General features: G+C 73.3%; 48 protein-coding genes, 3 tRNA genes and 2 pseudogenes (2 of these 53 only partly in view). 29 read left to right on the top strand and 24 right to left on the bottom strand.

Translation table 11 applies throughout. The features are described 5' to 3' along the window. From ACIQMU_RS07430 to ACIQMU_RS07385, 10 genes and pseudogenes are all read left to right on the top strand, one after another. Positions 1 to 1,069: the 3' portion of a TIGR03364 family FAD-dependent oxidoreductase gene (locus ACIQMU_RS07430; RefSeq protein WP_352241358.1), read on the top strand. 56 nt of this gene lie to the left of the window's left edge; only the last 1,069 of its 1,125 coding nucleotides appear in the window; its start codon lies off the left edge, out of view; its stop codon occupies positions 1,067 to 1,069. A gap of 5 nt (positions 1,070 to 1,074) precedes the next feature. Then, entirely contained in the window at positions 1,075 to 1,821 is a 747-nt protein-coding gene (locus ACIQMU_RS07425; protein WP_352241359.1) for a phosphonatase-like hydrolase, read from the top strand. After that, a pseudogene (locus ACIQMU_RS07420) lies at positions 1,818 to 2,894 on the top strand (ABC transporter ATP-binding protein); the annotation flags it as partial. The gene ACIQMU_RS07425 and the pseudogene ACIQMU_RS07420, both read left to right, overlap by 4 nt. A gap of 196 nt (positions 2,895 to 3,090) precedes the next feature. Then, a complete protein-coding gene (locus tag ACIQMU_RS07415; RefSeq protein WP_402688413.1) occupies positions 3,091 to 3,984 on the top strand; it encodes a 2-aminoethylphosphonate ABC transporter permease subunit in 894 nt (297 codons plus the stop codon). Next, positions 3,971 to 4,768, top strand: a complete 798-nt coding sequence (locus ACIQMU_RS07410; RefSeq protein ID WP_352241360.1) for an ABC transporter permease subunit — start codon at positions 3,971 to 3,973, stop codon at positions 4,766 to 4,768. Before ACIQMU_RS07415 ends, ACIQMU_RS07410 begins: the two co-directional genes overlap by 14 nt. 33 nt (positions 4,769 to 4,801) lie before the next feature. Continuing rightward, on the top strand, positions 4,802 to 5,857 hold the full coding sequence (locus tag ACIQMU_RS07405) for a 2-aminoethylphosphonate ABC transporter substrate-binding protein (RefSeq protein WP_352241361.1): 1,056 nt from the start codon (positions 4,802 to 4,804) through the stop codon (positions 5,855 to 5,857). A gap of 130 nt (positions 5,858 to 5,987) precedes the next feature. After that, positions 5,988 to 7,529, top strand: coding sequence for an alkaline phosphatase family protein (locus tag ACIQMU_RS07400; protein WP_352241362.1), 1,542 nt, complete (start codon positions 5,988 to 5,990; stop codon positions 7,527 to 7,529). 74 nt (positions 7,530 to 7,603) lie between these two features. Then, a complete protein-coding gene (locus ACIQMU_RS07395; protein WP_352241363.1) occupies positions 7,604 to 8,455 on the top strand; it encodes an HAD-IIA family hydrolase in 852 nt (283 codons plus the stop codon). 102 nt (positions 8,456 to 8,557) lie between these two features. Continuing rightward, complete coding sequence (locus ACIQMU_RS07390) at positions 8,558 to 9,118, top strand: hypothetical protein (protein ID WP_352241364.1); 561 nt, start codon at positions 8,558 to 8,560, stop codon at positions 9,116 to 9,118. 1 nt (position 9,119) lies between these two features. Then, positions 9,120 to 9,809, top strand: coding sequence for a class F sortase (locus ACIQMU_RS07385; RefSeq protein WP_352241365.1), 690 nt, complete (start codon positions 9,120 to 9,122; stop codon positions 9,807 to 9,809). 60 nt (positions 9,810 to 9,869) lie between these two features. Here ACIQMU_RS07385 and ACIQMU_RS07380 read toward each other — a convergent pair whose 3' ends face one another. From ACIQMU_RS07380 to ACIQMU_RS07365, 4 genes are all read right to left on the bottom strand, one after another. Beyond that, positions 9,870 to 10,781 carry an LAETG motif-containing sortase-dependent surface protein gene (locus ACIQMU_RS07380; RefSeq protein WP_352241366.1) on the bottom strand — a complete coding sequence of 304 codons (912 nt, stop codon included), beginning with the start codon at positions 10,779 to 10,781 and terminating at the stop codon, positions 9,870 to 9,872. A 343-nt stretch (positions 10,782 to 11,124) separates the two neighbouring features. Next, the gene (locus tag ACIQMU_RS07375; RefSeq protein ID WP_352241367.1) at positions 11,125 to 11,664 is read right to left on the bottom strand and encodes a hypothetical protein; all 540 of its coding nucleotides are present in this window, start codon (positions 11,662 to 11,664) and stop codon (positions 11,125 to 11,127) included. A gap of 30 nt (positions 11,665 to 11,694) precedes the next feature. Beyond that, positions 11,695 to 14,580, bottom strand: coding sequence for a DNRLRE domain-containing protein (locus ACIQMU_RS07370; RefSeq protein WP_352241368.1), 2,886 nt, complete (start codon positions 14,578 to 14,580; stop codon positions 11,695 to 11,697). Between the two features lie 350 nt (positions 14,581 to 14,930). Continuing rightward, positions 14,931 to 15,004 (bottom strand) — tRNA-Lys (locus ACIQMU_RS07365). A gap of 192 nt (positions 15,005 to 15,196) precedes the next feature. Here ACIQMU_RS07365 and ACIQMU_RS07360 point away from each other — a divergent pair. From ACIQMU_RS07360 to ACIQMU_RS07350, 3 genes are all read left to right on the top strand, one after another. Continuing rightward, positions 15,197 to 16,492, top strand: a complete 1,296-nt coding sequence (locus tag ACIQMU_RS07360) for a peptidoglycan-binding protein (protein ID WP_352241369.1) — start codon at positions 15,197 to 15,199, stop codon at positions 16,490 to 16,492. A gap of 1,082 nt (positions 16,493 to 17,574) precedes the next feature. After that, complete coding sequence (locus tag ACIQMU_RS07355) at positions 17,575 to 18,930, top strand: SPFH domain-containing protein (protein ID WP_402688412.1); 1,356 nt, start codon at positions 17,575 to 17,577, stop codon at positions 18,928 to 18,930. A 256-nt stretch (positions 18,931 to 19,186) separates the two neighbouring features. Next, complete coding sequence (locus ACIQMU_RS07350) at positions 19,187 to 19,777, top strand: lytic polysaccharide monooxygenase auxiliary activity family 9 protein (protein WP_352241371.1); 591 nt, start codon at positions 19,187 to 19,189, stop codon at positions 19,775 to 19,777. Between the two features lie 353 nt (positions 19,778 to 20,130). Here the strand turns inward: ACIQMU_RS07350 and ACIQMU_RS07345 are convergent. The 6 genes from ACIQMU_RS07345 to ehuB all read right to left on the bottom strand — a co-directional run bounded on the left by ACIQMU_RS07345 (position 20,131) and on the right by ehuB (position 24,413). Then, positions 20,131 to 20,204, bottom strand: a tRNA-Lys gene (locus ACIQMU_RS07345). Positions 20,205 to 20,342: 138 nt separating this feature from the next. After that, complete coding sequence (locus ACIQMU_RS07340) at positions 20,343 to 21,101, bottom strand: IclR family transcriptional regulator C-terminal domain-containing protein (protein WP_352244041.1); 759 nt, start codon at positions 21,099 to 21,101, stop codon at positions 20,343 to 20,345. Positions 21,102 to 21,268: 167 nt separating this feature from the next. Next, on the bottom strand, positions 21,269 to 22,126 hold the full coding sequence (gene ehuA, locus ACIQMU_RS07335) for an ectoine/hydroxyectoine ABC transporter ATP-binding protein EhuA (protein WP_402688411.1): 858 nt from the start codon (positions 22,124 to 22,126) through the stop codon (positions 21,269 to 21,271). Then, the gene (gene ehuD / locus ACIQMU_RS07330; protein ID WP_352244039.1) at positions 22,116 to 22,760 is read right to left on the bottom strand and encodes an ectoine/hydroxyectoine ABC transporter permease subunit EhuD; all 645 of its coding nucleotides are present in this window, start codon (positions 22,758 to 22,760) and stop codon (positions 22,116 to 22,118) included. Before ehuD ends, ehuA begins: the two co-directional genes overlap by 11 nt. After that, positions 22,757 to 23,488: an ectoine/hydroxyectoine ABC transporter permease subunit EhuC gene (gene ehuC / locus ACIQMU_RS07325; protein ID WP_352244038.1), complete on the bottom strand. Its 732-nt coding sequence runs from the start codon at positions 23,486 to 23,488 to the stop codon at positions 22,757 to 22,759. The genes ehuD and ehuC overlap by 4 nt, the downstream gene beginning before the upstream one ends. A gap of 22 nt (positions 23,489 to 23,510) precedes the next feature. Next, complete coding sequence (gene ehuB, locus ACIQMU_RS07320) at positions 23,511 to 24,413, bottom strand: ectoine/hydroxyectoine ABC transporter substrate-binding protein EhuB (protein ID WP_352244037.1); 903 nt, start codon at positions 24,411 to 24,413, stop codon at positions 23,511 to 23,513. A gap of 224 nt (positions 24,414 to 24,637) precedes the next feature. Between ehuB and ACIQMU_RS07315 the strand changes: the two genes are divergently transcribed. Then, a complete protein-coding gene (locus ACIQMU_RS07315; RefSeq protein ID WP_352244036.1) occupies positions 24,638 to 25,105 on the top strand; it encodes a hypothetical protein in 468 nt (155 codons plus the stop codon). Here the strand turns inward: ACIQMU_RS07315 and ACIQMU_RS07310 are convergent. Then, entirely contained in the window at positions 25,077 to 26,096 is a 1,020-nt protein-coding gene (locus tag ACIQMU_RS07310) for a D-2-hydroxyacid dehydrogenase (RefSeq protein WP_352244035.1), read from the bottom strand. The two genes, ACIQMU_RS07315 and ACIQMU_RS07310, sit on opposite strands and share 29 nt — an antisense overlap. Positions 26,097 to 26,388: 292 nt before the next feature. Between ACIQMU_RS07310 and ACIQMU_RS07305 the strand changes: the two genes are divergently transcribed. Together ACIQMU_RS07305 and ACIQMU_RS07300 are read left to right on the top strand one after the other, a co-directional pair. After that, positions 26,389 to 27,153 carry a decarboxylase gene (locus tag ACIQMU_RS07305; protein ID WP_352244034.1) on the top strand — a complete coding sequence of 255 codons (765 nt, stop codon included), beginning with the start codon at positions 26,389 to 26,391 and terminating at the stop codon, positions 27,151 to 27,153. 119 nt (positions 27,154 to 27,272) lie between these two features. After that, positions 27,273 to 28,415, top strand: coding sequence for an LLM class flavin-dependent oxidoreductase (locus ACIQMU_RS07300; RefSeq protein WP_352244033.1), 1,143 nt, complete (start codon positions 27,273 to 27,275; stop codon positions 28,413 to 28,415). 49 nt (positions 28,416 to 28,464) lie between these two features. Here the strand turns inward: ACIQMU_RS07300 and ACIQMU_RS07295 are convergent, their stop codons facing one another. Further along, entirely contained in the window at positions 28,465 to 30,408 is a 1,944-nt protein-coding gene (locus ACIQMU_RS07295; protein ID WP_402688410.1) for a putative bifunctional diguanylate cyclase/phosphodiesterase, read from the bottom strand. 353 nt (positions 30,409 to 30,761) lie between these two features. On the opposite strand from ACIQMU_RS07295, the gene ACIQMU_RS07290 reads away from it, so the two are divergent. Continuing rightward, positions 30,762 to 32,033 (top strand): M6 family metalloprotease domain-containing protein, encoded by a 1,272-nt coding sequence (locus tag ACIQMU_RS07290; RefSeq protein ID WP_402688409.1) that lies wholly within the window; start codon positions 30,762 to 30,764, stop codon positions 32,031 to 32,033. A 102-nt stretch (positions 32,034 to 32,135) separates the two neighbouring features. Here ACIQMU_RS07290 and ACIQMU_RS07285 read toward each other — a convergent pair. The 7 genes from ACIQMU_RS07285 to ACIQMU_RS07255 all read right to left on the bottom strand — a co-directional run bounded on the left by ACIQMU_RS07285 (position 32,136) and on the right by ACIQMU_RS07255 (position 38,892). Then, positions 32,136 to 32,209: transfer RNA gene (locus ACIQMU_RS07285), tRNA-Lys, on the bottom strand. Further along, a complete protein-coding gene (locus tag ACIQMU_RS07280) occupies positions 32,200 to 32,901 on the bottom strand; it encodes a bifunctional DNA primase/polymerase (protein ID WP_356733445.1) in 702 nt (233 codons plus the stop codon). Before ACIQMU_RS07280 ends, ACIQMU_RS07285 begins: the two co-directional genes overlap by 10 nt. A gap of 300 nt (positions 32,902 to 33,201) precedes the next feature. Further along, entirely contained in the window at positions 33,202 to 33,543 is a 342-nt protein-coding gene (locus ACIQMU_RS07275; RefSeq protein ID WP_352244031.1) for a hypothetical protein, read from the bottom strand. Positions 33,544 to 33,803: 260 nt separating this feature from the next. Next, positions 33,804 to 35,138, bottom strand: a complete 1,335-nt coding sequence (locus ACIQMU_RS07270) for an AAA domain-containing protein (protein WP_352244030.1) — start codon at positions 35,136 to 35,138, stop codon at positions 33,804 to 33,806. 22 nt (positions 35,139 to 35,160) lie between these two features. Continuing rightward, positions 35,161 to 36,783, bottom strand: coding sequence for a hypothetical protein (locus ACIQMU_RS07265; RefSeq protein WP_402688408.1), 1,623 nt, complete (start codon positions 36,781 to 36,783; stop codon positions 35,161 to 35,163). Beyond that, on the bottom strand, positions 36,774 to 37,763 hold the full coding sequence (locus ACIQMU_RS07260) for a hypothetical protein (protein ID WP_402688425.1): 990 nt from the start codon (positions 37,761 to 37,763) through the stop codon (positions 36,774 to 36,776). The genes ACIQMU_RS07265 and ACIQMU_RS07260 overlap by 10 nt, the downstream gene beginning before the upstream one ends. 118 nt (positions 37,764 to 37,881) lie before the next feature. Next, the gene (locus ACIQMU_RS07255) at positions 37,882 to 38,892 is read right to left on the bottom strand and encodes a phosphatase PAP2 family protein (protein ID WP_402688407.1); all 1,011 of its coding nucleotides are present in this window, start codon (positions 38,890 to 38,892) and stop codon (positions 37,882 to 37,884) included. A gap of 242 nt (positions 38,893 to 39,134) precedes the next feature. On the opposite strand from ACIQMU_RS07255, the gene ACIQMU_RS07250 reads away from it, so the two are divergent. Continuing rightward, positions 39,135 to 39,731, top strand: coding sequence for a histidine phosphatase family protein (locus ACIQMU_RS07250; RefSeq protein WP_352244027.1), 597 nt, complete (start codon positions 39,135 to 39,137; stop codon positions 39,729 to 39,731). 258 nt (positions 39,732 to 39,989) lie between these two features. Here ACIQMU_RS07250 and ACIQMU_RS07245 read toward each other — a convergent pair whose 3' ends face one another. Continuing rightward, positions 39,990 to 41,405 (bottom strand): tetratricopeptide repeat protein, encoded by a 1,416-nt coding sequence (locus ACIQMU_RS07245; RefSeq protein WP_402688406.1) that lies wholly within the window; start codon positions 41,403 to 41,405, stop codon positions 39,990 to 39,992. 364 nt (positions 41,406 to 41,769) lie between these two features. Between ACIQMU_RS07245 and ACIQMU_RS07240 the strand changes: the two genes are divergently transcribed. Then, positions 41,770 to 42,201, top strand: coding sequence for a hypothetical protein (locus ACIQMU_RS07240; RefSeq protein WP_402688405.1), 432 nt, complete (start codon positions 41,770 to 41,772; stop codon positions 42,199 to 42,201). 76 nt (positions 42,202 to 42,277) lie between these two features. Beyond that, complete coding sequence (locus ACIQMU_RS07235; RefSeq protein ID WP_352241724.1) at positions 42,278 to 43,210, top strand: fused MFS/spermidine synthase; 933 nt, start codon at positions 42,278 to 42,280, stop codon at positions 43,208 to 43,210. Between the two features lie 106 nt (positions 43,211 to 43,316). Here ACIQMU_RS07235 and ACIQMU_RS07230 read toward each other — a convergent pair whose 3' ends face one another. Next, on the bottom strand, positions 43,317 to 43,862 hold the full coding sequence (locus tag ACIQMU_RS07230) for a hypothetical protein (RefSeq protein ID WP_352241725.1): 546 nt from the start codon (positions 43,860 to 43,862) through the stop codon (positions 43,317 to 43,319). A 130-nt stretch (positions 43,863 to 43,992) separates the two neighbouring features. On the opposite strand from ACIQMU_RS07230, the gene ACIQMU_RS07225 reads away from it, so the two are divergent. Together ACIQMU_RS07225 and ACIQMU_RS07220 are read left to right on the top strand one after the other, a co-directional pair. Continuing rightward, the gene (locus ACIQMU_RS07225) at positions 43,993 to 44,721 is read left to right on the top strand and encodes a response regulator transcription factor (RefSeq protein ID WP_352241726.1); all 729 of its coding nucleotides are present in this window, start codon (positions 43,993 to 43,995) and stop codon (positions 44,719 to 44,721) included. 31 nt (positions 44,722 to 44,752) lie between these two features. Next, complete coding sequence (locus ACIQMU_RS07220) at positions 44,753 to 46,186, top strand: HAMP domain-containing sensor histidine kinase (RefSeq protein ID WP_352241727.1); 1,434 nt, start codon at positions 44,753 to 44,755, stop codon at positions 46,184 to 46,186. Between the two features lie 414 nt (positions 46,187 to 46,600). Here the strand turns inward: ACIQMU_RS07220 and ACIQMU_RS07215 are convergent. Then, a pseudogene (locus ACIQMU_RS07215) lies at positions 46,601 to 47,113 on the bottom strand (aspartate-alanine antiporter); the annotation flags it as partial. A gap of 363 nt (positions 47,114 to 47,476) precedes the next feature. On the opposite strand from ACIQMU_RS07215, the gene ACIQMU_RS07210 reads away from it, so the two are divergent. The 7 genes from ACIQMU_RS07210 (at position 47,477) to ACIQMU_RS07180 (ending at position 55,289) form a co-directional block, all read left to right on the top strand. Then, positions 47,477 to 48,799 (top strand): ABC transporter substrate-binding protein, encoded by a 1,323-nt coding sequence (locus ACIQMU_RS07210; RefSeq protein WP_352241728.1) that lies wholly within the window; start codon positions 47,477 to 47,479, stop codon positions 48,797 to 48,799. A 166-nt stretch (positions 48,800 to 48,965) separates the two neighbouring features. Then, complete coding sequence (locus tag ACIQMU_RS07205) at positions 48,966 to 49,964, top strand: carbohydrate ABC transporter permease (protein ID WP_097870632.1); 999 nt, start codon at positions 48,966 to 48,968, stop codon at positions 49,962 to 49,964. 14 nt (positions 49,965 to 49,978) lie between these two features. Continuing rightward, on the top strand, positions 49,979 to 50,899 hold the full coding sequence (locus ACIQMU_RS07200; protein WP_352241730.1) for a carbohydrate ABC transporter permease: 921 nt from the start codon (positions 49,979 to 49,981) through the stop codon (positions 50,897 to 50,899). A gap of 123 nt (positions 50,900 to 51,022) precedes the next feature. Continuing rightward, on the top strand, positions 51,023 to 52,492 hold the full coding sequence (locus tag ACIQMU_RS07195) for a GH1 family beta-glucosidase (protein ID WP_352241731.1): 1,470 nt from the start codon (positions 51,023 to 51,025) through the stop codon (positions 52,490 to 52,492). Positions 52,493 to 52,660: 168 nt separating this feature from the next. Beyond that, entirely contained in the window at positions 52,661 to 53,698 is a 1,038-nt protein-coding gene (locus ACIQMU_RS07190; protein ID WP_352241732.1) for a LacI family DNA-binding transcriptional regulator, read from the top strand. Positions 53,699 to 53,958: 260 nt separating this feature from the next. Beyond that, positions 53,959 to 54,549: a lytic polysaccharide monooxygenase gene (locus ACIQMU_RS07185; RefSeq protein ID WP_402688404.1), complete on the top strand. Its 591-nt coding sequence runs from the start codon at positions 53,959 to 53,961 to the stop codon at positions 54,547 to 54,549. Positions 54,550 to 55,025: 476 nt separating this feature from the next. Beyond that, complete coding sequence (locus ACIQMU_RS07180; protein ID WP_402688403.1) at positions 55,026 to 55,289, top strand: helix-turn-helix domain-containing protein; 264 nt, start codon at positions 55,026 to 55,028, stop codon at positions 55,287 to 55,289. A gap of 349 nt (positions 55,290 to 55,638) precedes the next feature. Here ACIQMU_RS07180 and ACIQMU_RS07175 read toward each other — a convergent pair whose 3' ends face one another. Both ACIQMU_RS07175 and ACIQMU_RS07170 read right to left on the bottom strand, forming a co-directional pair. Beyond that, the gene (locus tag ACIQMU_RS07175) at positions 55,639 to 55,854 is read right to left on the bottom strand and encodes a hypothetical protein (protein WP_402688402.1); all 216 of its coding nucleotides are present in this window, start codon (positions 55,852 to 55,854) and stop codon (positions 55,639 to 55,641) included. Between the two features lie 102 nt (positions 55,855 to 55,956). Further along, positions 55,957 to 56,548: the final stretch of a multiprotein-bridging factor 1 family protein gene (locus ACIQMU_RS07170; protein ID WP_402688401.1), read on the bottom strand. Its footprint extends 638 nt past the window's final position; only the last 592 of its 1,230 coding nucleotides appear in the window; the start codon falls outside the window, past its right edge — the gene reads right to left on this strand; the stop codon is at positions 55,957 to 55,959.

Here is a 56,548-nt window from a genome sequence, read left to right as displayed (position 1 = left end):
AGTCAGTCGCGGCCACGAGGTCGTACAGATCGAGCGCGAGAGCGAGGCGCGCGGGGCATCGCTCCGCAATTTCGGACAGATATGGGTCAGTGGCCGGGCCGGCGGGGAGGAGCTGGAAACCGCCCTGCGCGCCCGTGAGCTGTGGGAGGCCATCGGGGAGCGGGTGCCCGGGCTCGGCTTCCGGGCCTGCGGTTCGCTCACCCCCCTGCGTACCGCCCGCGAGGTCGCCGTCGCCGAGGCGGCCGTCGCCCGGCCCGACGCGGCGGCGCGCGGCTACCGGCTGCTCACCGCCGACGAGGCCCGTGTGCGCAACCCGGCCCTGCGGGGCGCGTTCGCCGCCGCCCTGTGGTGCGAGCGGGACGCGGCGGTCGAGCCCCGCACCGCCCAACTCGCCCTGAAGGAACATCTGCTGGCCGGCGAGCGGTACACCTACCTCGGCGGCCGTGAGGTGCGGGAGGTCGTCGGGACCGCCTCGGTGCGCGACGACCACGGCGACGTCCACACCGGCGACGCCGTGATCCTCGCGACCGGCGCCTGGCTCGGCGGGCTCGTCCGGGAACTCGCCGGGCCCGAACTGCCCGTGCGCCGCGTCCGGCTCCAGATGATGCAGACCGACCCCCTCGGCGAGCCCCTCACCACCTCCGTCGCCGACGCCGACAGCTTCCGCTACTACCCGGCCTACCGGGGCGAGGCGCTCGACGCCCTCAACGCCGGACAGCCCCAGGGCCCGGTCGCCGCCGAGCACCGCATGCAGCTCCTCATGGTGCAGCGCAGCGACGGGGGACTGACCATCGGCGACACCCACGAGTACGAGCACCCCTTCGCCTTCGACACCGTCGAGGAGCCCTACGAGCACCTCGCCCGGGTCGTCGAAGCCTTCCTCGGACGCCCGTTGCCGCGTGTCCGCCGCCGCTGGGCGGGCGTCTACGCCCAGTGCACCGACACCTCACGCGTCGTTCACCGGCAACAGGTGCGCGACGGTGTCTGGCTCGTCACCGGGCCCGGCGGGCGCGGCATGACGTGCTCCCCCGCCATCGCCGAAACGACCGCCGACCGACTGGGCTGGTGAACCACATGACCTCAGCGACACAGACCCCGAACGACGACCGGGCGAACAACCTCTTCGGTCTCGTCGTCCTCGACATGGCCGGAACGACCGTCGCCGACGGCGGCCTCGTCGAGCAGGCGTTCTCCGCCGCCGCGACACGCCTCGGCGTACGCTCCGGCTCAGACGAGCACGCCCGCCAACTCGACTACGTACGTGCCACCATGGGCGAGTCCAAGATCTCCGTCTTCCGGCACCTCTTCGCCGGCGAGGGCGGCGAGGGTGGCGAGGACAGGGCCCAGCGTGCCAACGCCGCCTTCGAGGAGGCGTACGGGGAGCTCGTCGACGGCGGCCGTATCGCCCCCGTACCCGGGGCCCGCGAGGCCGTCGAACAGCTCACCGCGCAGGGCCGCACCGTCGTCCTGACCACCGGCTTCGCCCGCACCACCCAGGACGCCATCCTCGCCGCCCTCGGCTGGCAGGACCTCGTCCCGCTCACCCTCTGCCCCGCCGACGCGGGCGGCCGGGGCCGGCCCTGCCCCGACATGGTGCTGGCCGCCTTCCTGCGCACCGGGGCCGTGGACGACGTCCGGGGGATCGTGGTGGCCGGCGACACCTCGTACGACATGCTCAGCGGCGTACGCTCCGGCGCCGGGATCGTCGCCGGGGTCCTCACCGGCGCCCACGACAAGGACCGGCTGACCCGGCACGGCGCGACCCACGTGCTCGGGTCCGTCGCCGAGCTGCCCGGCCTCCTCACGCGGGCCGAGGCGTGAGCGCCCCCGCCCCCGCCGCACCCAGCGGCATCCGCTTCGAGGGCGTCACTGTCGCCTACGGCGGGAACGTCGTCCTCGACCGGCTCGACCTCACCGTCGGGCCCGGCGAGGTGATGGCCCTCCTCGGGCCGTCCGGCTCGGGCAAGACCACCGCCCTGCGCGCCGTCGCCGGGTTCGTCCGGCCCGCCGCCGGGCGGGTGTTCCTCGGCGGCCGGGACGTCACCGCCCTGCCCCCGCACCGGCGGGGCATCGGCATGGTCGTCCAGAGTTACGCCCTCTTCCCGCACCTCAAGGTCAAGGACAACGTGGCCTTCGGGCTCAAGGCCCACCGCACCCCGAAGGCGGAGATCCCCGGCCGGGTCACCGAGGCCCTCGAACTCGTCGGCATGGCCGGGTACGCGGAGCGCCATCCGCGCGAACTCTCCGGCGGCCAGCAGCAGCGCGTCGCCATCGCCCGCGCGCTCGCCATCCGCCCCGGCGTCCTGCTCCTCGACGAACCGCTCTCCGCCCTCGACGCCCGGCTCCGCTCCGGAATGCTCGCCGAACTGGCTCGGCTGCACCGCGAGCTGCCGGACGTGTCCATCCTGTACGTCACCCACGACCAGGTCGAGGCCCTCACGCTCGCCGACCGGATCGCCGTCATGGACCGGGCCCGGCTCCAGGACTGCGGCACCCCTCAGGAGCTCTACCGCCGCCCGCGCACCGAGTTCACCGCCTCGTTCGTCGGCAACGCCAACCTGCTCCCGGTGACGGTCGCCGGTGAGGGAGCCGTCGAGTTCGGCGGCCACGCGCTCACCGTCCCCACCGACACCGCCGCCCCCGGCGCGACGGCCACCCTCTGCGTCCGGCCGCACCTGGTCGGCCTCGGCGACGGGCCCAACGCGCTCACCGGCAGCGTCACCGAGGTCCAGTGGCGCGGCTCCACCCACCGCGTCCACGCCGACGTCGACGGCCACCGCCTCATGGCCGACCTCCGCGAACTGCGCGACCCCCCGGCCCTCGGCGCCTCCGTCACCCTGCACTTCGCCCCCGAGGACGCGGTGCTGCTCCCAGCGGGGACAGCGGGGACAGCGGAAACGACGGGGACAGCGGGGACGGCGAAAGCGGCGGGAGAGGCCGGACCGGCGGGAGAGGCCCGACCGGCGGGCACGCCCGGCACGCCCGGAACAGCGCTCAGGTCGGAGACAGCCGGTACAGCCGTCGCCGCAGCCGCCGCAGCCGCCGGTCCGGCGGGCGCCGCGGTGACGCGGGAGAAGGCGGCGGTGCCCGGTGGCTAGTGCCGTCCTCGACCGCACGCCGACGGCCGGTCCCGAGCGGCCGGACCCGGCCCCCGCCCGGTCCCGCTCCGTCCCCGCCCGGGTCTGGGCGCTGCCGCCCGTCGCCGTCCTCGCGCTCGCCTTCCTCTACCCGCTGGCCCTCGTCGTCCAGCAGTCCTTCACTCCCGACGAGGGCGGCGTCTCGCTCGACCCGTACGCCGACGTCTTCGCCTCCGCCGTCTTCCGCGACGCGCTCACCACCACCGTGTGGCTCGCCGTCGGCTCGACCGCGGGATGCCTCGTCCTGGGCTTCGCCCTCGCGCTGGTCATCGCGTTCGTCCCGTTCCCCGGCGGGAAGGCGGTCGCCCGGTTCGTCGACGTCTTCCTCTCCTTCCCGTCCTTCCTCATCACCCTGGCCCTGCTGTTCATCTACGGCTCCGTGGGAATGGCCAACGGCCTCTGGACCGACGCCACCGGGGCGGCCGACGGGCCCTTCCACTTCCTGACCACGCCCTGGGGCGTCCTGCTCGCCGAGATCACCTACTTCACCCCGTTCGTGATGCGCCCCCTGCTCGCCGCCTTCTCCCAACTCGACACCGGACAGCTGGAGGTCGCCTCCTCGCTCGGCGCCGGACCCGTCCGGATCATCCGCCGGGTGATCCTGCCCGAGGCGCTCCCGGCCCTCGCGGCGGGCGGCAGCCTCGTCCTGGTGATGTGCCTCAACGAGTTCGGGATCGTCCTGTTCACCGGGGCGAAAGGCGTCACGACGCTGCCGATGCTCGTCTACGGCAAGGCGATCCTGGAGTCGGACTACCCGGCCGCCTGCGTCGTCGCCGTCGTCAACATCGCGCTCTCCGTCGGCCTCTACAGCCTCTACCGGGTGGTGAGCCGTCGTGCTGGTGCATAGCCGCGCCGGGAAGTGGGCCACCTGGGCCGTCTTCCTCCTCCTCTTCGTCCCGCTGTTCGCGGTGCCCCTGCTCGTCATCCTCGCCGCGTCCCTCGCCACGAACTGGTCCGGGGCCTTCCCCTCCGGGCCCACCGCCGAGCGCTACGCCGCCGCGACGAGCGGCGACTCCCTCCAGGCGCTGACCACCAGCCTGGTCACGGCCGTCGCCGCGAGCGTGCTGGCTCTCGTCCTCGGCGGCTGGGCCGCTCTCGCCGCCGCCTCCCTGGGCAAGCGCGGGAAGCGGTTCCTGGACGCCCTGTTCATCCTGCCGGTCGCCGTGCCCTCGGTGGTCGTCGGCCTCGCGGTGCTGGTGGCCTACAGCCGGCCGCCCGTCCTGCTCAACGGGACGCGGTGGATCGTGATCCTCGCCCACACCGTCCTCGTCACCGCGTTCGCGTACCAGTCGGTCTCCGCCGCCGTACGCCGTCTGGACCCGATGTACGAACAGGCCGCCGCCGGCCTCGGGGCGAGCCCCGCCCGGGTGCTGTGGCGAATCCGGCTGCCCCTCCTGCTGCCCTCGCTCACCTCGGCCGCCGGGCTCTGCTTCGCCCTGTCCATGGGGGAGCTGAGCGCCACGATGATGCTCTACCCGCCGGACTGGACCCCGTTGCCGGTGCAGGTGTTCGCCGCCACCGACCGGGGCTCCCTCTTCACCGGCGCCGCCCTCGCCGTGGTCCTGATGACGACGACGCTCCTCGTCCTGGCCGCCGTCTCCCGCGTCCGGACCCGCGCCTCCTACCGCTGATCCCCACCCCCGTACTCCCTCTGGAGAAACCCCATGCGCAGCCCTGCCCGCACCCTCGCCCTCCCGCTGGCCGTCCTCACCGCCGTCACCCTCACCGCCTGCGGCGGCTCCTCCGCCGCGTCCGACGAGAAGTCCGTCACCGTCTACAGCGCCGACGGCCTCAAGGGCGAGAGGGGCGACGGCTGGTACGACAAAGTCTTCAAGGACTTCGAGAAGAAGACCGGCATCGAGGTGAAGTACGTGGAGGGCGGCTCCGGCGAGATGGTGCAGCGCGCCGCCCGCGAGAAGTCCAACACCCAGGCCGACGTGCTCGTCACCCTGCCGCCCTTCATCCAGCAGGCCGACGCCAAGGGGCTCCTCGCGGCGTACGAGCCGAAGGGCGCGGACCAGGTCGACGGCGCCGGCCGGGCGCCCGACGGCAAGTGGACCTCCGTCGTCAACAACTACTTCGGGTTCATCCACAACACGAAGGAGCTGAAGACCCCGCCGCGCACCTGGGAGGACTTGCTCGACCCCGCGTACAAGGAGAAGGTCCAGTACTCCACCCCCGGCGTCGCGGGCGACGGCACCGCCGTCCTCATCAAGGCGATGCACGACTTCGGCGGGCGGGAGCCGGCCATGGCCTACCTGAAGAAGCTCCAGACCAACAACGTCGGCCCGTCCGCCTCCACCGGCAAGCTCGCCCCCAAGGTCGACAAGGGCGAACTCCTCGCCGCCAACGGGGATGTCCAGATGAACTTCGCCCAGTCCAGGGACATGCCCAACCTCGGCATCTGGTTCCCCGCGAAGGGCGACGGGAAGCCCACCAGCTTCGCCCTGCCGTACGCGGCCGGGCTCGTCGCGAAGGCCCCGCACAGGGAGAACGGCGAGAAGCTGCTCGACTTCATGCTCTCCGAGCAGGCCCAGCGCGACGTCAGCGCGGTCGGCGGGGGCTTCGCCGCCCGCACGGACATCAAGGCCACCGACGCCAACGCCGTCGAACTGGCCGGACTGATGGAGGGCGTGGAGATCTTCGAGCCCGACTGGGCGGACATCGGCGCCAACCTGGACACGTACATCGACGCCTGGAAGTCGGCCACCGGAAGCTGACCGGCCACCTCCCCGCCACGGATTCCTGCGAAGGTCTGGACCCGGCCCGGATATCTCGCGAAGGTAACGGGTCTGGTCCAGAAGGCAGTTCACGCACAGCCCCGCCCGACCCGCTCCCCTGGAGGATCACGTGTCCCGAGGCATGTCCCGACGCTCCGTGCTCGCCACCACCGCCGCGGCCACGGCCGCCGCCGTCGCCCCGCTCGCCACCGCCACCGCGGCCCGCGCCGCCGCACCCACCCTCCCCGACGGCACCAGCAAGGACAAGGTGCTCGTCATCGGCATGGACGGGCTGCGCCACGACGTCATCGCCGCCGCTGCGGCCCCGCACCTCACGTCGATGATGGCGAACGGGACGTACGGCACCTCGCTGCTGTACGCGGGCCCCATGGCCGCCACCTCGTCCGGCCCCGGCTGGTCGACCGTCTCCACCGGTGTCTGGCCGGACAAGCACGGCGTCAAGGACAACTCCTTCGCCGGGAAGAACTACGGGAAGTACCCCGGCTTCCTCGCCCGCCTCGCCCAGGTCCGCCCGCAGCTCTCCACCTACGCCGCCGTCGACTGGAAGCCCCTGGACACCCAGGGCACGGTCACCCCGGGCGCCGACGCCAAGCTCGTCCTCGACGGCGACGCCGACGGCTACACCGGCCACGACGCCGCCATCGCCGCCGAGACCGAGGCGGTCCTCCGGAACCAGAACCCGGACGTCCTGTTCGTCTACTTCGGCCAGACCGACATCGCCGGCCACAACTCCGGGGCCGCCAGCGCCGCCTACCGCCGGGCGATCGCCGTCCAGGACGGCTACCTCGGCCGCCTCCTGGCCGCGATCAAGGCCCGCCCCGCCTACGCCACCGAACGGTGGACCGTCATCGTCACCACCGACCACGGCCACACCGACTCCGGCGGCCACGGCGGCAGCGCGATCGAGGAACGGCGCACCTTCGTCCTCGCCCAGGGCCCCGGCATCGCGGCCGGCGCCCGCCCCGCCGACACCCGGCTCGTGGACGTCGCCGCCACCGTCTTCCACCAGCTCGGCATCGTCCCCGACCCCGCCTGGGGCCTGGACGGCAAACCGGTCCAGGAACGCTCCACCGACCCGTTCGAGGCCCTGTACCCGGCGCTCGCCGGACGCGCCGACGAAACCGGCGTCCCGGCCGGCGTCCTCGGCTGGACCCGCACCGCGCCCAGCGGCTGGTCGGTCGTCAACTCCGCGATGGGCACCGGAGGCGTGACCGAATGGCGAGGCTGGTCCTTCGCCACCGACGAGTTCTGGAGCCGCACCCAGCGCGACCAGTCCCGTGAACTGAACGTCCGCTCGCGCGGGATCTTCGCCGTCGCCGACTCCGACGAGTGGGACGACAAGGCGTCCAGCGGACCGTACGACTCCACGCTCGTCACTCCGGCGTACGCGGTCGGCGGCGGGTCGAGGGTGACCCTCGGCTTCACCACCCTCTACCGGCAGGAGGGCGGCCAGAGCGCCCGGGTCCTCGCCTCCTGGAACGGCAAAACGCCCGTCGTCGTGAAGAGCTACACATCCGACGTGATCTCGCAGCCCCAGTCACTCACCCTGGACGTCCCGCCCGGGGCCGCCAACGTGAGCTTCCGGTTCCACTACACCGGCAGCAACAACTGGTACTGGGTGATCGACGGGGTCACAGTGACCGCCGCCTAATTATGCTGGGGGTGCCGGGACGGCGTGGTCCGGGCATCCCCAGCACGCAGTGCGTACGGCAGGAGTCCCGACACATGGCAGAGCGCAAGCCCATCTCATCCTGGCTCACCGACATGGACGGCGTCCTCATCCACGAGGGCACCCCCATCCCCGGCGCCGATGCCTTCATCAAGCGGCTGCGGGATTCCGGGCTGCCCTTCCTCGTCCTCACCAACAACTCCATCTACACCGCGCGCGACCTGCACGCCCGCCTGAAGCGCATGGGCCTCGACGTGCCCGTGGAGAACATCTGGACCTCCGCGCTCGCCACCGCCCAGTTCCTGGACGACCAGCGCCCCGGCGGCACGGCCTACGTCATCGGCGAGGCCGGGCTCACCACCGCACTGCACGACATCGGGTACGTCCTCACCGACCACGCCCCGGACTACGTGGTGCTCGGCGAGACCCGGACCTACAGCTTCGAGGCGCTCACCAAGGCGATCCGGCTGATCAACGCGGGCGCCCGCTTCATCTGCACCAACCCCGACGAGACCGGCCCGTCCGCCGAGGGCCCGCTGCCCGCCACCGGCTCGGTCGCCGCCCTCATCACCAAGGCCACCGGCAAGGACCCGTACTTCGCGGGCAAGCCGAACCCGCTGATGATGCGGACCGGCCTCAACGCCATCGGCGCGCACTCCGAGACCAGCGCCATGATCGGCGACCGGATGGACACCGACGTCCTGGCGGGCCTGGAAGCGGGCATGCAGACCTTCCTGGTCCTCACCGGACTGACGGCCGTCGGGGACATCGACCGCTACCCGTACGGGCCGTCGCACGTCGTCGAGTCCATCGCCGACCTGGTGGACCTCATCGACCTGCCCGACCAGGTCGACCAGGGGAAGCAGGCGGGCAAGGCGGACCGGACCGCGCAGCCGGACAGCCGCTGACCCGCGCGGAACGCGTCCGCGGTCGCCCGGGCATCGCCCGAATGGGGGACTGCGGATGCGTTCCGCCGCCCCAGACGTGAACCTTCCCGTAGGAGGTTCACGATGCGTTCAATCCCCCTCACGTTCTGTGCCGCGGCGGCGGCGGCGCTCATATCCGTGCCCGCGCCCGTCGCGCTGGCGTCCCCGGCCGCCCCGGCCGGCGACGACGACCGGGGCACCGTCTCGGTCACCCCGTCCACGACCGCCCCGGGCGGGCAGGTGGAGCTGTGGACCGACGTCTGCGGCAAGGGCCGCGAGGCGAAGGGCAACTCCGACGCCTTCGCCGCGGAGGCCCACTTCCGCCCCGCCGACGACAAGGGCCTCTTCGCCGAGGCCCGGATCAGGTCCGACGCCGAACCCCGCTCCTACGACGTCTGGGTGACGTGCAAGGACGGCCGGGGCAAGGCGACCGGGACCCTCACCGTCATCCACCACACGCGCCCCTCGCCCGCCGCACCCGTCAAGGCGGGCGGCGGAGGCGCCGCCACGCTCGCCGAGCGGTCCGCCGAGTCCGAGGGCCCCGGCACCCGGCACGCGGTGACCGGACTGGTGCTCGCCGCCGTCGCGGCCGTCGCCGTCGCCCTGCGCAGTTCGCGCCGGCGCCGCGGCCCGGCCGGCAGCTGACATGAGTGCCCCGGACCGCCCGGCAGGCAACGGGCGACTGCTCACCGGAGTGACCTGGGCCGTGCTGCTGCTCGGCCTGTGGCTCTGGGGCCGGGAGGCCGGCGGCGGGCTCGGCGGCCTGTCCGGCCCCACCACCGGCGACGTGGCCGCGGTCGGCCGCCCCTTCGGCGCCGAACTGCCCCCGGCCCACGACCCGCTCGACGGGGCGGCCCCCGAACGGGTCGAGGTCCCCTCCGTGGGGATCGAGGCCCCCGTCGTCGCACGCGGCCTCGACCCGGACGGGGCCATCGACCCACCCCCGTACGGCATGCCGCAGACCGCCGGCTGGTACGGCGACGGCGCCGAACCCGGAGCGCGGGGCGCGGCCCTCTTCGTCGGCCACGTCGACACCGACACCAGGCCGGCCGTCTTCTACGGGCTCAGTGCGGTGAAGCCGGGCGCCCGGATCGAGGTCACCCGGGCCGACGGCAGCGTCGCGGAGTTCACCGTGGACGACGTCCAGCTCATGACCCGCGAACGCTTCGACGCGCGGAAGGCGTACGGGCCCCGCGAGGACGGCCGGGCCGAGCTGCGGCTGATCACCTGCGGCGGCACGTACGACCACCGGACCCGCTCGTACACGGCGAACGTGGTCGTCTCCGCCTACCTCACGGGCGCGAAGGCCACCGCGGAGCGGAGCAGCCGGGTCTGACGGCCCGCTGCCTCGACGGGCGGCCGAAGCCGTTCGCCGAGGCAGCGGGAGCGGGCTGCGTCAGGCGTCGCGCCGGGCGCCGCGGCGGCGCATGGCGAACAACACGCCGCCACCGGCCAGGAGCAGGGCGGCCGCGCCGCCCGCGACGGCAGCCGTGCTGTCGCCGCCGCCGGTCTCGGCGAGGTCACCGGAACCGCCGGTGGCCGCGGGCTGCGACTCGGAGGCCGTCGGCGTGGGGGCGGGCTCGTCGGACGCGGACGGGGAGCCCGAAGGCGTGGCGGAGCGCGTCTCCGAGGGGGTGGCGGACGGCGTCTCCCGGGGGGACGGCGGCGTGGACGTGCTCTGGCTCGGGGAGGGCGAACTCGGCTCCGGAGACGGCTCGGTGACGCAGTCCTTGCCGCCCTCCGGCCCGTTCCACGCGGCGATCAGCTTGTCACCGATGACCGCGCCGTCCGGCCCCTTGGGGGCGGGGCCGTGGCCCTCGCCTTCCTGGCCGTCGTAACGGGTGCTGCCCTTGTACAGGTCGATCTGCGCGAAGCAGCCCGCGTCGGGAACGGGGATGGCGAGCGTGTCGGACGCTCCGTCCGCGACGCTGACGGTGTCGAACCCGACGAGCACCTGCTGCCCCGACGTCGCGAACGTCGGGCCGTGCGCGAGGTAGGAGGCCAGCGAGACGGTGCAGCCGCCGCCGTCCCCCCGCACCTGGAGGCTGATGGTGCCGTCGGCGGCGGGGGTGATGGCGGCCAGGCCCTGCCGGGCCGTCCACGGCTTGCCGTCCGACAGGAAGGCGCACTCGGTCTCGGCCGGGTCGACACCGCCCGGCAGCGACCGGGGCTGGGTGTAGCCGGAGGCGTCCTTGTCACGCCATCCGTCGCCGCCGTCGGTGGCGGCGGCGGTGCCGGTGGCCGCGACCGCTGCCCCGAGGGCAAGGGCTATGGACACCGGCACACGCCGGGTGAAGCTGTGCAGCATGGGTTTCCTCTGTCTTGATTCGTCAGCAGGAGGCAAGCCCGCCGAACGATCGGCTCCGGGGCGACGCAGGGCACCTCGCAACGTGCCACTGGGAAGGGGAGAACACCCGGAACGGCCTGTGGGCCGGGCTCAAGAGGCATATTTGCCGTGGACCGGAGGGTTGTCAACGGAACGAGGACGAACGAGACCTGTCGGCGACCGCGCCCCGGCGACGCCTCCGGCCGGCCGCACGCCCGCGTGCGACCCGGCCGCGGAGCACACGGCCGGGGCGGCGCAGGGCCCCGGGAAGACCCCCGGGGCCCTGCGCATTCTTTCCCGATGCCCCTGTCGCGGGGCGCCGGTGCTAACCCGTCAGACGCACGGAGAAGTCACACCACGCGGTCCACCGCGAAGTGGCGGGGCCGTCCTGGACCCGTACCCTCCAGCGGTAGTCGCCGCTGCCGAGCCTCCCCTCGGGAAACTGGTAGACGGCGGTGTGACTGGCCTCGGTGGTGGCCTTCTTCGTGAGTACCGGCTTGCCGTCCGCCCCGGTCACCTCGAAGACGACCTTGCGGCCGGACCGGTCCTCGTCGGGCGTGTCGACGGACCCGGGAGGCGCCACGGATTCGAGGGTCGCGGCGAGGCTCGGCCGGCCCGTGGTGACCTGCGGGGCACGGTCCGGGATCCCGCAGAACTGGAAGCCGGAGTAGGAACCGTCGGATACCCGCGGCACCTCGGGGGTCGCGAGGAGCTGACCGGAGTCACCGGCGGGCGCTGCCTGCGGGCTCTTCGGCCGGGGGTCGGCCATGGAGAAGGGAGCGGCCACCGCTCCGACGGCCACGGCGGCCGTCAGGGCGATCGCGGCCCGTGACCACGTACCGGATTTCTTCTTCAACAGACGCATGGCTTCTGTCTCTTCCTGGAAGTGGGCGGGCTACTTGACGGAGAGCGCGTGGTCGGTGTTCGCGGTGGTGACCCGCTCGCACCGGTAGGCGGACCACCGGTGCTCGGCGACCAGCTTCCTGCCCAGCGCCTCACAGCCGCCGAGGTTCTTCAGGGTCTCGTACGCGACCCAGGTGGCGGCCGTGTTGCTCTTGACCTTGTTCGCCGCGACGTAGGCGGCGGCGTCGGCCCCGGAGGAGACGCCCTCGGTGCCGTCCCAGTCGTAGTGCACTCCGAGCCACACCCGGCCGACGGCGTTCTCGTTCGCGGCGGCCGAGAAGCTGCTGAACGTCCGTGTCACACCGACGGCGTTCGGGTCCTCGGTCGTCGCGGTGAAGGTGATGTCATCGGTGGCGAACCACTGCTCCATCGCCTTCGCCCACGCGCCGCCGAAGGTGGCGTGCCCCGAGACGTAGGCGGGGAAGGGCGGGGAGAAGTGCTGGCCGTTGCGGTCCTGCGACAGCGGCTGCCAGTTGGGGTCGACCGTGGTGGCCGCGTTGCCGTCGCCGTCCAGCCGGATCGCGGACTCCGGACGCCACAGGTCGAGATCGGTCCGGTACTTGGCGTCCCAGGCGACGATGCCGGCGTCCGCCATGGAGAAGGCGGTCAGCGCGAACAGCTTGGCGTTCGCGGTGACGGACAGGCCGCGGTCCCGCGAGACGGTCTGGGTGAACTCGAACAGCTGGCCCGGCGGCTTGAACGTGCCGTCCAGGTCGTTGGCCCAGAAGAGGGCGGCCCGGGTCTGGTCGGCCGTGCGCTGCGTCGAGTCGGACCTGCCGAGGGACTTCACCTCGTTGACCTGCCGTGCGTACTCCGCGCTCTTGAGCACCTCGGTGCCGCCGGCGAGCGTGGGGAGGCTCTTCGGCCGGAACTGGGAGCCGGACGTCAGGCCGAACGGCTTGACCAGGCCCCAGCCCGGGGTGGCGGCGCTGCCGCTGCCCGTGGGACGCCACTGCCCGGGGGCGGTGCTGGGCGTGTAGGCGGTGTTGCCGGTCGCCCCGTCGTTCTGCCGGTCCTGGATCATGGCCGTGGCGGCCTGCTGGCCGACGGAGGTGCCCGCCGCGCGCTGGGCGCCGGTGACGCCGGCCGGGATCGTGGCGCGGGCGTCCGCGAGTTCCTGATCGAAGTTCAGCTGCGGGTAGACCGACCGCAGGACGTCGAACGCCGCGTGGTCGATGGCGCTGTTGATGTCCGGCAGCTCACCGGGAGAGGCGACCTTGACGAGGTAGGGATCCCCCAGGCACTTGGCGGCCCCTCGGGCACACTGCGCGGAGTTCGCCGCGTCGTAGATCGCGCCGTGCATCATCGCGCCGGCCCGGGCCAGGGGCCCCGGTGCGCCGCCGATCTGCCGGTAGGTCGCCTGGAGCACGTCGTTCCAGTAGGTGACGTGGTCCTTGACCGGGTCGGCCGGGACCTCGTAGGTGACCAGCATCGACGGCCCGTTGCTCGGCGCGTCGCCGGAGGCGAAGATCTTGTACGCCGTCGTGTCGGACTCATCGGTGGCGCGTATGCCGATGGCGTTCTCCGCGCGGTCCGCCTTGGCCCATTCCCTCACCAGGCCGGTGACGTCGGTCTGGACCCACTGGGAGCCGCAGGCGGGGGAGTGGCCGAGGGTTTCGGTGGAGGTGGCGACCCGCGAACGCCAGGCGGGCTGGTTGCTCCACCGCGTGGCGGACGAAGTGAGACCGGTGTCCCAGAGCTCCCACGACTTCGGCTCGCACGAGTCGGACCAGACCGCGTAGAGGTTCAGTTCCGCGTTGAGGATCTCCTTGCCCGAGACGACGTAGTCCCTCGGGAAGTGCACGAAGGAGCGTGCCGCCTGCTTGCCGTACTCCCGGCCGACGGGCAGGTCGATGGAGGCGGAGAGATCCTCGGTCACACCGTCGCGTACGGCGGTGTCGAAGTTGGTGCCGAAGAAGACGGCGGGGTCGATGGTGACCGGGAACTCCGTGTCCTTGTCCGCGAGGAAATCGCGGTCGGGAGCGAGCCGCAGCTCCAGGTCGTCGCCCTGCCCCGCGACCTTCAGGTCCACGGCGGCGCGGTTGGTCGCCGCCAGGCCCTGCTCGTTGCGCGAGGCGTCCCACATCACCGGGGCGGGGAGCCTGCCCACGGCCTTCTTCGTACGGGTGTCGGTGAAGGTGACCGACTGGTCCGCGTTCTGTGTCGCGTCGAGGCCCTCGGCCGTGAGCGGCAGGGTGACGCGGGCCGCCGCGCCGGCGGCCGAGCGGTCCTTGACCACCAGGTACTGCTCGAAGCCTGTCCTGGTCGCCTCGACCACCAGGTCGGTGGCGGGCCGGACGTCCTCGTAGGTGGCCTTGTTGCCCTTGAGCACAGGCTCGGGCAGTGCGCCCTGCCAGCCCAGGCTGACCCGGTGCGCCCCGCTGCCGAGGGTCACGAGCTCGCCTCCGGCGGAGCCGGTGCGCCCGGCCAGTTCGAGGCCGCGCGGGTGGCTCTTGGCCCGCACCGAACCGTCCTCGGCCCTTTCGAGGTCGACGTCGACGCCGACCCACTTGCCGCCCTCACGGAAGCGGACGGGGCCCGCGTGGGTCTCCTGCGTCATGGTGCCGTCCGGATTGGCCCAGAGCGTGGTGTTCTCGGTACGTGCGCCGAGAACCTCGATCTGGCGCTCCTGGGCAGCGGCGGCGGCGCGTGCCGACCTTTCGTCCGGAGCCTCGGCGGCCCCGTTCCGCACGGGTGCCGACGCGGTACCGGACCTCTTCCCGCCCTGCGCGCCGTCGGCCGCCGCCGCGGCGCCGGCCGTTACGCCGACCTCCGCCAGCAGCAGCACGGACAGCGGAACGGCCAGCGCCCTCAGCCTCCGCGCCCCCCTGGCTCTTCGGCCGGACCTCTCCGCGGACGGGTGTTGACGTCTGTGCATGGATGGGCCCCCCACTAATCGTGTATTTGTTCGAGATCGCGCGTCGAACAATGACACAGCGTCACCGATCGGGTCCAGAGCTGTCACCGTGGTCGGCAAGTGATCTTCGACATCGGGGAATTTCGAGGATTTGCCGCACCTGGTCGGCGGCCCGGGTGTATGGATCCCGCGATGGAACGGCGCGGCGGGGTCGGGGTCTCTTCGCCCGGCCGTCCTGTCCGGACGGGCGTGCGGTGACTCGGCGAAGTCGCGCGGTCTCCGTACGTGAGCGACCGGGCGGGTGTCGCCGGATGCGCGGCAGGGAATGATCAAGGCCCCCTCACGTGCAGTGAGGGGGCCTTGACTGTGCGTGCGCCGTCAGGGACTCGAACCCCGGACCCGCTGATTAAGAGTCAGCTGCTCTAACCAACTGAGCTAACGGCGCCTGCTGACCTGAAGAACTCTACCCGACTCCCAGGGGTGCTCCGAACCATTTAACGAACGCCACGCCCCATCAGATGGTCGTTTTTTCTCATTGGTCCGTCAAAATGCGACATGTCAGGGGAGTTAAAACGCTGACGCCCGTTGCAGCTGCGCCCAAAGATCTTGACGAATGACGAGTGCGGAGGGGAATCGCATGACTGTGCCGGCCTTCGAGGAGTACGAACCCGCCATCGACTGCGCGTGTGCGGGGTGCGCCGTGCGGCGGCGCTCCGCGGCGAGAGCGCTGCCGGTGCGGAGCGGCGGCCACCCCGCCGCGCACGGCGCGCGGCGCGCCCTGGTGCTGGCCACGGCCGCCGGGGTGGTCCTCTCCTGCGGAGCCGCGGGTGCGGCGGCCGCCGGAGGCCACGCCTCCGGACCGCCGCACGCCGACGGGGGCGCCGACCCCGAATCGGCTTCCACTCCGCAGGGCGAGCAGGGCCCGCTGCGGGGCGCCGGAGCCTCCGGCCCGCCGTCCGCCGGGGCGGCCGCGCGCACGACGACCCGGGCCGACATCATCAACCGGGCGAAGAAGTGGGTGACCGCGAAGGTCCCGTACAGCATGGAGAAGTACTGGTCGGACGGCTATCGGCAGGACTGCTCCGGTTATGTGTCGATGGCCTGGAACCTCGGGAACAACGAGTGGACCGGCAGCCTCGCCGCCTACGGGACCCGGATCGCCCGCAACGACCTCCAGCCCGGCGACATCCTCCTCTTCCACAACCCGGCCGACCCGTCGAAGGGCTCGCACGTCACGATCTTCGGCGGCTGGACCGACTACACGCGCACCCACTACGTCGCCTATGAACAGGCGCGCCCGCGCACCCGGAAGCAGTCGACGCCCCTGGCGTACTGGAACAACTCCGACCGCTATGTGGCCTACCGGTACAAAGGGGTCACCGGTGGATCGCCCGGCTCCGGGTCCTCCACCGCTTTCCCGGGCGCGGGGCTGTTCGGCCCGGGCGCCGACAACCAGTACGTCACCCAGCTCGGCCGGCTGCTGGTCCAGCGGGGCGGCAAGCGCTTCTACGCGGTCGGCCCCGGGCCCGTGTGGGGCACGGCGGACCGGCGTGCGACCCAGGCGTTCCAGCAGGCGCAGGGCTGGAAGGGCAAGGAGGCGGACGGCATCCCGGGCCCGGACACCTGGCGTCTGCTGACCGCCGGCGGCGGCCGGGACATTCCGGCCGCCGGTGCGGGCGGCAGCCCCCATACGGCCGTGGCGTTCCCCGGACGCGGCTATTTCAAGCCGGGTCAGTCCAACGGCCATGTCGACCGGCTCGGCAAACAGTTGGTGAAGAAGGGATACGGCAAGCACTACGTGTCGGGCCCCGGCCCGCGCTGGACCGAAGCCGACCGCCGCAACGTCGAGGCGTTCCAGCGGGCCCAGGGCTGGCGCGGCGGGGCGGCCGACGGATACCCGGGGCCGGAGACCTGGCGCCGGCTCTTCGCGTGACGGACGTGACGGACGTGACCGAAAGGAATCGGGAACCGGTGACCCCCAACGACGACCAGACCCCCCGGACGACCTCCACCCCCAACCCCCACAGCCTGGACGACCGGCTTCCGCCGTCCCTCTTCGCCCCGTTGGGAAAGGGGAGCCCGCCACCGCTCTTCGGCCCCGTCGTGGAAGAGGCCAAGGAGCCCGCGCCCCCGGCCGACGAGCCTCCTCCTCCGCCGGACGCCGGGCCCTCGGCGCCGCCGGCCGTCCGCGCGGACCGGGACGCGCCGCGGCCGAAGAGCGGCAGCGCTCCGCCGCCGCTCTTCGGCCCCATCGGGGACCAGGCGCCGCCGCCGGCCGGTGAGCTTCCGCTCAGGCCGGAGGGCGGCGAGGCACCGCAGCCCTCGACCGATGGCGGGGCGCCGCCCGCGCCACCCCGCGCCGCGGCTCCGGGGCCTTCGAGTGCGGGCCCGCAGCTCGGCCCCGCCGCTTCGGACCGCCTCACGGCCCGCCCGCCGCAGACGCCGACGCCCACTCCGGCCTCGACCTCGGCCCCGGCCCCCGCTCCGGCTTCACTGCCGGCCTCGGCCCCGAGCTCGGCCCCGGCCCCGGCCCCGGCCGTTTCGACGTCGACCCCGACCTCGGCCGTTTCGAGGTCGACGTCGACCCCGAGCCCGGCCCCGCCCCCGGCCTCCGCCGGTGACGGCTCTGCCGCCGCCGAACGCCCGGCCCCAGTCGTCTCCACCCCGCTGAGCCCCACTCCGGTCCGCCCTGCTGCCGGCGGCTCCCCGGCCGGCGACTCCGCCCCGGGCGGCGCTGCCGCCGGCCGCTCCGTTCCCGACCGCGCCGAGCCCGTCCGAGCCGTGCCGCCGCTCGACGGGAACCTCCACCTGAGGCCCGTCCGGCGGGCGAGGACGGAATCCTCGGCGGAGTGGACCCCGCACCCCTCCTACGGGGCCGAACCGGCGGCCGTAAAGGGCTCCGACCCCCGGAACGCGGCCCCCAAGGTCTCTGCGCACCGGGGCTCCGCCCAGGACGCGGCCCCCAAGGGCGCGGCCGGACGCGGGCCCCGGGGGGACACTTCCGCGCGGGGAGCCGTGGACGACCCGGGGCCCGACACCGAGCTGGACCTCGTCCTGGACCTGGCCCCCGGCGAGCGGGCCGCCTCCGCCACGTTCTCCGTGCCGGTCCCGGTGCCCGTACCCGCATCGCAGTCCTCCGTGACGTCCGCGGCTTCCGGGACCTCCGGGGCCTCCGCGACGTCCGCGGCCTCCAGGACCTCCGAGATCTCCGAGATCTCCGAGACCTCCGCGACGTCCGCGAACTCCGGCCGCCGCCACGCCGTCATCGCCAACGAGACCACCGCCTCCATCCCCGTGCACCTCCTCTTCCGCGACGACCAGGAGCCGGCCGAAGCGGGGGCGCTGCCCGCGGCCCTCGCCCGCCGCCCCGCAGCCGGGGGCCGCGCGCCCGCCACCCGGCGGCCGCCCGTGCCGCGTGCGCCGCAGACGCGGATGCAGCCGTCGACCCGCCCCGCGCCGACTCCCGACGCCCGGCTCGCCGAACGGCCCGGACCCGCCCTGTCCGGCTACGCCGCCCTCCTCGCCGGCGCGGCCGGCATCACCGGCGCGCTGGCCGTCCTGTGGTGGCGGGGCGCGCTGCCGGCCGGCTGGCAGACGGCCCTCGGCCTCACCCCCCGGGCCGACCTCGGCGTCGGCGCCGGTGCCGGGGTGCTGCTCGCCCTCCTCGCCACCGCGGTGCTCCTCGCACTCGGCGGCCTCGGGCGGGGCCGGGTCGGGTACGCGTGGGTGCTGACGCTGTTCGGCGACTACCGGGGCAGTGTCCGGCGCACCGGCCTCGTCTGGGTCTCGCCCCTGCTGCTGCGCCGTCGCGTCGACGTACGGCTGCGGCACTGGCGCAGCGAACCGCTGCCCGCCGTGGACGCGAACGGCACCGCGCTGCGCGTGGTCGTCCTCGTGGTGTGGCGGATCAAGGACACGGTCCGGGCCGTTCTCGGCATCGAGGACCACGAGGCGTATCTCAGCGCCCAGGTCGAGGCCGCCATGGCCCGGGTCCTCTCGCAACTGCCCGCCGACGCGTTCCACGAGGACGCCCCGAGCCTGCGCGACGCGGAGGCGGTCGGCGACGCGCTGACCCGGATGCTGAAGGCGGACTGCGAACCCGTGGGCGTGGAGGTGTACTCGGCGCAGCCGACCGGCATCGAGTACGCCCCCGAGGTCGCGGCGGCGATGCAGCGGCGGCGGATCGCCGCGATCGACTCCAAGCACCGGGACAGTGTGCTCACCTCGGTGGTGGACGCGGTCGACGACACGGTCAACCGGCTCACCACGCGCGGGATCGTCGAGCTCGACGACTACGAACGCAAGGCGCTGGTCAAGGACTTGACGGTCGCCTTCTACACCGGTCGCAGCGGAGGGGGAGACGGGTCCTGAACGGCCGGGGGAGCGCGCGGGGAGTGCCGGCGGCGGGCCGGAGAGGGGCCGACGACGGTCCGGAGGCCCGTAGGAATATGACGCTCATTGGTCTGGACATGTTCACGCCGCGTCAATAATCTATGGCTTGGTCTAGACCGCAGTACCCGCATCAAGCACAGCACCACGCATCACGCACAGCACCACGCATCAAGCGCGCGCAGCAGGTCGAGCAGTGCTCATGGAGCCTCCCCCACGTTCTAGAGGAGCGACAGCAATGCGGAAAAAGGCAAGCGCGGCCGTGATCGGTCTGGCGATAGCGGGCGTCTCGGTGCTCGCGACCAGCAGCGCCAGCAGCCACGGCTACACGGACTCCCCGATCAGCCGGCAGAAGCTGTGTGCCAACGGCACGGTGACCGGTTGCGGCAACATCCAGTGGGAGCCGCAGAGCGTCGAGGGGCCCAAGGGCTTCCCGGCGGCGGGACCGGCGGACGGCAAGATCTGCTCCGGCGGCAACGGGCAGTTCGCCCAGCTCGACGACCCGCGCGGCGGCAACTGGCCCGCCACCCAGGTCACCGGCGGGCAGGGCTACACCTTCCGCTGGCAGTTCACCGCCCGTCACCGCACGAGCGACTTCCGGTACTACATCACCAAGGACGGCTGGGACTCCACCAAGCCGCTCACCCGGGCCGCGCTCGAATCGCAGCCCTTCATGACCGTGCCCTACGGGAACCAGCAGCCGCCGGCCACGCTGAGCCACCAGGGGACGATCCCGACCCAGAAGAACGGCAAGCACATCGTCCTCGCCGTCTGGAACGTCGCGGACACCACCAACGCGTTCTACGCCTGCTCCGACATCAAGTTCTGACGCACCTCCGACTGCCGCGCGGTGCCACGAGGAGTACCGGCGCCGTCGCGGGAGTCGTACGACGTCAACGGGGTGACCACCGGTCCGCCCTGAGGCACGTCCCCACCGTGCTCAGTCATCACCGGGTGGTCGAGGGCGCCGCCGCACGGGCGGCGCTCCCGGTGGGCCCGCCGCCGCGAGGTGGCGGGCCCACCGGCCCGGCGTACCGCTCGACACCACTCCTGAGTCCCCGCTGCGGACCGGCGCTGCGGCTCCCGGCCGTCCTCAGCCGCACCGGGCCATGGACCTGATCAGCTTTGTGCGGGAAAGCACAGTGGGCGGTCTCCGTGAAGGAGACCGCCCACTGTGTGTCGTGCGCCGTCAGGGACTCGAACCCCGGACCCGCTGATTAAGAGTCAGCTGCTCTAACCAACTGAGCTAACGGCGCCTGCTGACTCGAAAATAATACCTGGTCCGGAAGGGTGCTGATGACACCCCTCGGCGACCCGCCCTCCGGGGCCGTCCGCTCCCGCCTTTGCCGACGCCTGTGCCGACGCCTACGCCGGGTGAGCACCGGCCCCGGCCGCTACAGCGCCAGCGACAGCAGCACCGGCGCCGCCCGGCGGCTCAGGGTGTCGGCCGCCGCCCGCAGCCGGTGCGCGTCCTCGATGGGCAGTGACAGGGCGAGGCAGCCCGCGGCGGAGCCGGCCGTCAGCGGTACGGCCGCGCAGACGGTGCCCACCGCGTACTCCTGGAGATCCAGTACCGGGACCGTGGCGGACTGGGCGTCCAGCTGGGAGAAGAGGACCTTCTGGCTGGTGATCGTCCGCGAGGTGAGCCGGGCGGTCCGGTGCCGGGAGATGTGGTCGCGCCGCCCGTCGTGGTCGAGCTGGGCCAGCAGGCACTTGCCGACCGCGCTGGCGTGCGCCGAGGAGCGGAAGTCCACCCACTCGTTGACCGCCGGGGTGAGCGGTCCGTCCGCGACCTGCGTCACGCTGACCTCGCCGTCGACATAGCGGCTGAGATAGACCGCCGCGCCGACGGAGTCGCGCAGCTCGGCCAGGGTGTGCTGGAGGCGGTCCTCCAGGGCCTGGCGGCGGGCCGCCCCGGAGCCGAGCAGCAGCAGCGAGGCGCCGATGACGTACGCGCCGTCGCTGATCTGCTCCACGTAGCCCTCGCGGCGCAGGGTGAGGAGCAGGGAGGCGAGGTGGCCGGCCGGCAGCCCCGTCTCGCGGGAGATCTGGGCGTCGGTCACGCCGTCGCCGTGCTCGGAGACCGTTTCGAGCACGCGCAGGGCGTACTGCACCGAAGGGAACGGCGCGGTCGGCTCGGGCTTCAACGCCACGGTTTCCCCCTACCAGGTTGTGACCGCAAGCTTTCGCCCCACGATAGCCGCCGAAACGCCCGCACGGGGAGGCAGTCGACGAGTCAGTGGGTGCGCCCCGGGGCCGTCATCTGGGGCGCACCCGCCTGGCATATGCCAGGGTCATGAGCGGACTCTCAACCGCGAGGTCACAGCACCGCGTTGAGGAACTCGCGCGTACGTTCGTGTGACGGGTCGGAAAAGATTTTCTCCGGGGATCCGGACTCCACGACCCGTCCCGCGTCGAACATCAGCACCTTCTCCGAGACGTCCCGGGCGAAGTTCATCTCGTGGGTCACACAGAGCATGGTGATGTCGGTGTTCCGGGCGATGTCACCCAGCAGCTCCAGCACGCCCGCCACCAGCTCGGGGTCGAGCGCCGAGGTCACCTCGTCCAGGAGCAGGATCTCCGGCTCCATCGCCAGGGCGCGGGCGATGGCGACCCGCTGCTGCTGGCCGCCGGAGAGCTGGGAGGGGTGGGCGTCGACCTTCGCGGAGAGCCCCACCAGGTCCAGCAGCTCCCGGGCCCGGGCCTCCGCCTCCTCGCGGCTCTTGCCGAGCACGCTGACGGGGGCCTCGGTGATGTTCTCGATCACCTTCATGTTCGGGAAGAGGTTGAACTGCTGGAAGACCATCCCGATCTTCTTCCGGGACTCGCGCAGCTGCTTCTCGCCCGCGGGTTTCAGCGAACCGTTCGGGGTGCGGACGTGGGTCAGCGGGGCGCCGTCGACCCAGATGACCCCGCCGCTGATCTTCTCCAGGGTCATCAGCAGCCGCAGGATCGTGGTCTTGCCCGAGCCGCTGGGCCCGATCAGGGTGACGTGCTCACCGCGGTCCACGGTGAAGTCCAGCTCGTCCAGGACCACATGGTCGCCGTAGCGCTTCACCACCTTGTCGAAGCGCACCAGCGGCTCGCCCGTGCTCCCGGTGGCCGGTGCGGCGTCCTCGGGGGCTCCGGCCGGCCCCGGCGACGCCGTCTTCTTCAGGGGGAGGGGTTCAGTGGCCAAGGCGCTTCTCCAGCTTTCTCATCAACAGCGACGTGGGGTAGCTCGCGACCAGGAAGATCAGGCCGGCGAGGGTGAACGCCTCGGTGTAGTACCCGAAGTTCTCGGCACCGTACTGCCGGGCCTCGTAGACCATCTCGTGCACCGTGATCACGGCGAGGAACGGGGTCTCCTTGAACATGGAGATCGCGTAGTTGCCGAGCGCGGGCAGCACGTTGCGCACCGCCTGCGGCAGGATCACGGCCTGCCAGGTCCGCCGGGGTGAGAGCGACAGCGCGCGGCACGCCTCCCACTGCCCCTTCGGCACACCGTCGATCCCGGCCCGGTAGACCTCGGAGGTGTACGCGGCGTAGTGGACGCCCAGTACCACGATGCCGATGGTCAGCGGCTCGACCGAAGTGAACAGGGCTGCGGCGCCGACCAGTTGCACGAGCAGCGGAGTGGAGCGGACGAATTCCATGACGAGCCGCACCGGGACCGTCACGAACTTGCTGGGGGCCCGCCCGGCCACCGCGATGGCCAGTCCGAGCACCGCCGCCACCGCGGTGCCCAGCACGGTGGCGAGCAGGGTGACCCGGAATCCTTCCAGCAGGAGAGGCAGGACCTCGCCGGCGGCGTTCCAGTCGAAGCCGTTCACCCGGCACCTCCGGCAGCGGTTGTGGTCACCTTGCGGCCCTTGAACGGGCCCTTCGCGCCGGTGTCCAGACCGAGCCGCCGCTTGGCGGTCCGTTCGAGGGAGTTCATCAGCGTCGTCAGGGCGTACGCCAGCACGAAGTAGACGGCCAGCAGGGTCAGATAGGCGGTGAGGGTCTCACCGGTACGGTCACGCAGCTGCTGGATCACCGTCATCAGATCGGCGACCGAGATCAGCCACAACAGCGGGGTCGCCTTCAGCAGCTGGATCAGCAGGTTCGTGAAGGACGGGATCATCTGGACCCATGCCTGCGGCAGGATCACCTTCCACAGCCGACGGGCGGGACTCAGGTTGAGTGCGATCGCCGCCTCGTACTGCCCGCGCGGTACGGAGTTGATGGCTCCGCGCACCACTTCGGCGCCGTAGGCACCGAAGTTGAGGCCGAACGCGACCACCCCGCAGACCATGGGGGCGAGTTCGTAGCCCGTCAGCTGCGGCATCGCGTAGTAGAGCCAGAACAGCTGGACGTAGAGGGAAGTGCCCCGGAAGAACTCCACGACCACCCGGGAGACCCCGCGCGCCAGGAGCAGCCGGCTGCCCGCCATCAGACCGAGCGCGAAGGCCAGGACGAGAGCCAGCAGCGCACCGAGGGCCGTGGCCTGCAGCGTCACCCGCAGAGCCGCACGGATCTGGGGTAGTTCATCCACGAATGTGGAGAAGAAGTCATTCATGCGTGCGCGCCCGCCCGCCCCGTCAGCCCTTGCACAGTTCCGCGGTCTTCAGATCGGCGGGCGGGATCTCCGTCTCCCCGAACCCGTACGGCTCCAGCAGCTGCACATAGCGGGAGCGGTCCGACACGATCTTCTTCAGCTCGCGGTTGAAGGAGTCCCGCAGGTCCTCGTTGCCCTTGCGGAACACCGCGCCGCCGGGCGAGAACTGCTCCTTGCCGTCCAGCTTCGGCACGAACGCCTCGGTGACCTCGGTGTCCTGGTTGGTCTTCGCCAGCCAGCGCAGCGAGATGCCGGTGAGCAGGAAGGCGTCGATCCGGCCGCCCTTGACGGCGTCGGCCCCGTCCTGCGGCTTCTGGAGCGTCTTGATCCTGTCCTCGGGTATGCCCGCGCCCTTGGCGTACGAGCCCTCCACCGCGCCCGACATGACGCCGACGGTGATCCCCGACTCCTTCACGGAGGCCAGGTCGGTGAGCTTCTTCGGGTTGCCCTTCTTCACCATGAGCGCGGTCGGCGAGATGAACTCCGGTTCGGAGAAGATCGCGTTGGCGCAGCGCTCCGGGGTGATGGCCATGCCCGCGCTGACCACGTCGTACTTCCCGGCCTGGAGACCCGGGATCAGCCCGTCCCACTCGGAGAGCGTCGGCTTCAGCTCGTCCACGCCGAGCGCCTTGAAGATCTCGCGGTGCAGCGTCGGGGCCTCGCCCTTGAGCTCGTTGCCCTCCAGGTACCCGTAGGGGGCCTCGTTGGCGTACGCCACCCGTACGAAGCCCTGCTTGCGGAGCTTGTCCAGGGCGCCCTCGCCGGTCGCGGAGTCGGAGTCGGTCTTGCTGCACGCGGTGAGCAGGCCGGGAACGACGAGGAGGCCGCCCACGGCCGCCGATCCGTTGAGGAAACCCCGGCGGGACAGGTTCGGGAATTCAGCCATGGTTCGCAATCTCCTGGAGGTCGAACAGTCCGGACAGAGTGACCCCCTGCCCGATCCCGTACGTCTATGCAGGGAGCCGGGGTCATGTAACCCAACAGTGGCCGGAAGGTGACCTTCCCGTGCCCGGAGGGGAGCGCAGTGCGACCAGGGATGTGCGGAGCGTATTCCCCGTCCGTGGCAGGTTTATGACAGCACGTCAGCCGCTTCTGTGATCAGCTGCTGCCATGGGATCCATATGGACAAGCGTCGTGGCGGTCGGCGGCACGCTCATGGGCGCTGTGGTCACGCACCTCTTCCAGCGCCTCGCGGCCGTGCGCAGTGAGCGGTTCGCCCGGTCCGAAGCGCTCCGGCAGGAGCGTACGGCCACCTACGGTGCGTTCGCCGCGGCCACGGAGGACTACCGCCACGGCCAGGCCGGCCGCTGGTACCGGATGCAGCAGGACCCCGGGGGAGAAGCCTTCATCGAGGCGCGCGACGAGGCGCACCGGCTGCGGACGGCGGCCCGGAACACGCTCTACCGGGTCAAGCTGCTCACGGACGACCAGGAGGTGGTCCGCGCCGCCGACGAGGCGTACCGGTGTACGCGCGACATCTCGACCGCGCGGGACCGGGACGGGCGGGACGCGCTGGACGCCGCGGCGAGGGGGGCGATCGAGGCGTTCGTCACCCGGGCGGCTCCGCTGACCCGTTGACCCGCCGGTCCGGGCCGGCGGGCCGGCCGGTGTCCTCGGAGAGGTCGGGGGACGGGACGTATCCGCGTTCCTTGTCGACCACGTTCGGCAACGGCTCGCCCCGCGCTCGCTGTTCGTACAGCTCGACGAACTGCTCGCTCAGCCGGTCGTGCCGGCCCACCGCGGCCCCGCTCAGGTGCGGCGAGACCAGCAGACCCGGAACCCCCCACAACGGGCTCTCCGGGCCCAGCGGTTCGTCCTCGAACACGTCGAGCGCGGCGCCCGCGAGCCAGCGGCGGTCCAGCGCGTCCACGAGGTCGGCCTCGACCACGGTCGCCGCGTGCCCCACGTTGACGAACCGCGCCGACGGCTGGAGCAGGCCGAAGAACCGGCTGTCGAACATCCCGCGCGTCGCGTCGGTCAGCGGGGCCGCCGCGATCACCCAGTCCGCCCGCGCCGCCAGCCGGTCCAGATCCGCCGCCCCGTGAATGGTGCGCCGTGCGGTCCGGCCCACCAGCGCCACCGTGACCCCCAGACCGTGCAGCAGCCGGGTGACCTCCCGGCCGACCGGCCCCGCGCCGACCACGACCGCGCGCGATCCGGCGACCCGCGGCACCTCCCGGTGGCGCCAGTGCCGCAGCCGCTGGGCCTCCAGAGTGCCGGGGAGGTCCTTGGCGCATGCCAGCACCACCCCCGCCACGTACTCGGCGACCGGCCGCTCGAAGACGCCCCGCGCGTTGGTGAGGACGGTGTCGGAGGCGACCAGCTCCGGGCAGAGCAGCCGGTCCACGCCCGCGCTCGCCGTGTGCACCCACCGCGGCCGCGGCCCGGGACCCGGCCAGGTCTTCCGTACCGCGTCGGACGCGGTGTCCCACACCAGCAGCACATCGGCGGCCGGAAGCCGCTCGGCGAGCGTGGCGGCGTCCGCGTACCGCACGTCCGCCCGGCCCGTCAGCCGGCCCAGGCGCGGGGGCGGCTCGGCGTCGAGGACGAGCAGGACGGGGCGGGGCATCGCGGGTCGGCCCTCCGGCAGCGGTGCGGACACGGGGAACGGCGGTGGGACCGCCCACGCTCGCAGCAGGGCCCGCCTCCGTCAACGACGCCCGGCCGTGCGCCCGACGCCGCGGGCCCGCTGGGGGAATACTGGGAACAAGCCGGGGCAGGAGTGACCGGTCGCGCGGTCATGGCCGCCGGAGCCTCTCGACGGCCGCCGGGATCCCCTCGCGGGACCCGCCGCGCGGCGACCGATCCCGTAGCGGGGCCGCCCGCCCGACGGCGACCCGTCGACGCACTGGAGGGTGGACATGACGACCGTAGGACTTCTCTACCCGGGCAACGCCGCCGAGGACGACTTCCCACGGACCGAGATCCTGCTCGACACCGACATCCGGCTGCCCCTGTTCTCCACCGGGACCGGCGAGGACGCCTACCGCGCCGACGCGCTGCGCGAGCAGGGCGCCGCCGCCCGGCTCGCCGAGGGTGTCGAGGAGCTGCGCCTCGCCGGGGCCGAGGCGCTGCTCTGGGCGTCCAGCGCCGGGAGCTTCGGGCTGGGCTGGGAGGGCGCCCACGAGCAGATCGCCACGCTCGCCCGGACCGCCGGCCTGCCCGCCTCCAGTACCTCCATCGGCTTCGGCCACGCCGTGCGGGAGCTGGGGGCCGGCCGGGTCGCGGTCGCCGCCCCCTACCCCGAGGACGTCACCGGGCTCTTCGCGGAGTTCCTGGCTGCGGCGGGCGTCGAGGTGGTGGCCGCCGCGTCCGGCGGGGCCGCCTCGTCGGCCGAGGCCGGGTCCTGGACCCCCGATCAGGTGAAGCGGCTGGCACAGGAGGCCGACCATCCGGACGCCGAGGCGGTGCTGATCCCGGACACCTCCCTGCACACCGCCGCGTACGTCCCCGAGCTGGAGGAGCTGCTCGCCAAACCCGTCCTCACGGCGAACCAGGTCACGGTGTGGGAAGGGCTGCGCCTCACCGACCGCCGGACCTGGGCCCCCGCCCTCGGCACCCTGTTCGCCACGCGCGAGCCGGTGCTGAGGTCGCTGGAGCCGAAGGGCATCGAGGTGCGGGAGTAGCGCCCGCCGGCCGGCCCGGGTGACTCGGCGCCGACCCCCGGGGAATAAGCGGAGTCGTCCTCCTGTTAGAACCTTCCGATACGCAGACGTACGACAGCAGCACCGGGAGAGGCCGACACGTGGACGAGATCCGAGGCGACGAGACCCGCAGCGAACAGAGGGGCGGAGCGGCCGACGAGGACGGGATCCGGGGCGTCGCGGCCGGAACGGCCACCGTTCCGCTGTCCGTCCTCGATCTGGTCACCGTGGGGCAGGGCCGCACCGCGACCCAGGCCCTGCGCACCAGCGTGGACATCGCCAAGCTCACCGAGAGCCGCGGCTTCCACCGCTTCTGGGTGGCCGAGCACCACTCCATGCCCGGGGTCGCCTCGTCCTCCCCGGCCGTGATCCTGGCGCACATCGCCGCCCACACCGAGCGCATCCGGCTCGGTTCCGGCGGCGTGATGCTGCCCAACCACGCGCCGCTCGTGATCGCCGAACAGTTCGGCACCCTGGAGGCCATGGCCCCGGGCCGGGTCGACCTCGGCCTCGGCCGGGCCCCCGGCACCGACGGGGCGACGGCGGCGGCCCTGCGGCGCAGCGACCGGCTCAACGAGGGCGCGGAAGACTTCCCGCAGCAGCTCGCCGAGCTGATCCGCTTCCTGGACGACGACTTCCCCGACGGGCACCCGTACGCCCGTATCCACGCCGTGCCGGGTCCGGTCCAGGCGACCTCCCCCGGCGGCGTCCAGTCCGCCCACCGCCCGCCCGTCTGGCTGCTGGGCTCCTCCGGATTCAGCGCACGGCTGGCCGGGACGCTCGGGCTGCCGTTCGCCTTCGCGCACCACTTCTCGGCGCAGAACACCATTCCCGCGCTCGACCTGTACCGCGAGTCCTTCCGGCCCTCCGCCCTGCTGGACGCCCCGTACGCCCTGATCGGGGTCTCGGCGCTGGCCGCCGACGACGAGCGCGAGGCGCGCCGCCAGGTGCTGACCGGCGCCCTGTCCATGGTCCGGCTGCGCACCGGCCGCCCGGGGCTGATCCCGAGCCCGGAGGAGGCGGCGGCGTACGACTTCTCCCCGATGGAGCGGGAGTTCGTCGACGGCTGGCTCGCCAACGTCGTCCACGGCACCGCCGAGACGGTCCGGAGCGGCCTCGACGACCTGGCCGAGCGCACCGGAGCCGACGAGCTGATGATCACCGCCAACGCGCACGGCGGCGAGGCGCGGCTGCGCAGCTACGAGCTGATCGCGGACGCCTACGGCCTGCCCGCGGCCCCGTAGGGCCGGCCGTCGGACCGCCGCCTGCCGGGCTCCGGCGGGCGGCAGGGCGTCACCCCTCCAGCGGCCGGGACCCGATCAGTCCGGCGATCTGCTCCGGCGCCACGGCCCGGGAGTACAGCCACCCCTGACCGGTGTCACACCCGATCCGGCGCAGCCGTTCCGCCTGCCCGGCCGTCTCCACGCACTCCGCGGTGACGGTCAGGCCCAGGCGGTGCGCCAGCTGCACCATGGCCTCCACGATCGTCTCGTCGGCCGGGCTCGGATGCGTACCGTCCTCGTACCGGAAGCCCTTCACGAACGCCCCGTCCAGCTTCAGTACGGAGACGGGCAGCCGGCTGAGGTAGGCGAGGTTCGAGTACCCGGTCCCGAAGTCGTCGATGGCGATCCGTACGCCCATGTCGCTCAGCGCCTGGAGCGCCCGCAGCGGCCGGCCGCCCGACCCCATCACCGCCGACTCCGTCAGCTCCAGCTGGAGCAGCGCGGGCGCGAGTGCCGTCTCGGCCAGGATCTGCGCCACGTCGGCGACCAGGTCGGAGTCCCAGACCTGGCGTACGGCGACGTTGACGCTGATGAACAGCGGCGGCTCGTCCGGGTGGTCCAGCTGCCAGCGCCGCGCCTGCCGGCACGCGGTGCGCAGCACCCACCGGCCGAGCTGGACGATCGAACCGTCCTCCTCGGCGATCTGGACGAACCGATTCGGCGGCAGCACGCCGAACTGCGGATGGTTCCAGCGCACCAGCGCCTCGACGCCGCGCAGCACCCCGTCCGCCATCCCGACCAGCGGCTGGTACTCCAGCGTGAACTCACCGCGCTCCACGGCGGGCCGCAGGGTGGAGGAGAGGGACTGCCGGGTCATGCGGTGGGCGTTGCGCTCGGGGTCGAACAGGGTCCAGCGGGCCTTGCCGTCCGCCTTCGCCCAGTACAGCGTGGTGTCGGCGGCCTGCATCAGCCCGGTGGGCGAGGTGCCCGCCGCGGCCCGCTCGACCACCCCGATCGACGCGGAGACCGAGAGCCGCTGCCCGGCGAGGTCGAAGGGCTGCTGGAGCGCGGCGAGGACCGAGCGGGCCAGCTCGGTGAGCTCCCGCGTGCCGGCCGAGTCCTCGACCAGGATCGCGAACTCGTCGCCGCCCAGGCGTGCCACGAGCCGGCTGCCGCCGGGGTTGGAGGAGGCGTCGCTCTCGGCGCAGTCGGTGAGCCGCGCGGCGACGGCGGCCAGCAGCCGGTCCCCGGTCCGGTGCCCCAGGGTGTCGTTGATCGCCTTGAAGCCGTCCAGGTCCAGATAGCAGAGCCCGATCCGGGCGTGCTGCCGGGGCGGCAGGGAATCGTCCTGGTACGGCGGGATCTCCAGCGCCGAGGCGAGGCGCTCGAAGAACAGCGTCCGGTTGGGCAGCCGGGTGACCGGGTCGTGCATCTGGAGGTGGCGCAGCCGTTCCTGGAGCTCGCGCCGGTCGCTGACGTCCGCGACCGTCAGCAGGACCCGGGCGGGCTCGGACGCCGAGGCGCCGGTCATCGGCACGACGGTGATCTCGGCCCACAGGGAGTGCCCGTCGGGGTGCTTGAGGCGGCGCGTGCAGCGGAACCGCGAACGGCGGCCCAGCAGCACCTCGCGATAGGCGTGCCAGGTGCGGTCGTCGGAGGCCAGGTCGAGGAGCTCGCACGCCTGCCGCCCGGCGAGGACGGCCACCGGGGCGCCCAGCAGCCCGCCGAGCGCCTCGTTGGCGCGTACGACATGGCCCCGGCCGTCGACGACGCCCATGGGCAGCGTGGCGGCGTTGAAGGCGGCCCGGTAGTCGCGCAGCTCGGCGGCGGTGGGGCCGCCCCAGGGGGCCGGAGCCGGGGACGCCGGGTCCGGTGCCATCCGGTCCGGAGCCGGGGGGTCCGGGGCCGCGGGCGGCGGGTCCACCGCCGCCGCATGACGCTCCGTGACCGGCGCGGAGGGCGCGCCCGGGGCCGTGCCTGCCGGGGCGCTCGGCCCTTCGGAGGTTCCGCTCACCGCTCGCTCCCGCTGTGAAGGTCGTCGTGAACTGGTGGGGTCGGACAGGCACCGGGTGGCGGTCCCGTTGAAGGGCCCGTTCCACGCGGGAAAGCGTGGTGAAGCATAGAGGGTGCCGCGTCGGCCGTTCCAGCTCGCCGTCCGGTCCGGGCCACCGCACGGGTCCGCGACGGAGCGGGGGCAGCCATTCCGCTTTGCCCGGGCCTGATCATTTCTGTGCGGATCTGTTGCGTTGGGTGGCTGGACCAGCCCATGGTCACGTTCCGTGAAGGTGTGGCGAGAGTTTCGGCCGCTGACCCGTGTGGGGCAGCACAACAGGGCATAGCGCCATGAAGCGGCACAGGGTGGACGGGATGGACCGTGTTCCCCACCCGGAGGTCGATGTGCCGTGCCGTCGCGGACCCGGGGGAGCGGAGCGGCCGCCCCTGCGCAGTCTGGCCGCCGCCGCCACCTCCCTCCTGGCGCTCGCCGCCATGTCCCTCGTCGCGGGCCCCGCCGCCGCCGCGGCGGGGGACGCCGCCTCCTGCGCCCTGCCCCGCACGGCGGCGCACCACTCGCTCGGCCTGGACAGCTGGAACACGGCCTACCCGCGTCCCGACCGGGGCCTCGACGCGGTCATGGTCTTCCTGTCCTTCCCGGACTCCGAACCCGCGCTCAGTCCCGAGGTGCTCACGGCCGACCACTTCCCCGCCACCACCCGCTTCTTCGAGCGCGCCAGTTATGGCCGGTTCACCCTGCGCCCCCATCCGCAGCGGACCTGGACGCGGATGCCGCGCGACTCCACCTGGTACGGCATAGAGCGGGACTGGGACGCCGGGCGGCGCACCGCCTACCTGCGCGACGCCATCGCCGCCGCCGACCCGGAGGTGGACTTCTCCCGGTACGACGTGGTCTACCTGGTGGCCGACCCGGAGGCCCCGGGCGTCGACTCCGACGCCACCAAGGTCGTCAACTTCGACCGGCCGCTGCGCGCCGACGGCAGCGACATCCGGCGTGTCGTCACGGTCTTCGAACAGCACCCGCCCGACCGCAACGTCCTCGCCCACGAGACCGGGCACGTCTTCGACCTCGCCGACCTCTACCACCGGCCCGTCGACGGCAAGGGCGACTGGGACACCCACGTGGGCGACTGGGACGTCATGGGCAGCCAGTTCGGACTCGCCCCGGACCTGTTCGGCTGGCACAAGTGGAAGCTCGGCTGGCTCGGCGGACGCCAGGTCGTCTGCGTGCGGGGCTCGGCCGACCTCACCCTGGAACCGGTCGCCGCCGCCCCCGTGCCCGGCGGATCGATCGGAACCCGGCTTGCCGTCGTCCGCACCGGCGCCCGCAGCGCCCTGGGCATCGAGGCCCGCAGCGCCACCGGGAACGACCGGGGGACCTGCTCCGAGGGCATCCTGATCTACCGCATCCGCAGCGAGACGGCCTCCGGCGGCGGGCCCGTCGAGGTGGTCGACACCCACCCGGACACCGGGGCCTGCTGGGACCGCTCGGTCTACCCACCGCTGGCCGACGCCCCGCTGGAGGTCGGGGAGACCTTCACCGTGCCGGGCGACGGCACCCGCGTCGAGGTCGCCGACCGGACCCCGTCCGGCTCCTGGACCGTCCGGATCACCACCGGGGTCTGACCGCGCTCCGCCGGCCCCGCGCCCGGCGGACCCGCGACGGCACCGCAGAGCACCCGGCACACGAAGAAGCCCCCCGCTTCCGCGAGGGGCTTCTTCCGTCTGTGCGCCGTCAGGGACTCGAACCCCGGACCCGCTGATTAAGAGTCAGCTGCTCTAACCAACTGAGCTAACGGCGCCTGCTGACGTCGTAGACATTAGCATCCTGATCGGCCCCGGGAAAAATCGAATGCGCGGCCCGGGAGGACATGGACCGGCTCACCCGCACACACGCCCAGAGCAGCACATCCGGACCGGGCAGCCACGGACCGCGGGTATCGGGGGCGACCACCCAGCGCGGCCCGCTGTCGGAAGCCGTGCAGGTCAGCGGCGGTACGGTCACGGCGTCGCCGGTGCCGTGGCAGAGCAGGGGCGGCACCGTACCGCGCTGCTCCCCGCAGCCCTCGGAGCCCTCAGAGCCTGTGGAACCGGTGGACCCCCACTCCTCCCAGGCGAGCAGCGAGGGCAGCCGCTGGGCCGTCCCGGGGGCGGCGAACAGGAGCATCCGGCCCCGGTGGGTGGCGACCGGACCGGAGCCGGGCCCCTCGGCCCAGAGCTGCTCCAGCATCCGCCGGCCGAACAGCGCCGGCACGTTCACGACGTCGAACGCGGAACCGCAGGGGAGCACCCCCGGCGCCGCGGGCCGCTCCTCCCACTGGGCGAGCGTGCTGCGCGGGTAGGGGGTGGCTCCCGCCAGCCAGGCGGCGCCGGCGGCCGTGACCTGGGTGGCCTGGGGCCCGGACTGGTCCCGCAGCAGGGCGAAGATGTCGACGCCGTGGTGCGGGGCGGTACCGGTCCGCAGGGTCGTTTCGTCTTTCAGCCATGCGCTCATGAAGCAAGGTCTACCCGGAGTGACGGAACTAGTTCCGAGAGTTGCCGGAAACCGGGACAGGACGGGAGGGGGAGGCGTATCTTGCCCGCCGGAATATGCCACGGGACCTGACCCCCGGCCTGGCGGACCCCGCCCGCCCCGGCCACCGCCCGCGCCCCGCCTGCGCCCGGCGCCCCACCTGGCCCCCGGCGCCACACCTGGCCCTCAGTGCCACACCTCACCTCTGCGCCCCGCCCGCCCCCGCGCCTCACCGGCGGCGGGTCCTCGGAGCGCCCGCCCGGCCCGGGAAGCGCCCCGGCGTCAGGCTCCGGGCGCGTCCAGCAGGGAGCGGCCGAACTCGATCATCTTCTTCGCGTAGTCCTCGGTCCACTCCGCGCGTTCCGCGACGTCCGCCGCGGTCAGCCGGTCGAACCGGCGCGGATCGGCGAGCTGGGCCGCCGCCATCGCCTGGAACTCCACCGACCGGTCCGTCGCCGCCCGGAACGCCTGCGTCAGCTCGGTCGCGCGGGCCAGCAGCTCACGGGGATCCTCCAGTGACTCCAGGTCGAAGAAGTGCTCCGGATCGGCCGTGGCCTGAGACGGCTCGAAGAGCAGCGGCGCGGGGCGCAGCCGCTGCCGTTCGTTCCGCTCGGACTGTGTCATGTGGTGTTCCTCCCTCGGGCGGCCCGTGACCGGAAGACCCGGACGGCCACCCTCCATTGTCCCAGCCCCCCGCAAGGGGGCCGGGGCGTGCGGCGGGGGCGCGACGGCGCTCCCCCGCTCCGGGCCCTGCGCCCGCCCGGGACGCGGCCCCGCCCCGGAGGCCCGGCCGGCTCGGCCGGACCTCGCCGAGAGCTCGGGGCCTCCCCGGGGTCCGGGACCGCTCCATGGCTCGGGGTCTTCCCCCGGCTCAGGGCCCCGGCTCAGGGCCGCCACCGCACCCGTCGTTCCGCGAGGTGGGCCAGGACCGCGTGGTTCGCCTCCCAGCCGTCGGGGAACTTCACCGTGACGCCCAACTGGACCGGCTCCGTGGACGGGTGCTCGTCCAGCAGCTCCGCGACCCCCTCCCGGCACACCACCACGCAGGCGTGCCGGTGCCGCGATGCCAGCACGCACAGCCGGCCCGTCTCCAGGTGGAAGGCCGTGGCGTCGGGCCGGCCCGACAGCGGGTGCAGCACCACCGTGACGTCGAACTCGCGGCCCTGGAGGCGGTTGGCCGTGTCCACCGCGACGCCGGTGACGCCCAGCTCCGTGAGGGCCGCCCGCACCGCCGCCGCCTGGTCCCGGTGGGCCGTGCCGACCGCCACCCGGTCCGGCGTCACCGGCACCGGCTCCTCGGCCCGCTCGCTCGTCGCGACCCCGCCCCGGTCCAGCAGCCGCCGGACGACCAGCGCCACCGCCCGTACCGCCTCGGGGTCGGTGCGCGGGGTGTGCCGGGCCGGCAGCTCCAGGAGCCCCCACCCGGACTCGGCCGCCTCGTCCAGCACCCGGTCCGGCCCCGACCCGTCCGACGCCACCCCGAAGGAGAGCTTCCGGTCCCCGTGGTCCGTACCGCTGCGGAAGGGCGTGTACGGGTAGAACGCGTCCGACACCAGGGGGGCCGCCGACGCCGGGAGCCGCCACGACACCGGCAGCCGGTGCTGCGGCAGCTCCGGATTGTGCGCCAGCAGGGTGGACACCGCGCTCGCCGACGGGTCGTAGCTCAGCCCCGCCCACTGGTCGGCGCCCACGATCGAGAACGGGTCCAGCTGGCCCGGGTCCCCGACGAACAGCGCCCGCTCGAACAGCCCCGCCACGGCCAGCAGTGCGTCCGAGCGCATCTGGTACGCCTCGTCGACGATCGCGTGGCCCCACGGCTCCACGTTCTTCACGTGCGCCCACTTGGCGGCCGTCGAGATCACCACGTCGAGCCCGGCCAGCTCCGCCGCCTTCGCCGACTTGGCCACGTTGCCGAGCCCGTCCAGCACCTTGTCGTACGGGTCGGAGTCACTGCTGTGCAGCCGCCCCACCGGCAGCTCCGGGTCCTTCTCCGCCAGCCGCACCACCAGGTCGTCGACCTGGGCGTTGGTCTGCGCGATCACCATCAGCGGACGCCCGGCGGCGGCCAGCTCCAGGGCCGCCCGGACCACCAGCGTCGACTTCCCGGCGCCCGGGGGCGAGTCCACGACGACGCCCCGCGCACTGCCGCGCAGCGTGTCGTCGAGGATCGCGCCGGTCGCCCGCGCCGCCTCCGCGCCCGGATCGAAGACGGTCCTCACAGCAGGCCCTTCCGGTCGGCGGTCATCGCAGCAGGTCCTCCGGGGTGACGGGGTCGGGTCGCTCCGCGCGCGTGGCGGCGTCCGCGCCCGGCGGTCCGCCGTGGGTCCACGGCGTGTCCTCCGGGTCCGGCAGCTTCGGGCCGCCGCGCTGGTCGTGCTCGAACAGGGTCCAGGCGATCCGCTCGCCGGGCTCCGGAACCGAACCGGGCGCGGGCTCCCTGCCCCGCCCCATCCGGTCCAGAATCCGCAGCACCAGCGGGATCTCGCCGTCGTCGGCAGGGGGCCCCTCCGCGTACCGCACGAACTCCGCCGTCTGCGGCTTGCCCTCCAGCGAGCGGTAGACCTTCGTCCGCTCGTCCAGGTGCGGCCGCTCGTCCGTGCGGACGGTGACCAGCGGGCGCGGGGAGGGCCGTTTGGACTCCGTGTACGTCATCTCCACCTCGGACACCGTGGCGAGGAACGCCTCGCCCGCGAGCCGCCGTCCCGCCAGCACCAGCGGATCGTCCAGCGCCTCCTGCGCCTCCAGCTGGGCCTGGGCGGCCTCCCGGGAAGCCAGCTTCTGGGCCGCCGTCACCGCGTCGTCGCGGCGCGGCTGCGGCGGCTCGCCCGAGCGCACCCGGTCCCGGTGCGCGGTGAAGGACCACCGGTCCCGGGTCCACCGGTCCTCGGCCCGGGACCCCTCCGGCAGCTCCCGCAGCAGGTCGAGAGTCCGCCAGACCGCGTCCCAGGTCGGCAGCATGACCCGCGCCAGCAGGGCGCGGATCTCCCGCTCGGCGCCGCTCAGCTCACCGAGGCGGGCGTCCGCGGCGAGGCCGTCCTCGGCGGACGCGAGCGCCGTGCGGGCCCGGTCGTACCGCTCGATGGCCGGGGCGAGGAGCCGGTTGTCGAAGTCCGGATCGGTGGCCGGACCCGCGGGCGGGCACAGCAGCTGCCCGTCCCCGTCCCGGGCCAGCTCGGCCCGGAGCGCGGCCTCGGCCCCCGAGGAGCCGGCCGGCGGGTCGATCCAGGCCAGCAGCGCGCCCAGGTGCTGGTCCTCCAGGCTGCTCTGCCCGGTCGCCCAGTGCCGGTTCAGCAGGTCCGTGGCGGCCGGCAGCAGCGCGGAGCCGGGCACCCGGGCCCGCTCCCCGTAGTGCGTCAGCCAGCGGCCGAGCAGGGGGACCCGGGCCGGGGCCGGGTAGGGGGTGTCCGGATCGTCCTCGGCGGTGCGGCGGAACCGCATGGACCGGCCCAGCAGCCGGACGAACTCGACGCCCGCCCGGCTCGGCACGATCAGCTGGGCGGCGTCCGTGCACAGCTCGACCTCGACCCTGGTCTTCTTGCCGGTCGCCGGGTCGAGCTCATTGCGCTCGGCGGGCTCGACGACGTCCGCGTACGCCTCGATGTGCGGCAGGACCGCCTCCGCCAGCTCGGCCAGGAACGCGAACCGCAGGTCCCGGTCGCGCGGCTGGGCGACGGCCAGCAGCCGGGGCGCCTCCCGGTCCGTGCCGACCAGCGCCCCGAGCGGGGCTCCGGCCTCGCCGGCGGTGGTCAGCGGCACCAGCACGAGCGGCCGGTCGGTGAGATGACGGTGCCGGACGGTCGCCAGCGGCTGGGCGCGGCCGGAGTCGACGGCCTCCAGCCGGGCCAGGGTGGTGATCAGCGACATGCGGCGGCGCCTTCCTGAGCCCCGGCGCGCAGCACGGAGGCGCCCTCCAGCGCCTCGGCGCGCAGGGCGGCGGCCCGGCGCAGCGCGGCGACCGTCGGATCGGCGGGGTCGCCCTCCTTGCCCGCGGCGGCGGCCAGCACCCCGGCCACCGTGGTCAGTCCGCCCAGCTCACCGCGGACACCGCGCCCCAGCGCCTCCACAGCCCCCTCGGCCCGGGACTTCGCCCGGCAGTGGAAGGCCAGCTCGCAGGCGGCCAGGCACTCCGGGGCGTAGGCCGGGGGCACCGCCTCCACGGCGGCGTCCAGCTCCTCGGGCGGGCACGCCGGATCGAACGTCGTCCCCTCCGGCAGCGCCGCCGCGATGTCCTCGACGCGCGTCAGCCGGGTCAGCTGCCGGCGGGTCACCGCGCGCTGCTTGCGTACGTCCACGACGGAGGCGGTCGGCAGGTTCGAGAAGTCCTTGGGGCAGACGAGCAGCACCCGGTGCCCGACCTCCGCGCCCTCGGTCACCGCGGCGACCCGCTCCAGCGCCAGCACGTACACCGCGGACTGCCGGGCGGCGGCGCCGACCTTCGACGGGTCGGCCGACGCGTCGATCATGGGAAACGACTTGATCTCGACCACCGTCCACCGGCCGTCGGGGTGCACCACGACCGCGTCGGGCTCCAGATAGGCGGGGGAGCCCGCCACCTCCAGGGCCAGCATCGGGTGGTCCAGCAGGGTCCAGCCGCCGGCGGCCGTGGCCTCCCGCAGCGCGAGCGCGGTGCGCGCGGCCCGGCCCTCGGGACCGGCGGCGCTCAGATCGGGGGCGGCAGTGTCCCCGGCCGGGGGCGGGGCGCCGCCGCCGAGCCGTTCGTACAGCAGGCGCAGCAGCTCGGCGCCGCCGTCGGCCTTGACCTTCGCCTCGAAGGCGTTGCCCCGCATGAAGGCGAACTGGGACTGCCCGAAGGGCGCGGGGGAGCCGAGAGCGGTGGCCAGCACGCCCTTGTCGACCCCGGCTCCGTCGAGCAGGGCCCGCCGTTTGCAGCCGGGGTTGGCGGCCAGGGCGGCGAGGGCCCGGGCGTCGAGAGGGTGCGGTGCGACGGAGGGACCGCGCAGCTCAGCGAGCCGCTGCCGGAGCGTCGTCGCTCGCGGCCGGGTCGTCCGCGTCGCCGGCTGTGCCGCCGACTGCCGTGCCGGGGGGATCTGCGGAGGTGGTCCGCTGGCCGGGGATTCGCTCACCCGGGGAAGTCTTGCATCCGGTACTGACATTCGGGGGCGCCGTGACGGAGACGGACTCGACGACGGGGCTCCGCCGGCCTCCGTCGCGGCCCGCGAACAGGACGGCGGCCGGCCCGGTGAAGCGGGCCCCGCCCCACGCCTTGACCCGGTCGGCCAGGCGCACGACGGGCCGGACCAGCAGGGCTCCGGCCCCCATCACCGCGGCACCCGCGACGGCGTCCAGGAAGTAGTGGTTGGCGGTGCCCATCACGACGATCGTGGTGATCAGCGGATAGGCGACGCCCGCCGCCCGTACGAGGGGGTGGCGGCCGTGCCGCCACAGCAGCACCCCGCACCAGAGCGACCAGCCGACGTGCAGGCTCGGCATCGCCGCGTACTGGTTGGTCATCCCGCTCAGCCCGCGCGGGGCGCTCGCCCCCGCGCCCCACCAGCCGTAACCGCTGTACTGCGCCATCGTGTCGACGAAGCCGTGGCTCGCGTCCAGCAGCCGGGGCGGACAGGTCGGCATCAGCGAGAAGCCGGCCAGCCCCAGCAGCGTGGAGTTCATCAGCCAGGCCCGGGCCGCCCGGTACGCCGCCGGTCTGCGCCGGAACATCCAGATCAGGACGGCCGGGGTGACCAGGTAGTGCAGGGACGCGTACGCGAAGTCGGCGGGTATCCCGAGCGACGGGGTGCTGGTGAAGAGACGGTTCAGCGGATGTTCGGCGTTGAGGTGCAGGGCCTGCTCCAGCCGCAGGATTCCCAGGCCGTGGTCGACCGCCGTCGACTCGTCGCCGCGCACCAGGAGCCGGCCCGCCGAATACAGTGCGTACACCACCGCGATCAGTGGCAGTTCCGTCCCCCAGCGGGGCCGATGACCGGTCGCGGGTGGCGCGGTGGCGTGCGGCATCCGGTGGCTCTCCCCATGTTCACGCGGTCGACGACGGGCGTTCAACCGTACGGCGGCACTGTGCCACCGGCTTCCCCCGGGGTGTCCCCTTCCGGACACCTCGCAGGCAGCCGCCCCCGCCCGGGTCCGGGCGGCGGCGGGCGACTGCTCAGAAAGGGACGCCCCTGCGGCCCGGGAGGTTGCTCGCGGGACCGGTGCGGGATGATGGACGGCCCAGCACCAGCGTTCCAGGGAGAGCCTTCATGGCACCGCGCATCCTGCTCGCCCGGCACGGCCAGACCCAGTGGTCGGTCCGGGGCAACCACACCGGCAGGACGGACATCCCGCTCCTGGACACCGGGCGCGAGGGCGCGAAGCTGCTCGGCGAGCGGCTGCACCGGGCGCCCTGGGCGGGGCTCCCCGGGGTCGAGGTCCGCACCAGCCCGCTCGTCCGGGCGGCCGAGACCTGCGAACTCGCGGGCTTCGGCAAGCGGGCCGAGCCGTGGGACGCGCTGATGGAGTGGGACTACGGGGCGTACGAGGGGCTGACCCCCGACCGGATCAAGGCGGACCGGCCGGACTGGCTGATCTGGCGCGACGGGGTCCCGGACGGGGAGTCCGTCGCCGACGTCACCGCCCGCGCGGACGAGATCGTCGACTGGGCCCGCTCGGCGGACCGGGACGTCCTGGTCTTCGCCCACGGCCACATCCTGCGGGCGCTGGGCGCGCGGTGGCTGGGGGAGGACCTGTCCTTCGGCGCCCGCGTGCGCCTGGAGCCGACGTCGCTGTCGGTCCTGGGCTGGGCGTACGGCCTGCCGGCCGTGGAACGCTGGAACGACACGGGGCACCTGGAGCGGTAGCCGGGCGCGTGCCCTTCACGGGCCGCGGCGGGGGGGGGGGGGGCGGCGGGCCGCCCCCCCCCCCGCCGCCCGCGCCCCCCCCGCCCCCCCGGCGCCGCGCGCCGGCCCCGCGGGGCCCCCCCGGGGGGCGGCGGGGCGGGGGGGGCCGGGGGGCCCGGCCGGGGGCCCGGGGGGGGGGGGGGGGGGGGGGCCCGCGGGGGGCGGGGGGGGGGGGCCCGGGGGCCCCCCCCCGGCCCCCCCCCCCGCCGCGGCCCGTCCTCAGACGCCGGGCGGGCCGGGCCGGCCGGGGCCGGACCGCTGGTGGCGGGTCAGGAAGTCCGCCACCGGGGCCGCACCGGCCCGGGACTCCAGCGCCCGTGCCGCGCCCGCCAGCATCGCCCGGATCCGCGAGGACTGGACCCGGGTGAGCAGGTCCAGCACCTGGTGCCCCGTCGCCGCCGCCTCGTCCGCCCGGCCCGCGCGGGCCAGGTCGCCCGTGAGCTGGGCCCGGTACAGCGCCAGGTTCCGGGTGAAGTGCGCGTCCTGGAGCACCGTCGCCCGCCGGCCGTGCCGCGCCGCCCGGGCCCAGTCGCCCAGCGCCGACCAGCACTGCGCCTCCAACAGCTCCAGCTCCGCCTCCCGGAAGAAGCTCATCCACTCCGGATCGCCCGCCGCCGGCCCCCGGTCGAACGCCGCGCGGGCCCGCCCGATCGCCCGGTCGCACCCCGTCCGGTCCCCGAGCCCCGCCCGGCCCCCCGCCTCCCGCAGCGCGAGCAGCGCCAGCAGCCGGGGCGACCCCAGTGTGCGGGCGGCCCGCTGTCCGGCCTCCGCCGCCCGCACCGCCTCCCGGGGCCGCCCCGCGTCCCGGGCCAGGAACGAGGTGTTGCAGAACGCGTGCGCCTCCAGCCCCGCGTCCCCGGCCAGCCTCGCCGTGGCCAGCGCCTCCGCGTAGTGCGAGCGGGCGTCGTCGAAGCGGCCCGAGTCGTGGGCCAGCCAGCCCACGGAGATGGCCAGCTCGCCCGCGCCCGTGTGCAGCCGGTCCGCGGTGGCGCGCCGCGCGGTGGTCCCGGCGTCCAGCAGCTCGTACGCGGCGCGCAGCGGCTGGGCGGCACGGCGGTAGAGCCCGTCCGCGCCGTGCCGGTCGTCCAGCAGCCGGATCTGCCGTACGGCCTTCTCGACGGCGTGCACCTCCGCGTCGCCGACCCGGCGCTGCGCGGGCACGGAGCCCCGGGCGGCGGAGGCGTGCGCCCCGCCCAGGCCCAGGGAAGCGGCCGCCACCGTGGCGGTGCCGCTGGTCATGAACACGCGACGCAGCACGTCGCTCTCCTCGGGGATGTCGTCGGTTTCGGTGTCGCGGCGGGGAAGGGCGGGTCCGGAGGGTGAGGCGGGCCGGGCCGCCGCGGGCGGGGGTTCGGACACCACCCGGGCGCCCCGCCCCCGTACGCTCTCGCGGGCCGAGAACCCGAGGTCGGCCAGGGAGGTCCCGGGGAACATGTGGAGGAAGACGCGTTCGTAGGCGTAGTTGGGGCAGCGGATCTCCCCGGACTCCACGCGCCCGATGTACCGGGCGTCGCACGCGACCTGTTCCCCGATCTCCCGCGCCGCCCTGCGGACGGCCGCCGCGAACTCCCCGGCGGAGCGCTGTCCGCGCAGCTGCCGGAAGGCGAGGTTGGGAACTGCCGCTGTCGACGCCATGGCCGGCCCCTTCTCTGGTGCGGCCGGGTCGCTGGATTCCCGGAGCCCCGGCGGAGCAAGAACGTACCTGCTGTGACGAGACGCACACGGAGCGTTTCCCTGCGAAAGGGGCGAATCGCCCGTGATCTGCCATGAACTGCCACCCTTTGCGGCGGTGTGGGGCCGTAGCCCTTGACGCACCCGCGGCGTTGGTCCATGTGGAGACGGAGTGTGGCTCCGTTCGGCGATGAGAGGAGGGGTTCCCTTGTTGCATCTCGGCAGGGAGACCGGCTCACGGACGACCGCTGCAAAACCGATGACACCGACGACACCGACCACACCGACGACACCGACGACCTCGACGTATGCGACGCCTGTGATGTCGATGAACGCGACGGCCCCCGCGACCGGGTCCGAGGCGGCACCGGCCCCCGCGACCGCGGTGGACCCCGCCCCGGCGCCGGGGGACCAGTCTTGCGACGTCGTCACGGTCCCGGCCCGGCAGGGTCTGGAAGCCGTCGACATCCTCCGCCGGCGAGGGGACCGGGAGGCCGTCGGCCCGGTCCTGCACAACGGCGCCTGCGACACCCTCGGCTTCCTCGTGCCGCCGGGCACCGCCGACGCCTGGGACGTACCCGGAAGCGCCTGTACGCGGACCGACGGCCGCGGGCCGCGCATCCCCGCGGAGCCGCCCGGCGCCGGCTCCGGCTGGCTGCTCCCGCCCGCCGCCGACGCCCCGGTCACCGATCCGGCCGTGCTCCGCGCCGCCCTCGACCAGGCGGCCCGGCTGATCGAGGCGGCCGACAACTGCCGCTGAGCCCATAATGGCCGGACGGGCGGAACACCTCCGCGAGGCCGGCGACCCGGGCCCCCACCAGCAAGGACCAGCGAACGTGGCACGTCGAGGAGCGCCGGACCGGGGCGGGAACAAGGCCGCGGGCGCGAAGTCCAAGGGCCGCCAGGAGCGCCGGAGCGGCGGCCGGGGCGAGCGGGAACCGGTCTCCCTGGCGGTCGGCGGCGGGCTCGCCGAACTCATACCCGACCGGGAGCGTCCGCACGCCTGGACGCTCCTGATCGACGGGGCCCCGCAGTCCCACGTGGACCTCGACGACCCCGCGCACCTCTCCTTCGCCTATCAGCGCCGCCTCGGCCACGTCATCGACCTCGCCGCCCCTCCGCCCCAGCCGCTGCACGTCCTGCATCTGGGCGGAGGCGCGTTCACCCTCGCCCGGTACGCCGCCGCGACCCGCCCCCGCTCCACCCAGCAGGTCGTCGAGCTCGACGCACCCCTCGTGCGGTTCGTCCGCGAGCACCTCCCGCTGGACCCCCAGGCCCGGGTCCGGGTCCGGGCGGCCGACGCCCGCGAAGGGCTCGGCAGGTTCCCGGACGGCTGGGCGGACCTGGTCATCGCGGACGTGTTCAGCGGGGCCCGAACCCCCGCCCACCTCACCTCCGCCGAGTTCCTCACCGAGATCCGCCGGGTCCTGAAGCCCGACGGGCGGTACGCGGCCAACCTCGCCGACGGCCCCCCGCTCGCCCACCTGCGCGGCCAGGTCGCCACCGCCGCCGCCGTCTTCCCCGAACTGGCGCTGGCCGCCGACCCGGTGGTGTGGCGGGGCCGCCGCTTCGGCAACGCGGTGCTGCTCGCCTCGGCCCTGCCGCTCCCGGTCGCCGAGTTCACCCGGCGGGTGGCGAGCGACCCGCACCCCGGCCGCGTCGAACACGGCCGTGCGCTCATCGACTTCAGCGGCGGCGCGGCCGTCGTCACCGACCTGGCGGCCAAGCCCTCGCCCGCGCCCCCGCCGTCCGTCTTCGAGAACCCCTGACCGGTCGAGCACCGGCCCGCCCGCGGCCGGACAACCGCCGAGCGCCGACCGACATGTGATCCGAACCCGCCCGGCACGACCGAGCCGTGCTCGGGGCCGCCCCGGATCACGGCTTCACGACCTGCACCCTCGGCGGCGTCCCGTTCCAGGTGCAGAACACCGAGTACGTCCTCCCGCTCTCCCCGCCCCCGTCGCTGAAGTCCACCCGGATCCAGGCGTCGTTCGTCCACACCCGCATCGACCAGCCCGGTCCGGGCGTCGCCGAGACGAGTTTCGCCGCGTCGGCGCCCAGCTCGAACACGACCCGCCCGCCGCCGGTGCGATAGCTCCTCACCTCGCCCCTGGGCGTCGGGGCGGACCGCTTCACCGGCGTGGCCGACGGCGTACGGGAGGGGCGCGCGGCCGGTGGCGAGGAGCTCGCGCCGCCGCCGGCGCGCGGTGGGGCGGAGGGCGGTGGCGTCCCCCGGTGCGTCGAGGAGATGAGCGGCTCCCCGGTGCTCCGAGGAGGCCCGGAACCCACCGAGACCGGCACGGCCCGGGGCGGGTCGTACGCCGTCCCCGTCATAACCGTGTGCACCCCCCACCACGTGAGTGTGACCGCCGCGCCCGTGGCGAGCGTCCACGCCAGCGCGTGTACGAGTCCTCGTTGCATCCGGCACATCCTGCATCACCCCGCCCGCGCCCGGCTCCCCCGGGCCCTGGCGACCGCCCTTCTCCGGCCTTTGCGGAGGTTTCCGACGAGGCCGGGACCGGGCCCGCCGGCATGGCGTACGGTGCCGCCCATGGCAAGTGTGCTCGTGGTCGAGGACGACCAGTTCGTACGTTCCGCCCTCATCCGGCACCTCAGTGAGGCCGCCCACACGGTACGGAGCGTGGGCACCGCGCTGGAAGCGCTGCGCGAGGTCGCGCACTTCCGCTTCGACGTGGTCATCCTCGACCTCGGACTGCCCGACCTGGACGGCGCCGAGGCGCTGAAGATGCTGCGCTCCATCACCGACGTGCCCGTGATCATCGCCACCGCCCGGGACGACGAGAGCGAGATCGTCCGGCTGCTCAACGACGGCGCCGACGACTACCTGACGAAGCCGTTCTCCGTCGAGCACCTCTCCGCCCGGATGGCCGCGGTGCTGCGCCGCTCGCGCGCCGCCGCGGGGGAGAACCCACCGCCCAGGGTCATCAGCGTCGGCGGGCTCTCCATCGACCCGCTGCGCCGCAGCGCCGTGCTGGACGGGGCCGAACTCGACCTGACCCGCCGCGAATTCGACCTGCTCACCTTCCTGGCCGGGCGGCCCGGCGTGGTCGTCGCCCGGAAGGAACTGCTGGCCGAGGTCTGGCAGCAGTCCTACGGCGACGACCAGACCATCGACGTCCACCTGTCCTGGCTCCGCCGCAAGCTCGGAGAGACCGCCGCCCGCCCGCGCTATCTGCACACCCTGCGCGGCGTCGGCGTGAAGCTCCAGCCCCCGGCCGAGAGCCCCGCCGGCACCCCGGCCATGGAGCCGCCCGCATGAGAGCCGACACCCCGGCCATGGAGCCGCCCGCATGAGGTGGGCCCTGGTCAAGGTCGCTCTGGCGGTCACCGCCATGGTCGTCATCGCGTTCGCCGTACCGCTCGGGCTCGTCATCCGGGAGATGGCCGGCGACCGGGCGTTCTCCGACGCCGAACGCCAGGCCGCGATGATCGGCCCGACCCTCTCCATCACCACCGACCGCGAGGAGCTGACCCGGGCCGTCCTGTCCACCGAGGCGGGCGACCGGGGCCGCCTCGCCGTCCATGTGCCCGCCGAGGACGGCCCCTTGGACATCGGAACCCGGCGCGCCACCGCCACGGACGTGGAGACCGTGCGCAAGGCCGGCCGCGCCTCCGTCAGCGAGGTCGCCGGCGGCTTCGCGCTCCTCCAGCCGACCGCGCTGGGCACCGGGGACATCGCCGTCGTCGAGGTGTTCGTCGCCGAGCGCGAGGTCTCCCACGGGGTCGCCACCGCCTGGCTGATGCTGGCGGGCGTCGGCGTCGCGCTGATCGTCGGCTCGGTCGCCGTGGCCGACCGGCTCGGCGTGCGGATGGTGCAGCCCGCCCAGCGGCTCGCGGGCGCCGCCCGGGACCTGGGGGAGGGCCGCCTCGGCACCCGGGTCCCCGAGGAGGGGCCCACCGAACTGCGCTCCGCGGCCGTCGCGTTCAACTCCATGGCCGACCAGGTCGTCCAGCTCCTGGCCAACGAGCGCGAACTGGCCGCCGACCTCTCGCACCGGCTGCGCACCCCGCTCACCGTGCTCCGGCTGAACGCCGCTTCCCTCGGCGAGGGCCCGGCGGCCGAGCAGACCCGGGCGGCGGTCCAGCAGCTGGAGCACGAGGTCGACACGATCATCCGCACCGCCCGCGAACAGCGCCCGCAGACCCAGGGCGGGCAGGCGGGCGCGGGCTGCGACGCCTCCGAGGTGATCCGCGAACGCATGGGCTTCTGGTCGGCCCTCGCGGAGGACGAGGGCCGCGAGGTGCGCCTGGCGGGCGTGGACCGTACGGTCCGCATCCCCGTGGCCCGGCCCGAACTGGCCGCCGCCCTCGACGCGTTGCTCGGCAATGTCTTCCGCCACACCCCCGAGGGCACCGCCTTCTCCGTCGACGTCCACCACAGCGGCGACGCGGTCATCGTGCTCGTCTCCGACGCCGGCCCGGGGATCCCCGACCCGGAGGCGGCCCTCGCCCGGGGCGGCAGCGGACGCGACGGGGCGAGCGGGGCCGTCGGCTCCACCGGACTCGGCCTGGACATCGTGCGCCAGGTCGCCGAGTCCACCGGCGGTGACCTGCGCATCGGGCGGTCCGTCCTCGGCGGCGCGGAGGTCCGGATCTGGATCGGCCTCAACGGTGGCCGTCCCGAGCGCGGCCGGCGCGGACACGGCCGCCGGGTCGCCCGCCGGGCCGGCCGGCAGCGGCGCGGGGAGACCCGGGCGGCGGCCGGCCCCGGGCCCCGGCATTAACCCGCCCCCATGTGTTCCTTAAGCGCGCCCTAAGAACGTCAGGCGCTGCCCGTAACGCCCTCTTCGCCCGTTGCGTTGCCGCTAGCGTGCTCATACGTCACCCCCCAGTGGCCCGCACGCCCCGCCCGACGCCAACGGCACCAGTCCCCGACCGTTCACGCCCCCCAGCGCGCAGCCCCCTCGACCGTTCACGCCCCCCACAGCGCAGCCCCCGACCATTCACGCCCCCCACCGCGCGTCCCGGCCGGACCCCACCCCACCTCCGGCCGGGGCGCGTTCCTCTCCCGGCGCCCGGCCCGACGGGTCCCTCGGGCGCCGGACGGTCCGGAGCCGCCGGCCCGCCACTCCCGCGCGTACGCGTCGAAGATCGCCCGCAGGCGGTGGCCGATCTGCAGGTAGTCCAGGTCGTCCGGACACGATGGTGATCAGGCCGCACGAGTAGCAGACCGTGTACGCGGTGGCCACGTGCCCCAGGTGCGGGCTGACCTGTTCGGCGGCCAGGTGGACGAGCTTGCCGATGGCCTCGGTCGCCGTTCCCACGACGGCGGACTTTGTGGCCGCCCCCGCGAGGATGCCGGCCGCCGTGCCCACGTCCAGGTCGAAGACCTCGGCGAGCCCGTAGGCGATGCCGAGGACACAGACCGGTCCGATCAGGCAGAGCGTGAAGAAGCGCAGGCTTCCGCGGTTGAGGTTGGCGCAGAACTGCGGCCCGGCCATGTAGCCGAGCGGGAGGATGAACAGGCCGAAGGAGACCGTCTCGACGTCGGCGTCGACGCTGACGTGCCGGGTGCCGACCAGCAGCGACACGATCAGGGCGCCGCAGATGCCGCCGAGCGTGATCGGGCCGACACGGAGCTTGCCGACGAGATAGCCGGCCGCGAGGCAGAGGAAGAGGGCCAGTTCGGGATGGTCGCGCAGCACGCCCATCCCGTCTCACTCACCGGAGCCGGTGTCGGCGACCAGGGTGGTCAAAGGGTATATAAGCGAGAAAACAACGGGGGTTCCATGTGCCGGCACTTCGCCTGTCCCGGCCCGCCCCCGTTCACCTCTCGACGGGAGGGCGGCTTCAGGACCCCTCCGTGGCGCGCCGGACATCCCTCGGCAACGGAATCGTCTTCAACTCTTGACACCCACCCCCTTTAGGCAGCAACCTTCCGGCAACGGCGCATGGGAGCGCTCCCACTCTGGGGGAAGGTCTCGCGCGCTTCCTCTTCCAGCACCACACCCGACGCCCTCCGCCGTGCAGCGCGGAACAGCGCCGGTACCCACCCCGGAACAAGGAGCAGTGGAATGCGCATCACCCGCAGCGTTGCCGGTCGACGCCTAAGAGCCGCCCACGTGGCCACCACGGGCCTTACGGTCACCGCCCTCCTCCTCGTCGGATGCGGCGGCTCGTCCGACTCCGACAAGGGGGCCGACGCGGACGGGAACATCACCCTGACCGTCGCCGACTTCGGGCAGTTCGGGTACAAGGAGGCCGGGCTCTTCGAGAAGTACCACGAGTTGAACCCGAAGATCACGGTGAAGGAGGACACCACCGCCGAGGAGAAGAACTACTACCCCAAGCTCCTCCAGCAGCTGAACTCCGGCAGCGGCCTCGCCGACGTCCAGGGCATCGAGGTCGGCCGGATCAAGGAGATCGTCGACACCAAGGCGGACTCCTTCGCCGACCTCTCCAAGACGATCGCCGTGGACGAGTGGGTGTCGTGGAAGGCGAAGCAGGCCACCGCCCCCAGCGGCGCGGTCATCGGCGCGGGCACCGACATCGGCCCCATGTCCCTCTGCTACAACCGTGAGCTGTTCGAGAAGGCAGGACTGCCCACCGACCGCACCGAGGTGGCGAAGCTGACCGAGGGCGGCTGGGAGGACTTCCTCGCCCTCGGCGAGCAGTACAAGAAGAAGGCCCCCGAGGGCACCTACTTCATGGACTCGGCGAGCGCCATGTTCAACGCCGTGGTCAGCTCCAGCCCCGAGCAGTACTACGACGCCGACGGCAAGCCGATCTACCAGGAGAGCGCCAGCGTCGAGAAGGGCTGGAAGCTCGCCGCCGAGGCCGCGTCCAAGAAGCTGACGCAGGGCCTGGCCCAGTTCGAGGACCAGTGGCAGGCGGCCCTGCGCAAGAGCACCGTCGCCACCGTCGTCTGCCCGGCCTGGATGGCCGGCCAGATCTCCACGTACGCCGGTGACGCCAACAAGGGCAAGTGGGACATCACCAGCGCGCCCGGCGGCACCTCCGCCAACTGGGGCGGCTCCTTCCTCGCCGTCCCCAAGTCCGGGAAGAACGTCACCGAGGCCACCAAGCTCGTCAAGTGGCTGACCGCCCCCGAGCAGCAGGCCGCCGTCTTCAAGGCGATCGGCGTGTTCCCCTCCAACCAGGGCGCCTACGAGCTGCCCGACGTGAAGAACGCGACCCTGCCGTACTTCAACGACGCCCCCATCGGCCAGATCTACGCCGACGGCGCGAAGTCCATCCCCGAGGCGGTCCTCGGCCCGAAGGACGGCGTGATCAAGGACTCCATCTCCACCCAGATCAACAACATGGAGCAGCGCGGCACGAGCCCCGACGACGCCTGGGAGGCGGCCGTGCGGACGATCGACAAGGCCATCGGCTGACCTGACACCCGGCACCCGACGCCAGGCATCCGGACCCCGGAGCCCGGCCGGCCCCAGCCGATCGAAGCGCCGGGGCGGGCACACCCGCCCGCCCCGGCCGCCCGCCCGCCCATCTCTCCAGCCGCCCCGGCCGTCCGTCGGCGCACCCAGGGAAGGACTCCCGCCCGTGGCAACCTCGACCCCCACCCGGGATGCGTACGCGACCCCGCCCCGCGAACCGAAGAAGGAACCGCCCAGCGAACGGCGGCAGTTGTGGCGCAGCCGGCTGTGGCGGTTCGACGACAAGGCGTCCCCGTACGCGTACATCGCGCCGTTCTTCCTCGTCTTCGGGGCCTTCGGCCTCTACCCGCTCCTCTACACCGGCTGGATCGCGCTGCACCGGGTGGAGATGACCGGCCTGGACTCGATGGAGTGGGTGGGCTGGGAGAACTTCGACAAGATCCTGCACGACCCCGAGTTCTGGACCTCGGTCAGCAACACGTTCCTGATCGGCGTCATCTCCACCGTCCCGCAGCTCCTGGTCGCCCTCGGCCTGGCTCACCTCCTCAACTACAAGCTGCGGGCCAGCACCTTCTGGCGCACGATCATCCTCACCCCGTACGCGACCTCGGTCGCCTCGGCCGCCCTCGTCTTCGCCCTGGTGTTCCGGGCCGACGGCGGACTGCTGAACTGGACGCTCGGCCTCGTCGGCTTCGACCCGGTCAACTGGGCCAACGGGCACTGGACCTCGAAGCTCGCCATCTCCATCATCGTCATCTGGCGCTGGACCGGCTACAACGCGCTGATCTACCTAGCCGCGATGCAGGCCGTACCCAACGACCTCTACGAAGCGGCCTCGTTGGACGGCGCCTCGCGCTGGCAGCAGTTCCGCAAGGTGACCATCCCCTCGCTGCGGCCGACGATCCTGTTCACCATCGTCATCTCCACCATCGGCTCCATGCAGCTGTTCGGCGAGCCGCTGCTGCTGGAGGGCGGCGCGCTGGGCGCCACCGGCGGCAACGAGAACCAGTACGAGACGCTCAGCATCTACCTCTACAACTACGGCTGGAACCTCGGACATCTCGGTCCGGCCGCCGCCGTCGCCTGGGCGATGCTCGCCCTTCTCCTCCTCATCGCCGCGGCCAACTGGTTCATCGGCCGATTCGTCCGCAAGTCCGCGGTCTGACCGGGAGCGCATCCATGACCATGACCAGCCCCACGCACACCGCCCCCGTGAAGCTCGCGCCGGCCCCGAAGGGCGGCGCCCCGCAGCGGCCGAGCCGCTTCCGGATGGGCGCGGGACAGCAGATGAAGGGCGGCCCCTTCGCGTACATCGCGCTCGCCGTCGTCGGCTTCGGCTCGCTGCTGCCGCTCTACTGGACCCTGGTCGCGGCCTCCCGCACCCAGGACGAGGTCCTCGCCTCCACCCCGCCGTTCCTCCCGGGCGGCAAACTGTTCGAGAACGTCCAGACCGCCTGGGAGCAGGCCAGCCTCGGCAAGGCGATTCTCAACAGCATCATCGTCTCCTCCTCCATCACGCTGGCGACGCTCTTCTTCTGCACGCTCGCCGGTTACGCCTTCGCCAAGATGCGCTTCCGGGGCCGCGGTTGGCTGATGACCGCGGTCATCGCCACCCTCACCATCCCGCCGCAGCTCAGCGTCGTCCCGCTGTTCATGATGATGTCCGGCCTCGGCTGGGGCGGGCAGCTCGAATCGGTGATCTTCCCGACGCTGGTGAGCGCGTTCGGCGTGTTCTTCATGCGCCAGTACCTCATCGAGGCCCTGCCGTACGAGCTGATCGAGGCGGCCAAGATCGACGGCGCGAACAACCTCCGCATCGTGGTGAGCGTGGTGCTGCCGGTCGCGCGCCCCGCGATGATGGTGCTCGGGATGCTCACCTTCGTCCAGGCGTGGAACGACTTCTTCTGGCCCTACCTGGCCCTCAACCAGCAGAACCCGACGCTCCAGGTGGCCCTCGGCCAGCTCAGCGCCTCGTACACCCCCGACCAGTCGATCGTGATGGCGGGCGCGCTGATCAGCACGCTGCCGTTGCTGGCGGTGTTCGTCATCTTCGGCAAGAAGATCGTCGGCGGGATCATGTCCGGCGCGGTCAAGGGCTGACGGCCCTCCGCCTCTCCTCTTCCCCGGGCCCGTCACTCCCGCCCTCTGCCACTCACCCCTGCCCGTCCGGTCCCTCCTGCCCCCTTCCTCAGACCCCTCACTCTTCCCAGGGAGCGCTCCCGCATGACAGCCGTCCGACCTGACACGGTCCCGCAGCAGGCCCCCGCCGCCACGCCCTCCTTCCCGACCGGCTTCCTCTGGGGCGCGGCCACCGCCGCGTACCAGGTGGAGGGCGCGGCCGGCGAGAACGGCCGCACCCCGTCCATCTGGGACACCTTCAGCCACACGCCCGGCCGGGTCCTCAACGGGGACACCGGCGACGTGGCCGCCGACCACTTCCACCGCTACCGCGACGACGTCGCCCTGATGAAGCGCCTCGGGCTCCAGGCGTACCGCTTCTCGGTCTCCTGGTCCCGCGTCCAGCCCACCGGCCGGGGGCCCGCCGTGGAGCGCGGCCTCGACTTCTACCGGTCGCTCGTCGACGAGCTGCTGGCGGCCGGCATCACGCCCGTCGCCACGCTCTACCACTGGGACCTGCCCCAGGAGTTGGAGGACGCGGGCGGCTGGCCCGAGCGCGCGACGGCCGAACGGTTCGCCGACTACGCCGCCATCATGGGCCGCGCGCTGGGCGACCGGGTCGGCATGTGGACCACGCTGAACGAGCCCTGGTGCTCCGCCTTCCTCGGCTACGGCTCCGGCGTCCACGCGCCCGGCCGCACCGAACCGGCCGCCGCGCTGCGGGCCGCCCACCACCTCAACCTCGCCCACGGCCGGGCGGCCGAGGCGCTGCGCGCCAACCTCCCCGCTGCCGCGCAGACCTCGGTCACCCTCAACCTCCACCAGGTGCGTCCGCTGACCGACAGCGAGGCGGACGCGGACGCGGCGCGCCGGATCGACGCGGTGGGCAACCGAATCTTCACCGGCCCGATGCTCCACGGCGCCTACCCCAAGGACCTCCTGGCCGACACCGAACGCATCGTGAACTGGCCGGAGTTGATTAAGGAGGGCGACCTCGCCGCGATCGCGCACCCGATCGACGTCCTCGGCGTCAACTACTACACGCCCACCATCGTCAGCGCGTCGGCCTCCGGCGCCGGCGACACCCGCAACGACGGCCACGGCAGCAGCGAGCACTCCCCGTGGCCCGGCTCGGAGCACGTCGCCTTCCACCTCGCCGAGGGCCGGCCGGTCACCGCGATGAACTGGTCGGTCAAGCCCGAGGGCCTGTACGACCTCCTCATGGACGTCTCGCGCGAGCGCCCGGACCTGCCGCTGATGGTCACGGAGAACGGCGCCGCCTTCGACGACGCCCCGGACGAGGACGGCCGGGTCCACGACCCCGAGCGCATCGCCTACCTGCACGGGCACCTGGACGCGGTGCGCCGGGCGGCGGCCGACGGGGCGGACGTGCGGGGCTACTTCCTCTGGTCCCTCATGGACAACTTCGAGTGGGGCTACGGCTACGCGAAGCGCTTCGGCGCGGTGTACATCGACTACGCGAGCCAGCTCCGCACACCCAAGTCCAGCGCCTACTGGTACAGCGACGTGATCGCCCGCCACGCACTGCCCCCGGCGGCCGGTCCCGACGCCTGACCTCGTGACACCTGTGGGCCCGGTCACGCCCGACCGGGCCCACAGCTCTGTGCGCCCAACCTTGGGAGCGCTCCCAATACACTGTCCGTACGCTCGTCGGGGTGATCGATCCACGACTTGGATTGACTGTACGGCTGTGAGAAATTGACCGGGAACGGGGAGGCAGCCATGGCGGCAGCGCGAGTACGGAGCGGCGGGCGGCCCACGCTCGAAGAGGTGGCGGCGCGGGCCGGGGTCGGCCGGGGCACCGCCTCACGGGTCATCAACGGATCCCCCCGGGTCAGCGTCGCGACGCGCGAGGCGGTCGAGGCGGCGGTGGCCGAGCTGGGGTACGTCCCCAACCGCGCCGCCCGCGCCCTGGCGGGCAACCGCACCGACGCCATCGCCCTGGTGGTGCCCGAACCGGAGACCCGCTTCTTCGCCGAACCGTACTTCTCGGCGATAGTGCGGGGGGTCGGTGCGGCCCTCGCGGACACCGAGATGCAGTTGCTCCTCACCCTCGTCGGCAGCGACCGCGAGCGCCGCCGCCTCGCCCAGTACCTCACCGCCCACCGCGTCGACGGGGTCCTCCTGGTCGCCGTGCACGCCGATGACCCGCTGCCGGAGCTCCTGGAGCAACTGGGCATGCCCTGCGTGATCAGCGGCGCCCGGGACGCGGCCGAGACGCTGCCCTCCGTCGACTCCGACAACTTCGAGGGCGCGCGGGCCGCCGTCGAGCACCTGGTCTCCCGGGGCCGCCGCCAGGTGGCCACGATCACCGGCCGCCTGGAGGTCTACGGCGCCCAGCGCCGCCTCGACGGCTACCGCGCGGCGGTCTCCGCCGCCGGCCTGGCCCCCGACGAGCGCCTCATCGCCCCCGCCGACTTCACGGAGGAGGGCGGCGCGCGTGCCATGCGCGACCTCCTGGCCCGCCGCCCCGGCCTCGACGCGGTCTTCGTCGCCTCCGACGTGATGGCCGCCGGCGCCCGCCAGGTCCTGCGCGAGGCGGACCGCCGCATCCCCGAGGACGTGGCCCTGGTCGGCTTCGACGACTCCGTGGTCGCCCGCCACATGCACCCGGCCCTCACCAGCGTCCGCCAGCCCATAGAGGAGATGGGCCGCCGCATGACCCAGCTCCTGCTGGACGAGATCGCGGGCCGGGCCCCGGGCGGCGAGCGGCCCTCGGTGGTACTGCCCACGGAGCTGGTGGTCCGCGACTCGTCGTGAGCGGGGAGCGGGCGCGTTTCCTGACGCACGCGGGGCGGGCGTGCCCTCGCGGGCCCCGCCCCCCCCGGCCTCCCCGGTCCGGAGGCCGTCCCGCCGCGTCCGCGGCCCTGTGCGCTTCCGGCGGGCCCGGCAGCGCACGACATTGGTATGGACATGATCAAGGGACAGAGCTAGCCTCCGTCTTGGTCTAGACCAAGCGCGACGAGCCGTCGCCCGGTCCGTCCGTCCGCATGCTCCACCCCTCACTCCAGGAGCCCCACATGCGCAGAAAGATCACCTCCTTACTCCTCGGCCTCGGCATCGCCGGGGTCTCCCTGCTGGCCACTTCCGGCAGCGCGCAGAGCCACGGGTACACCGACTCGCCCGTCAGCAGGCAGCAGCTCTGCGGCAACGGCACCGTCCGCGGCTGCGGGCAGATCCAGTGGGAGCCCCCGAGCGTCGAAGGGCCCAAGAGCTTCCCGGCACGCGGGCCCCGCGACGGTCTGATCTGCGCCGGGGGCAACCAGCGGTTCGCCGAGCTGGACGACCCGCGCGGCGGGTCCTGGCCCGCCTCCGCCGTGAGCGCCGGGGCGAGCCACACCTTCCGCTGGCGGATCACCGCCCGGCACGCCACGACCGACTTCCGGTACTACGTCACCAAGGACGGCTACGACCCCGCGAAACCCCTCACCCGGGCCGACCTGGAGCCGCAGCCCTTCCTGACCGTGCCCTTCGGCGGCCGGCAGCCGAGCTCCGTCGTCAGTCACTCCGGCACCCTGCCGCAGAAGTCGGGCAAGCACCTGATCCTCGGCGTCTGGACCATCGCGGACACCGGCAACGCCTTCTACGCCTGCTCCGACGTCAGGTTCTGAGCGAGCGCCCCCCGCGGCCCGCCAAGGGGCCCCGAAGGCGTCACGACAGACAGAAGGGCCCCGGTCCGAAGACCGGGGCCCTTTCCTCAGGGTGAGTAACGGGACTTGAACCTGTTCCTTGAACATATTGTGACCTGTGGCGATGTCGAATACCCGGACATTCTGGTGTAGTTCGATGACGCTCGATGCCGCTAAACGCTGCTGGGTGAGGGCGGCTGTTCCCGTGGGAACAGCCGCTAATCGAGGTGGCCCCCTCGCCCCGAGTGAGTAGCAAATCCCGTGACCGCAACAGGAATGCAACAGCGCCCCCACCGTGAGGCAGGGGCGCTGTCGACCGCTCCGCCGCAGCCTGGGGGGCAGTGCGGGGAGGGCCGTCTCGATGGGGGGTTCCTTGCTGTTGCCCCGGGCTTTCTTGATCAAGCAAAGCAGGTTCTATCCTGCATGCAAAACGATCTTGACCGGTCAGCGTGGGAAGCGTGCCTCGCGTCATCCCGCCAGACCCCCGCATCCTGGAGCGACGACGGCGGATCGCTGGCCAGATCAGGGCCGCCCGGCTGCACGCCAACCTGAGCCAGCAGGACGTCATCGGGCGCACCGGCATGGACCGGTCCGCCTACCAAGACCTCGAAGCCGGGCGCACCAGTCCGCTGCTCGACAGCCTGCTGCGCATCTCCGACGCGATCGGTGTCCCGCTGTCCGACCTCGTCCGCGAGGGCCCGCCGGCCCCGGGCTCGCCGTGACCCGGGACCAGCGGGAGATCAGCGACGGCCGGTCGGGTACGACACCGGGTGCGCGCGGGAGACCTGGCACCCCCCGCGGTGCAGCACCACCGTGCCGCCAGCGCCGGACGCCCCAGGTATCGGGACCTGCTCCTCACACCCCGGCGGGATCGGCTGGTCGCAGCGGTCGCACCTCATACGGTCACCGCCGTACGCGCGTTCCGCCACGCCTGCCGCAGCCCGGCCGCGGTCTCGCAGTCCGCACCCTCCGTACGGCACGGGGCGCACGCCTGGGTGTGTCGGATGAACGCCGCGTAGGCCGCCTGTACCGCGGCTTCACCGGCCCGGTGCTGGGCCTCGACTGGCCCGGTCACCGCAGCCCCCCGGTGGGGACCGGGACGAGCGTCCCAGCGAGGAGCATGTCGAGGCGGTCGCGCAGGGCCTCGGCCTCCGTGCGGGACAGCACCAGCGGCACCTCGGCCTGGAGCTCGTCCAGGTCGTACAGTGCCACCGGCACCCGCACTTCGCCGGTCGTCGGGTCACCGATCGGTAAGGCCGCGCGCTGCGGCGACGCGTGCCAGGTCATGACGGACATCAAGGCCCCCTGAGTGGATGACGGGACGTCACCGTAAAGGGCCCGGCAGCAGAGAAGGGGGACAATCTGTCCCCCTGTCCCAGACTGTCCCCCTTACGCGGTCGCGATCCCGACATCCACGGCGAGCTTGGCCGCCTCCGGGCGCAGCGCCCGCGGCGCGGACCGCCACAGGTCCGCGGCCACCGTCCGGGCCGACGGGGTGTATGCCACGGTCTCCGCGCCGATGCGGTGCGCCATCTGCATCACGTGCAGCGCCGCCGTGCGGTCGCCTCGCTGGAGATGCCCGCGGGCGACCTCCACCCACAGGCGGGCCCGGCGCTCCACCGACGGCATGATGTCTGGGTCGATGTCGTCGGCCAGCCCGATCGCCTTCTGCGACTTCTTCAGATCGGTGGCCACGCTCACCGCATGGAAGTCCACGTTGGCACGCCCGAAGACGGTCGACGGGTGGACGTAGGCGGCCGGGAGGTTCTTCGCGACCTGATCGCCCTTCTCCCAGTACCGCCAGGCGTCCCCCTCCCTGCCCTCACGGGCGGCGGTCACCGCAGCGTGGAGCTGGAGCGCACCGTAGATCCCGCGCCAGTCCTCCGGTGCCCCGTCGAGGTGCGGGCGGATCAGGTCGGCCGCCTCCTCGACGACTCGCAGCGCCTCCGCCGGGTATGCCGTCTCGCGCAGAATGTTGCCG

The sequence above is a fragment of the Streptomyces sp. NPDC091649 genome, assembly GCF_044756785.1.
Taxonomy (GTDB): domain Bacteria; phylum Actinomycetota; class Actinomycetes; order Streptomycetales; family Streptomycetaceae; genus Streptomyces.
Note: the sequence above shows the minus strand (reverse complement) of the source record. Positions and strands in the feature narration are given on the sequence as shown.

Excerpts from the sequence above, each read along its gene's own strand:
- ACIQMU_RS07350 (WP_352241371.1), top strand. The coding sequence starts at position 19,187 with ATGCGGAAAAAGGCAAGCGCGGCCGTGATCGGTCTGGCGATAGCGGGC.
- ACIQMU_RS07425 (WP_352241359.1), top strand. The coding sequence starts at position 1,075 with ATGACCTCAGCGACACAGACCCCGAACGACGACCGGGCGAACAACCTC.
- ACIQMU_RS07225 (WP_352241726.1), top strand. The coding sequence starts at position 43,993 with ATGGCAAGTGTGCTCGTGGTCGAGGACGACCAGTTCGTACGTTCCGCC.
- ACIQMU_RS07210 (WP_352241728.1), top strand. The coding sequence starts at position 47,477 with ATGCGCATCACCCGCAGCGTTGCCGGTCGACGCCTAAGAGCCGCCCAC.
- ACIQMU_RS07195 (WP_352241731.1), top strand. The coding sequence starts at position 51,023 with ATGACAGCCGTCCGACCTGACACGGTCCCGCAGCAGGCCCCCGCCGCC.
- ACIQMU_RS07230 (WP_352241725.1), bottom strand. The coding sequence starts at position 43,862 with ATGCAACGAGGACTCGTACACGCGCTGGCGTGGACGCTCGCCACGGGC.
- ACIQMU_RS07185 (WP_402688404.1), top strand. The coding sequence starts at position 53,959 with ATGCGCAGAAAGATCACCTCCTTACTCCTCGGCCTCGGCATCGCCGGG.
- ACIQMU_RS07315 (WP_352244036.1), top strand. The coding sequence starts at position 24,638 with ATGGGATCCATATGGACAAGCGTCGTGGCGGTCGGCGGCACGCTCATG.
- ACIQMU_RS07405 (WP_352241361.1), top strand. The coding sequence starts at position 4,802 with ATGCGCAGCCCTGCCCGCACCCTCGCCCTCCCGCTGGCCGTCCTCACC.
- ACIQMU_RS07305 (WP_352244034.1), top strand. The coding sequence starts at position 26,389 with ATGACGACCGTAGGACTTCTCTACCCGGGCAACGCCGCCGAGGACGAC.
- ACIQMU_RS07245 (WP_402688406.1), bottom strand. The coding sequence starts at position 41,405 with ATGGCGTCGACAGCGGCAGTTCCCAACCTCGCCTTCCGGCAGCTGCGC.
- ACIQMU_RS07275 (WP_352244031.1), bottom strand. The coding sequence starts at position 33,543 with ATGACACAGTCCGAGCGGAACGAACGGCAGCGGCTGCGCCCCGCGCCG.
- ACIQMU_RS07220 (WP_352241727.1), top strand. The coding sequence starts at position 44,753 with ATGAGGTGGGCCCTGGTCAAGGTCGCTCTGGCGGTCACCGCCATGGTC.
- ACIQMU_RS07380 (WP_352241366.1), bottom strand. The coding sequence starts at position 10,781 with ATGCTGCACAGCTTCACCCGGCGTGTGCCGGTGTCCATAGCCCTTGCC.
- ACIQMU_RS07370 (WP_352241368.1), bottom strand. The coding sequence starts at position 14,580 with ATGCACAGACGTCAACACCCGTCCGCGGAGAGGTCCGGCCGAAGAGCC.
- ACIQMU_RS07390 (WP_352241364.1), top strand. The coding sequence starts at position 8,558 with ATGCGTTCAATCCCCCTCACGTTCTGTGCCGCGGCGGCGGCGGCGCTC.
- ACIQMU_RS07395 (WP_352241363.1), top strand. The coding sequence starts at position 7,604 with ATGGCAGAGCGCAAGCCCATCTCATCCTGGCTCACCGACATGGACGGC.
- ACIQMU_RS07190 (WP_352241732.1), top strand. The coding sequence starts at position 52,661 with ATGGCGGCAGCGCGAGTACGGAGCGGCGGGCGGCCCACGCTCGAAGAG.
- ACIQMU_RS07280 (WP_356733445.1), bottom strand. The coding sequence starts at position 32,901 with ATGAGCGCATGGCTGAAAGACGAAACGACCCTGCGGACCGGTACCGCC.
- ACIQMU_RS07290 (WP_402688409.1), top strand. The coding sequence starts at position 30,762 with ATGGACCGTGTTCCCCACCCGGAGGTCGATGTGCCGTGCCGTCGCGGA.
- ACIQMU_RS07250 (WP_352244027.1), top strand. The coding sequence starts at position 39,135 with ATGGCACCGCGCATCCTGCTCGCCCGGCACGGCCAGACCCAGTGGTCG.
- ehuB (WP_352244037.1), bottom strand. The coding sequence starts at position 24,413 with ATGGCTGAATTCCCGAACCTGTCCCGCCGGGGTTTCCTCAACGGATCG.
- ACIQMU_RS07385 (WP_352241365.1), top strand. The coding sequence starts at position 9,120 with ATGAGTGCCCCGGACCGCCCGGCAGGCAACGGGCGACTGCTCACCGGA.
- ACIQMU_RS07375 (WP_352241367.1), bottom strand. The coding sequence starts at position 11,664 with ATGCGTCTGTTGAAGAAGAAATCCGGTACGTGGTCACGGGCCGCGATC.
- ACIQMU_RS07265 (WP_402688408.1), bottom strand. The coding sequence starts at position 36,783 with ATGTCGCTGATCACCACCCTGGCCCGGCTGGAGGCCGTCGACTCCGGC.
- ACIQMU_RS07360 (WP_352241369.1), top strand. The coding sequence starts at position 15,197 with ATGACTGTGCCGGCCTTCGAGGAGTACGAACCCGCCATCGACTGCGCG.
- ACIQMU_RS07200 (WP_352241730.1), top strand. The coding sequence starts at position 49,979 with ATGACCATGACCAGCCCCACGCACACCGCCCCCGTGAAGCTCGCGCCG.
- ACIQMU_RS07310 (WP_352244035.1), bottom strand. The coding sequence starts at position 26,096 with ATGCCCCGCCCCGTCCTGCTCGTCCTCGACGCCGAGCCGCCCCCGCGC.
- ACIQMU_RS07175 (WP_402688402.1), bottom strand. The coding sequence starts at position 55,854 with ATGACCTGGCACGCGTCGCCGCAGCGCGCGGCCTTACCGATCGGTGAC.
- ACIQMU_RS07240 (WP_402688405.1), top strand. The coding sequence starts at position 41,770 with ATGAACGCGACGGCCCCCGCGACCGGGTCCGAGGCGGCACCGGCCCCC.
- ACIQMU_RS07255 (WP_402688407.1), bottom strand. The coding sequence starts at position 38,892 with ATGCCGCACGCCACCGCGCCACCCGCGACCGGTCATCGGCCCCGCTGG.
- ehuC (WP_352244038.1), bottom strand. The coding sequence starts at position 23,488 with ATGAATGACTTCTTCTCCACATTCGTGGATGAACTACCCCAGATCCGT.